General features: G+C 65.9%; 56 protein-coding genes (2 of these 56 cut by a window edge). 19 read left to right on the forward strand and 37 right to left on the reverse strand.

Annotated elements, in window-relative coordinates:
- Positions 1-346, forward strand: partial view of a type IV pilin protein gene (locus IB255_RS30945; protein WP_081515552.1) — the 3' portion only. Its footprint begins 56 nt before the window's first position; only the last 346 of its 402 coding nucleotides appear in the window; its start codon lies beyond the left edge, outside the window; its stop codon occupies positions 344-346.
- A 7-nt stretch (positions 347-353) separates the two neighbouring features.
- Here IB255_RS30945 and IB255_RS17495 read toward each other — a convergent pair whose 3' ends face one another.
- Complete coding sequence (locus tag IB255_RS17495) at positions 354-941, reverse strand: TIGR00730 family Rossman fold protein (RefSeq protein ID WP_081515553.1); 588 nt, start codon at positions 939-941, stop codon at positions 354-356.
- 381 nt (positions 942-1,322) lie between these two features.
- Here IB255_RS17495 and azu point away from each other — a divergent pair, with 381 nt between their 5' ends.
- Both azu and trhA read left to right on the forward strand, forming a co-directional pair.
- The gene (gene azu / locus IB255_RS17500) at positions 1,323-1,769 is read left to right on the forward strand and encodes an azurin (protein WP_081515554.1); all 447 of its coding nucleotides are present in this window, start codon (positions 1,323-1,325) and stop codon (positions 1,767-1,769) included.
- A 113-nt stretch (positions 1,770-1,882) separates the two neighbouring features.
- Positions 1,883-2,509, forward strand: a complete 627-nt coding sequence (gene trhA / locus IB255_RS17505) for a PAQR family membrane homeostasis protein TrhA (protein ID WP_081515555.1) — start codon at positions 1,883-1,885, stop codon at positions 2,507-2,509.
- A gap of 53 nt (positions 2,510-2,562) precedes the next feature.
- On the opposite strand, the gene nadE is transcribed toward trhA, so the two are convergent.
- Genes nadE through IB255_RS17520 form a run of 3 tightly spaced genes read right to left on the reverse strand, consistent with a single transcriptional unit; the run spans position 2,563 to position 5,272 of the window.
- The gene (nadE, locus tag IB255_RS17510) at positions 2,563-3,390 is read right to left on the reverse strand and encodes an ammonia-dependent NAD(+) synthetase (RefSeq protein WP_081515556.1); all 828 of its coding nucleotides are present in this window, start codon (positions 3,388-3,390) and stop codon (positions 2,563-2,565) included.
- Between the two features lie 32 nt (positions 3,391-3,422).
- On the reverse strand, positions 3,423-4,622 hold the full coding sequence (gene pncB / locus IB255_RS17515) for a nicotinate phosphoribosyltransferase (protein ID WP_192210602.1): 1,200 nt from the start codon (positions 4,620-4,622) through the stop codon (positions 3,423-3,425).
- A 2-nt stretch (positions 4,623-4,624) separates the two neighbouring features.
- Complete coding sequence (locus IB255_RS17520) at positions 4,625-5,272, reverse strand: nicotinamidase (RefSeq protein ID WP_151188479.1); 648 nt, start codon at positions 5,270-5,272, stop codon at positions 4,625-4,627.
- A gap of 169 nt (positions 5,273-5,441) precedes the next feature.
- On the opposite strand from IB255_RS17520, the gene IB255_RS17525 reads away from it, so the two are divergent.
- Positions 5,442-6,134, forward strand: a complete 693-nt coding sequence (locus IB255_RS17525; protein WP_081515559.1) for an NrtR DNA-binding winged helix domain-containing protein — start codon at positions 5,442-5,444, stop codon at positions 6,132-6,134.
- Between the two features lie 10 nt (positions 6,135-6,144).
- Here the strand turns inward: IB255_RS17525 and IB255_RS17530 are convergent, their stop codons facing one another.
- Complete coding sequence (locus IB255_RS17530; protein ID WP_081515560.1) at positions 6,145-7,038, reverse strand: LysR family transcriptional regulator; 894 nt, start codon at positions 7,036-7,038, stop codon at positions 6,145-6,147.
- A 120-nt stretch (positions 7,039-7,158) separates the two neighbouring features.
- On the opposite strand from IB255_RS17530, the gene IB255_RS17535 reads away from it, so the two are divergent.
- The 9 genes from IB255_RS17535 (at position 7,159) to IB255_RS17575 (ending at position 18,065) form a co-directional block, all read left to right on the forward strand.
- The gene (locus IB255_RS17535; RefSeq protein WP_081515561.1) at positions 7,159-8,649 is read left to right on the forward strand and encodes an aldehyde dehydrogenase family protein; all 1,491 of its coding nucleotides are present in this window, start codon (positions 7,159-7,161) and stop codon (positions 8,647-8,649) included.
- Between the two features lie 113 nt (positions 8,650-8,762).
- A complete protein-coding gene (locus tag IB255_RS17540) occupies positions 8,763-10,046 on the forward strand; it encodes an NAD(P)/FAD-dependent oxidoreductase (protein WP_081515562.1) in 1,284 nt (427 codons plus the stop codon).
- 419 nt (positions 10,047-10,465) lie between these two features.
- The gene (locus IB255_RS17545) at positions 10,466-11,599 is read left to right on the forward strand and encodes a branched-chain amino acid ABC transporter substrate-binding protein (protein ID WP_081515563.1); all 1,134 of its coding nucleotides are present in this window, start codon (positions 10,466-10,468) and stop codon (positions 11,597-11,599) included.
- Positions 11,600-11,819: 220 nt separating this feature from the next.
- Positions 11,820-12,734 (forward strand): ABC transporter permease subunit, encoded by a 915-nt coding sequence (locus IB255_RS17550; protein WP_081515564.1) that lies wholly within the window; start codon positions 11,820-11,822, stop codon positions 12,732-12,734.
- 2 nt (positions 12,735-12,736) lie between these two features.
- Positions 12,737-14,041, forward strand: coding sequence for a high-affinity branched-chain amino acid ABC transporter permease LivM (gene livM / locus IB255_RS17555; RefSeq protein ID WP_405307243.1), 1,305 nt, complete (start codon positions 12,737-12,739; stop codon positions 14,039-14,041).
- Positions 14,038-14,913 (forward strand): ATP-binding cassette domain-containing protein, encoded by an 876-nt coding sequence (locus IB255_RS17560; RefSeq protein WP_081515565.1) that lies wholly within the window; start codon positions 14,038-14,040, stop codon positions 14,911-14,913. Before livM ends, IB255_RS17560 begins: the two co-directional genes overlap by 4 nt.
- Complete coding sequence (locus IB255_RS17565) at positions 14,910-15,626, forward strand: ABC transporter ATP-binding protein (RefSeq protein ID WP_081515566.1); 717 nt, start codon at positions 14,910-14,912, stop codon at positions 15,624-15,626. Before IB255_RS17560 ends, IB255_RS17565 begins: the two co-directional genes overlap by 4 nt.
- Positions 15,627-15,860: 234 nt before the next feature.
- On the forward strand, positions 15,861-16,790 hold the full coding sequence (locus IB255_RS17570; protein ID WP_081515567.1) for an ornithine cyclodeaminase family protein: 930 nt from the start codon (positions 15,861-15,863) through the stop codon (positions 16,788-16,790).
- A gap of 510 nt (positions 16,791-17,300) precedes the next feature.
- Positions 17,301-18,065 (forward strand): SDR family oxidoreductase, encoded by a 765-nt coding sequence (locus IB255_RS17575; RefSeq protein WP_081515568.1) that lies wholly within the window; start codon positions 17,301-17,303, stop codon positions 18,063-18,065.
- Between the two features lie 264 nt (positions 18,066-18,329).
- On the opposite strand, the gene IB255_RS17580 is transcribed toward IB255_RS17575, so the two are convergent.
- From IB255_RS17580 to IB255_RS17600, 5 genes are all read right to left on the reverse strand, one after another.
- Entirely contained in the window at positions 18,330-18,902 is a 573-nt protein-coding gene (locus IB255_RS17580) for a HupE/UreJ family protein (protein WP_081515569.1), read from the reverse strand.
- Between the two features lie 73 nt (positions 18,903-18,975).
- A complete protein-coding gene (ureG, locus tag IB255_RS17585) occupies positions 18,976-19,590 on the reverse strand; it encodes an urease accessory protein UreG (RefSeq protein WP_081515570.1) in 615 nt (204 codons plus the stop codon).
- Between the two features lie 10 nt (positions 19,591-19,600).
- Positions 19,601-20,269, reverse strand: a complete 669-nt coding sequence (locus IB255_RS17590) for an urease accessory protein UreF (protein ID WP_081515571.1) — start codon at positions 20,267-20,269, stop codon at positions 19,601-19,603.
- A complete protein-coding gene (gene ureE / locus IB255_RS17595; RefSeq protein WP_081515572.1) occupies positions 20,266-20,766 on the reverse strand; it encodes an urease accessory protein UreE in 501 nt (166 codons plus the stop codon). The genes IB255_RS17590 and ureE overlap by 4 nt, the downstream gene beginning before the upstream one ends.
- Positions 20,767-20,965: 199 nt before the next feature.
- Complete coding sequence (locus IB255_RS17600) at positions 20,966-21,601, reverse strand: TetR family transcriptional regulator (protein WP_081515573.1); 636 nt, start codon at positions 21,599-21,601, stop codon at positions 20,966-20,968.
- A gap of 154 nt (positions 21,602-21,755) precedes the next feature.
- Between IB255_RS17600 and IB255_RS17605 the strand changes: the two genes are divergently transcribed.
- Both IB255_RS17605 and IB255_RS17610 read left to right on the forward strand, forming a co-directional pair.
- On the forward strand, positions 21,756-22,856 hold the full coding sequence (locus tag IB255_RS17605; RefSeq protein ID WP_081515574.1) for a flavin reductase family protein: 1,101 nt from the start codon (positions 21,756-21,758) through the stop codon (positions 22,854-22,856).
- 11 nt (positions 22,857-22,867) lie between these two features.
- Positions 22,868-23,950, forward strand: a complete 1,083-nt coding sequence (locus IB255_RS17610; RefSeq protein ID WP_139791450.1) for a fatty acid desaturase family protein — start codon at positions 22,868-22,870, stop codon at positions 23,948-23,950.
- A 6-nt stretch (positions 23,951-23,956) separates the two neighbouring features.
- Here IB255_RS17610 and IB255_RS17615 read toward each other — a convergent pair whose 3' ends face one another.
- Together IB255_RS17615 and IB255_RS17620 are read right to left on the reverse strand one after the other, a co-directional pair.
- Positions 23,957-24,172, reverse strand: coding sequence for a hypothetical protein (locus IB255_RS17615; protein WP_081515576.1), 216 nt, complete (start codon positions 24,170-24,172; stop codon positions 23,957-23,959).
- Positions 24,173-24,284: 112 nt separating this feature from the next.
- Positions 24,285-24,527: a DUF6868 family protein gene (locus IB255_RS17620; protein WP_081515577.1), complete on the reverse strand. Its 243-nt coding sequence runs from the start codon at positions 24,525-24,527 to the stop codon at positions 24,285-24,287.
- 219 nt (positions 24,528-24,746) lie between these two features.
- Between IB255_RS17620 and IB255_RS17625 the strand changes: the two genes are divergently transcribed.
- Complete coding sequence (locus tag IB255_RS17625; RefSeq protein ID WP_081515578.1) at positions 24,747-26,057, forward strand: MFS transporter; 1,311 nt, start codon at positions 24,747-24,749, stop codon at positions 26,055-26,057.
- 81 nt (positions 26,058-26,138) lie between these two features.
- On the opposite strand, the gene IB255_RS17630 is transcribed toward IB255_RS17625, so the two are convergent.
- The 3 genes from IB255_RS17630 to IB255_RS17640 form a co-directional block, all read right to left on the reverse strand.
- Positions 26,139-26,645: a phage infection protein gene (locus tag IB255_RS17630; RefSeq protein WP_081515579.1), complete on the reverse strand. Its 507-nt coding sequence runs from the start codon at positions 26,643-26,645 to the stop codon at positions 26,139-26,141.
- Positions 26,646-26,976: 331 nt separating this feature from the next.
- A complete protein-coding gene (locus IB255_RS31295; protein ID WP_192210603.1) occupies positions 26,977-27,744 on the reverse strand; it encodes a hypothetical protein in 768 nt (255 codons plus the stop codon).
- Between the two features lie 332 nt (positions 27,745-28,076).
- Positions 28,077-28,610 carry a ferritin-like domain-containing protein gene (locus IB255_RS17640; protein WP_045216340.1) on the reverse strand — a complete coding sequence of 178 codons (534 nt, stop codon included), beginning with the start codon at positions 28,608-28,610 and terminating at the stop codon, positions 28,077-28,079.
- 284 nt (positions 28,611-28,894) lie between these two features.
- Between IB255_RS17640 and IB255_RS17645 the strand changes: the two genes are divergently transcribed.
- Positions 28,895-30,979, forward strand: a complete 2,085-nt coding sequence (locus IB255_RS17645) for an AsmA family protein (RefSeq protein ID WP_081515581.1) — start codon at positions 28,895-28,897, stop codon at positions 30,977-30,979.
- A gap of 101 nt (positions 30,980-31,080) precedes the next feature.
- Here IB255_RS17645 and IB255_RS17650 read toward each other — a convergent pair whose 3' ends face one another.
- The 4 genes from IB255_RS17650 to IB255_RS17665 form a co-directional block, all read right to left on the reverse strand.
- Positions 31,081-31,536 carry a GyrI-like domain-containing protein gene (locus IB255_RS17650; protein WP_081515582.1) on the reverse strand — a complete coding sequence of 152 codons (456 nt, stop codon included), beginning with the start codon at positions 31,534-31,536 and terminating at the stop codon, positions 31,081-31,083.
- A 155-nt stretch (positions 31,537-31,691) separates the two neighbouring features.
- Positions 31,692-32,036, reverse strand: a complete 345-nt coding sequence (osmE, locus tag IB255_RS17655; RefSeq protein WP_081515583.1) for an osmotically-inducible lipoprotein OsmE — start codon at positions 32,034-32,036, stop codon at positions 31,692-31,694.
- 87 nt (positions 32,037-32,123) lie between these two features.
- The gene (locus IB255_RS17660; protein ID WP_081515584.1) at positions 32,124-32,342 is read right to left on the reverse strand and encodes a hypothetical protein; all 219 of its coding nucleotides are present in this window, start codon (positions 32,340-32,342) and stop codon (positions 32,124-32,126) included.
- A 72-nt stretch (positions 32,343-32,414) separates the two neighbouring features.
- Positions 32,415-33,680 carry an Hsp70 family protein gene (locus tag IB255_RS17665; protein ID WP_081515585.1) on the reverse strand — a complete coding sequence of 422 codons (1,266 nt, stop codon included), beginning with the start codon at positions 33,678-33,680 and terminating at the stop codon, positions 32,415-32,417.
- A 208-nt stretch (positions 33,681-33,888) separates the two neighbouring features.
- Between IB255_RS17665 and IB255_RS17670 the strand changes: the two genes are divergently transcribed.
- A complete protein-coding gene (locus tag IB255_RS17670; protein WP_017518216.1) occupies positions 33,889-34,752 on the forward strand; it encodes an isocitrate lyase/PEP mutase family protein in 864 nt (287 codons plus the stop codon).
- A gap of 24 nt (positions 34,753-34,776) precedes the next feature.
- On the opposite strand, the gene IB255_RS17675 is transcribed toward IB255_RS17670, so the two are convergent.
- Positions 34,777-35,436 carry a hypothetical protein gene (locus IB255_RS17675; RefSeq protein ID WP_081515586.1) on the reverse strand — a complete coding sequence of 220 codons (660 nt, stop codon included), beginning with the start codon at positions 35,434-35,436 and terminating at the stop codon, positions 34,777-34,779.
- A 184-nt stretch (positions 35,437-35,620) separates the two neighbouring features.
- Between IB255_RS17675 and IB255_RS17680 the strand changes: the two genes are divergently transcribed.
- Positions 35,621-35,887 (forward strand): DksA/TraR family C4-type zinc finger protein, encoded by a 267-nt coding sequence (locus IB255_RS17680; RefSeq protein WP_081515587.1) that lies wholly within the window; start codon positions 35,621-35,623, stop codon positions 35,885-35,887.
- A gap of 72 nt (positions 35,888-35,959) precedes the next feature.
- On the opposite strand, the gene IB255_RS17685 is transcribed toward IB255_RS17680, so the two are convergent.
- The 17 genes from IB255_RS17685 to IB255_RS17765 form a co-directional block, all read right to left on the reverse strand.
- A complete protein-coding gene (locus IB255_RS17685; protein WP_081515588.1) occupies positions 35,960-38,119 on the reverse strand; it encodes a GAF domain-containing protein in 2,160 nt (719 codons plus the stop codon).
- Positions 38,116-38,721: a biliverdin-producing heme oxygenase gene (locus IB255_RS17690; protein WP_081515795.1), complete on the reverse strand. Its 606-nt coding sequence runs from the start codon at positions 38,719-38,721 to the stop codon at positions 38,116-38,118. Before IB255_RS17690 ends, IB255_RS17685 begins: the two co-directional genes overlap by 4 nt.
- Before the next feature lie 685 nt (positions 38,722-39,406).
- Complete coding sequence (locus IB255_RS17695; protein ID WP_081515590.1) at positions 39,407-42,148, reverse strand: autotransporter outer membrane beta-barrel domain-containing protein; 2,742 nt, start codon at positions 42,146-42,148, stop codon at positions 39,407-39,409.
- A gap of 346 nt (positions 42,149-42,494) precedes the next feature.
- On the reverse strand, positions 42,495-42,821 hold the full coding sequence (locus IB255_RS17700; protein WP_081515591.1) for a hypothetical protein: 327 nt from the start codon (positions 42,819-42,821) through the stop codon (positions 42,495-42,497).
- Between the two features lie 113 nt (positions 42,822-42,934).
- Positions 42,935-44,635: an urease subunit alpha gene (gene ureC / locus IB255_RS17705; RefSeq protein WP_081515592.1), complete on the reverse strand. Its 1,701-nt coding sequence runs from the start codon at positions 44,633-44,635 to the stop codon at positions 42,935-42,937.
- Positions 44,636-44,667: 32 nt separating this feature from the next.
- Positions 44,668-44,973: an urease subunit beta gene (locus tag IB255_RS17710; protein WP_081515593.1), complete on the reverse strand. Its 306-nt coding sequence runs from the start codon at positions 44,971-44,973 to the stop codon at positions 44,668-44,670.
- A complete protein-coding gene (locus tag IB255_RS17715; protein WP_081515594.1) occupies positions 44,970-45,476 on the reverse strand; it encodes a GNAT family N-acetyltransferase in 507 nt (168 codons plus the stop codon). The genes IB255_RS17710 and IB255_RS17715 overlap by 4 nt, the downstream gene beginning before the upstream one ends.
- 73 nt (positions 45,477-45,549) lie before the next feature.
- A complete protein-coding gene (locus tag IB255_RS17720; RefSeq protein WP_015479073.1) occupies positions 45,550-45,852 on the reverse strand; it encodes an urease subunit gamma in 303 nt (100 codons plus the stop codon).
- A 1-nt stretch (position 45,853) separates the two neighbouring features.
- Complete coding sequence (locus tag IB255_RS17725; RefSeq protein WP_081515595.1) at positions 45,854-46,687, reverse strand: urease accessory protein UreD; 834 nt, start codon at positions 46,685-46,687, stop codon at positions 45,854-45,856.
- A gap of 234 nt (positions 46,688-46,921) precedes the next feature.
- On the reverse strand, positions 46,922-47,374 hold the full coding sequence (locus tag IB255_RS17730) for a GNAT family N-acetyltransferase (protein WP_081515596.1): 453 nt from the start codon (positions 47,372-47,374) through the stop codon (positions 46,922-46,924).
- Positions 47,375-47,451: 77 nt separating this feature from the next.
- Positions 47,452-48,150 (reverse strand): urea ABC transporter ATP-binding subunit UrtE, encoded by a 699-nt coding sequence (gene urtE / locus IB255_RS17735; RefSeq protein ID WP_081515597.1) that lies wholly within the window; start codon positions 48,148-48,150, stop codon positions 47,452-47,454.
- A 162-nt stretch (positions 48,151-48,312) separates the two neighbouring features.
- On the reverse strand, positions 48,313-49,167 hold the full coding sequence (gene urtD, locus IB255_RS17740) for an urea ABC transporter ATP-binding protein UrtD (RefSeq protein WP_192210604.1): 855 nt from the start codon (positions 49,165-49,167) through the stop codon (positions 48,313-48,315).
- Positions 49,164-50,243 carry an urea ABC transporter permease subunit UrtC gene (urtC, locus tag IB255_RS17745; protein ID WP_081515599.1) on the reverse strand — a complete coding sequence of 360 codons (1,080 nt, stop codon included), beginning with the start codon at positions 50,241-50,243 and terminating at the stop codon, positions 49,164-49,166. The genes urtD and urtC overlap by 4 nt, the downstream gene beginning before the upstream one ends.
- Complete coding sequence (gene urtB, locus IB255_RS17750; protein ID WP_192210605.1) at positions 50,240-51,826, reverse strand: urea ABC transporter permease subunit UrtB; 1,587 nt, start codon at positions 51,824-51,826, stop codon at positions 50,240-50,242. Before urtB ends, urtC begins: the two co-directional genes overlap by 4 nt.
- Positions 51,827-52,068: 242 nt before the next feature.
- Positions 52,069-53,337 carry an urea ABC transporter substrate-binding protein gene (gene urtA, locus IB255_RS17755; RefSeq protein ID WP_081515601.1) on the reverse strand — a complete coding sequence of 423 codons (1,269 nt, stop codon included), beginning with the start codon at positions 53,335-53,337 and terminating at the stop codon, positions 52,069-52,071.
- Between the two features lie 236 nt (positions 53,338-53,573).
- Positions 53,574-54,167 carry a MarC family protein gene (locus IB255_RS17760; RefSeq protein WP_081515602.1) on the reverse strand — a complete coding sequence of 198 codons (594 nt, stop codon included), beginning with the start codon at positions 54,165-54,167 and terminating at the stop codon, positions 53,574-53,576.
- A 204-nt stretch (positions 54,168-54,371) separates the two neighbouring features.
- On the reverse strand, positions 54,372-55,469 hold the 3' portion of the coding sequence (locus IB255_RS17765) for a hybrid sensor histidine kinase/response regulator (RefSeq protein WP_081515603.1). It continues 1,710 nt past the right edge of the window; 1,098 of the gene's 2,808 nt are visible here — the last part of the coding sequence; its start codon lies off the right edge, out of view — the gene reads right to left on this strand; the stop codon is at positions 54,372-54,374.

Raw genomic sequence — 55,469 nt, forward strand, 5'->3', positions numbered from 1 at the left:
CCTGGCCCTGATCGGCATCCTGCTGGGTATCGCCCTGCCGGCGTACCAGGATCATATCCAACGGGTGCGCCGGGTGGACGCGCAGAAGTCGCTGGTGGAGCTGGCGCAGTCGCTGGAGCGCTTCTACACCAGCCGCGGCACCTACGTCGGCGTAACGCTGCCGTTCGACCAGTCGCCACGCGATGCAGGGAAGGCCTTCTACCGCCTGAGTTTCGCCAGTGGTCCGGAGGAGTCGGGTTATGTCCTGCAGGCCGAGCCGCTCGGGGCGATGGCGGGGGATGCCTGCGGAGTGCTGACGCTGGCCAGCAGCGGGCTCCGTGGCGCGGCCACGGAGCGCTGCTGGTAGGCGTACGTCAGGTCGGCGTGCGGTCGACCCACTTGGGCGCGGCCAGGGGCTTCCAGTCGGCCAGGGCGCTGACCAGCTCGGCGGGCGAGGCGGCACGCTGCAGCATGTCGCGGTGCGGCTGGCGCACGAAGCGCTCCTGCACCAGATGGTCGAGGAAGGTCAGCAGCGGGTCGAAGAAGCCGTTCACTTCCAGCAGTCCCAGCGGCTTGGCGTGGTAGCCCAGCTGGCCCCAGGTCCAGACCTCGAACAGCTCTTCCAGGGTACCCAGGCCGCCCGGCAGGGCGATGAAGGCGTCGCTCAGCTCGGCCATGCGGGCCTTGCGCGCGTGCATGCCGTCCACCACTTCCAGGCGGGTCAGGCCGCTGTGGCCGACTTCGGCGTCTTTCAGGCTCTGCGGGATGATGCCGATGACTTCGCCGCCAGCGGCCAGCGCGGCATTGGCGACCAAGCCCATCAGGCCCACGGCGCCGCCGCCATAGACCAGCTGGATACCGTTTTCAGCGAGATGTCGGCCGAGGGCTTCGGCGGCTTCCTGGTAGATCGGGGTGGCGCCGGGGCTGGCGCCGCAGAATACGCAGATGGAACGCAAGGTCATGGAGCTGTCCTCGTTTTGCTGGCCTGGTTTTGCAGGCCGTCAGGTTACCGACTGCGAGGAAAGCGACCAAGCCGAATTCAGTCGTCCAGGCAGCCGCCGGCGGTTGCGCCGAGTGCGTAGCAGGCGAGCAGGTTCTGTAGCAGCGGGCTTTGTAACAGTGCAAGACGGTGCATGGCGCGAACTCCTGTGGGGCCGGGGGATGGCGTCTATGCTAGGCGGGGTGCGCTGATCTGCCTCGTTGATCCTGCTGATCGACCTGATAGACAGTTCCAAGCTTCGCTCGTGGCCGAAGGCCATTGATGCAGATCAGGGGAACCCCGATCGCGTTCGGGCAGTCTTCCCCTTCAGGATTCTCCGCCCAACCTGCCTAGGAGGCATGTCATGTTCCGTAAACTCGCCGCTGTATCCCTGCTTGGCCTGTTCAGTGCCCCGTTGCTGGCCGCCGAATGCTCCGTGGACATCCAGGGCAACGACCAGATGCAGTTCAGCACCAACGCCATCAGCGTCGACAAGAGCTGCAAGACCTTCACCGTGAACCTGTCCCACCCGGGCAGCCTGCCGAAGAACGTGATGGGCCATAACTGGGTCCTGACCACTGCCGCCGACATGCAGGGCGTAGTGACCGACGGCATGGCCGCCGGTCTGGACAAGAACTACGTCAAGGACGGCGACACCCGCGTGATCGCCCACACCAAGATCATCGGCTCCGGCGAGAAGGATTCGGTGACCTTCGACGTCTCCAAGCTGAAGGCTGGCGATGAATACGCCTTCTTCTGCTCCTTCCCGGGCCACTCGGCCATGATGAAGGGCACCCTGGCGGTGAAGTGATCCCGCTTTCGCTCGAAAGCGTGTGATCCGAAAAGCCCGACCCATGGTCGGGCTTTTTATTTCACGCAAGCAGGGTAGGGTGTGGGCGTGGTTGAAATTGCAACGGGGGACTCATGTACCACGGTGAACGCTTCAACGCCTGGACTCACCTGATTGGCGCCGTGCTGGCGCTGGTGGGCGGCATCTGGCTGCTGGTGGCCACCAGCCTGGTGGGCGAGCCGCTGCGCATCGTCAGCGTGGCGGTGTACGGCACGACGCTGACCCTGCTCTACAGCATCTCCACGCTCTACCACAGCGTTCAGGGACGGGCGAAAGTCATTCTGCGCAAGCTCGACCATCTGTCGATCTACCTGCTGATCGCCGGGAGCTACACGCCGTTCTGCCTGGTGACGCTGAAGGGGCCCTGGGGCTGGACGCTGTTCGGCATCGTCTGGTCGATGGCAGTGATCGGCATGCTGCAGGAGATCAAGCCGCGCTCCGAGGCGCGGGTGCTGTCGATCATCATCTACGCAGTGATGGGCTGGATCGTGCTGATTGCGGTGGGCCCGCTGTACCGTGCGCTGGGCGGCGCAGGTTTTGCCTGGCTGGTGGGCGGCGGCGCTTTCTACACCATCGGCATCATCTTCTTCGCCTACGACAGCCGCTTCCGCCACTGGCATGGCATCTGGCACCTGTTCGTGATCGCCGGCAGCCTGCTGCACTTCATCGCCATCTGGCGCTACGTCATTCCCCAGCACTGAATCCCTGAACTCGTTGGCGCGGGACTTCTCCCGCGCCAACGGCTGCCGTTCGCTTACGGCGCGGTGGGCAGTGCGCGCTTGTGACGGGTCTTCTCGAAGGTACGGACGATGATGTCGAAGGCCTCCTGGCCAACGTCCTGGCCGTGCAGGAAGGCATCGATCTCCTTGTAGGTCACGCCGTGGGCGTGCTCGTCCGGCTTGCCGGGAGCGAGGTCTTCGAGGTCGGCGGTCGGCACCTTCTCCACCAGATGCTCCGGCGCGCCGAGGCTGCGGGCGATGCTGCGCACCTGGTTCTTCACCAGGCCGGTGAGCGGGGCGAGGTCGCAGGCGCCGTCGCCGAACTTGGTGAAGAAGCCCATCACCGCCTCGGCGGCGTGGTCGGTGCCGACCACCAGGCCGGCGCGGGCGTTGGCGATGGTGTACTGGGCGACCATGCGGATGCGTGCCTTGGTGTTGCCCAGGGCGAAGTCGCGAGTGGCCGGTGCCAGGCCTTCCAGTGCCTGGGTCTCGGCGGCCAGCGCCTGCACGGACGGGCCGATGTTCACGGTATGGCGCTCGTCGGGGGCGATGACGTCCACCGAATCCTGGGCATCCTGCTCGTCGCCCTGCACGTTGTACGGCAGGCGCACGGCGAGGAAGCGGTAGTCCTGGTTGCCGGTCTCGGCGCGTAGGCCCTCCACGGCGCGCTGGCAGAGCATGCCGGCGGTGAGCGAGTCGACGCCGCCGCTGATGCCCAGCACCAGGGTCTTCATCCCCGAACCCTGCAGGCAGTCCTGGATGAAGCGCACGCGCCGCTGGATCTCGGCCTGCAGCTCGGCGTCGGACTGGAAGGGCGGCTGCACGTTGAGTTCTCTGGCGATGGCGGCCTGTCTGTCTTTCATCTGGAGGGCTCCTGTGGAAAGCGGAAAATGGGTTACACCGGCACCTTGAACACGTGGCGCAGGTAGGCGACGAAGTTCTCGTCGCGGCATTGGGTCTTGCCCGGGGTGTCGGAAATCTTCGCCACGGGGTGGCCATTGCAGGCCGTCATCTTGATCACGATGTTCATCGGTTCCACCCCGGGGATGTCGCAGGTCAGGTTGGTACCGATGCCGAAACTGACGTTGATCTTGCCACGCAATGCGCGGAAGAGCTGCAACGCCTTGGGCATGTCGAGGCCGTCGGAGAACACCAGGGTCTTGCTCAGCGGGTCGATTCCCAGCCAGCGGTAGTGGGCGATGGCCTTCTCGGCCCAGACCAGCGGGTCGCCCGAGTCGTGGCGCAGGCCATCGAAGAGCTTGGCGAAGTACAGGTCGAAGTCGCCCAGGAAAGCGTCCATGGTAATGCAGTCGGTCAGCGCGATGCCCAGCTGGCCGCGGTATTCACGCACCCAGCAGTCCAGCGCGGCGATCTGGCTGTCGATCAGCCGCGGACCGAGCTGCTGGTGCGCCATCAGCCATTCGTGGGCCATGGTGCCGATCGGCTTGACGTCGAATTCGCGGGCCAGGTGCACGTTGCTGGTACCGACGAAGCGGCCGGGGAAGTCGCGCTTGAGGATGTGCACGACTTCTTCCTGGGTGCGGTAGGAGAAGCGCCGGCGGGTACCGAAGTCGGCCACCTGGAATTCCTTCAGCTCCTCCGCGCTGGCGTTGCCGGCGAGCCAGTCGAGCTTGCGATAGAGCTGCTCACCGACCTGCTCCAGCACCACCTCGCGGTAGCGATAGCGGTTGCGCACTTCGCTGACGATGGCCAGCAGCGGCACCTCGAAGAGGATTACGTGCAGCCACGGCCCGCGCAGGCGGATGGCCAGTTGGCCGTCCTCGATGCTGGTGTGCACATAGCGCAGGTTGAAGCGGAACAGGCTGAGGAAGCGGATGAAGTCCGGCTTGATGAACGGGATGCGTTCGAGGAAGGCCAACTGGTCCGGCGTGGCTTCCACTTCGGCCAGGCGCTCGATCTGGTAGCGGATTTCCGCGAGGTATGGGCGCAGGTCCTCGGCGTTGCGGCAGCGGAACTCCCACTCCACCTCGGCGTTGGGGTAGTTGTGCAGCACCGCCTGCATCATCGTCAGCTTGTAGAAGTCGGTGTCCAGCAGGTTCTGCACGATGCTGTCGGCAAACACGCTCTCGGCCATGATCAATTCTCCCTGATGCCCCAGAGGGCCTCGTCCAGTTCGTTCTCGTTGGCGCAGAGGATGACCCCGGCGCTGCGCATTTCATTGCAGGCGGCCTTCGCGGTGTCCTCCGCGATGGCGCGGCAGGCCGGCAGGTACAGCAGCACCTGGAAGCCGGCGCGGCGCAGTTGCAGTGCGGTGGTCTTCACGCAGTAGTCCAGCGCCAGGCCGCCCACCAGTACATGGCTGACCGCGTTCTGCCGCAGGTATTCGATCACCCCGGTGCTGCGTCGCTCCGCCAGGTCGTGGTAGCACGCACCGTAGGGGTGCAGGTCCGGCTCCACGCCCTTCCAGATGAAGAAGTCGTAGTCCATCGGCCTGGGCAATTCGTCCAGCAGCTCGAAGCCCGGCGTGCCCGGCACGCAGTGGCTGACCCAGGTGAGGTCGGCGTTGGGCAGGGCGAGCGGTTGCAGCATCTGTGCCGGCTCGCTCACTACCCAGGGCGCTTGCGGGCTGTGGGCGTCCTTGCTGCCCAGGCGCAGGCTGGCGCGTTCGGCCATCAGGTTGAGGGCGCCGCCGATGGCGTCACCGCCGGGCACTGGCAGTTCATTAGGGCAGAGCGGGGTGAAGCTCTTCTGGGCGTCTACGTCGAAGCTGGCGATCAGGTTCATGGAAGCCTCCGCTTGACCGTTGGTGGTCTGTCGTGGCTACATAATTCACGACGTGAAATAAGTCGTCAAGCAGAAAGATGAAAAATGCCCAGAGGTGGAAGATGCTTTCTGTACATGGTGAAATAAGTCGCAAGGCTTCTTCCGGTGAGGAAGCATGGGAGGAGCATCGATGAGTACCGCTGAAGTGCTGGCCACCGTGGATATCGTGGCGTTGCGCCTGAACGCCGAGCGTGGGCTGGAGCTGCTGCTGATCCGTCGCGCCAAGGCGCCGTTCGAGGGGCAGTGGGCGCTGCCCGGCGTGCTGATCAATGGCCGCTGCGCCGACCATGGTCTGGATGATGCCGCCTTGCGCGCACTGCGTGAAAAGGCGCGGGTGAAGCCGGCGTACATGGAGCAGGTGGCGACCGTGGGCAATGCGGTGCGTGACCCGCGCGGCTGGTCCCTGAGCGTGTTCTACCTCGTGCTGGTGGCGCCAGACATCGAGCTGGCCGCCGACGACCTGGACTTCGTGCCGCTGGAGTCCGTACGCAGCGAGCGTTTCGCCTTGCCCTTCGACCACACCCAGCTCGTGCAGCAGGCCTGCGAGCGGCTGGCGGGCAAGTCGGTGTACAGCGCGCTGCCGCTGCACCTGCTGCCGGAGCGCTTCACCGTGGCCGAGGCGCTGAAGGCCTTCGAGTGGTCCATCGGCGAGGAAATCCAGCATTCCAGCCTGCGCGGCCGACTGGAGCGGATGAAGGCGGCGGGCTGGGTGGAAGACACCGGCGAACGCCACCAGCCGCCGATGGGACGGCCACAACATGTGCTGCGTTTTACGCCGCAGGGGGATGGGGCGTTTGTGTTTGATCGGAGTCTACTGGTCTGAACGCCCGGCGCTAGCCCTCCATCCGCTCCCCGATCCACTCGACGAACGCCCTGACCTTGGGCACCGCCGCCGCATGCTCGGGGTACGCCAGGTAATAGCCGCTGCGGCTCTGCAGGCCGTGCTGCCAGGCGATCACCAGCTTGCCTTCGCTCAGCTCCTCTTCCACCAGGAACCGCGGCAGCAGCGCCACGCCGCAGCCGGCTTGAGCTGCGCGGATGCACATGTAGAAGGTGTCGAAACGCGGCCCGTGGTAGCTGTGCTCGCTGTGCTGGCCGAGGCTGAGGAACCACTCGTGCCAGGCTTCCTGGCGCGTGGCGTTCTGCAGCAGGACCAGGTCCGCCAGCTGGGTCGGGTCGCTCAGCGGCTGCGCCGGCAGGATCGCCGGTGAGCACACCGGCACCATCTCCTCGCCGAACAGCGCCACGCACTCCGCGCCGGGCAGGGTGGCGGCGCCGAAGAAGAACGCGATATCGCAGCGCGATTGCAGCAGGTCGCCGGGCTCCAGTTCCTGGCGCAGGTCCAGGTGGATGTTCGGGTGGCGATGGCGCCAGCCGTTCAGCCGCGGGATCAGCCAGCGCGCGCCGAAGGTCGGCGGCGTCGCCACGCGCAGCACCTCGGTTTCGCCGCCGTAGGACAGCAGGTAGTGGGTGGACATCTCCACCTGCGTGAGGATCTTGCGCACCTCTACCAGGTACAGGTCGCCCGCCGGGGTCAGTTGCAGGCGGCGGCGCACACGGCGGAACAGCAGGTGCTGGAGCATTTCCTCCAGTTGCGCGACCTGCTTGCTGACCGCGCTCTGGGTCAGGTTCAGCTCTTCGGAGGCACGGGTGAAACTCAGGTGCCGCGCCACCGCTTCGAAGCATTGCAGGGCGGTCATGGACGGCAGGTGGCGTTTGCTCAGCATGGCGGGCAGTTCATGAATTTACGGAATGATGTGCATAGGAAACGTCGTTTGTTGTGCCTCGGCAAGCCGTTTATTACTGCTGGCATTCCGTCAGGTCATCTGAAACGAACTGGAGTCCGCATGATTTCCGCATTGCTCGAATCCCTCGGCGTCGATGCCCGCCTGGTCACCGGTGGCGATCAGGTCATCCACTCTCCCATCGACGGCAGCCGCCTGGGCGCGGTGCGCCTGGAAAGCGCCGCCGAGGTGGAGCAGAAGATCGGCCGCGCCGCCCATGCCTTTGACGCCTGGCGCAAGGTGCCGGCGCCGCGCCGTGGCGAACTGGTGCGACTGTTCGGCGAGGAGCTTCGTGCGAGCAAGGCGGCTCTCGGCGAGCTGGTGTCCTGGGAGGCCGGCAAGATCACCCAGGAAGGCCTGGGCGAAGTGCAGGAGATGATCGACATCTGCGACTTCGCCGTCGGCCTGTCGCGCCAGCTCTACGGCCTGACCATCGCCTCCGAGCGCCCCGGCCACCACATGCGCGAGACCTGGCACCCGCTGGGCGTGGTTGGGGTGATCAGCGCCTTCAACTTCCCGGTCGCCGTGTGGTCGTGGAACACCGCGCTGGCGCTGGTCTGCGGTAACTCGGTGGTGTGGAAGCCATCGGAGAAGACCCCGCTCACCGCGCTGGCCTGCCAGGCGCTGTTCGAGCGCGCACTGAGCAAGTTCGGTGACGCCCCGGCGCACCTGAGTCAGGTGGTGATCGGTGATCGCAGCGCCGGCGAAGCGCTGGTGGACGACGTGCGCGTCGCCCTGGTCAGCGCCACCGGCAGCACCCGCATGGGTCGCGAAGTCGGCCCGCGCGTGGCGGCCCGTTTCGGCCGCAGCATCCTCGAACTGGGTGGCAACAACGCGATGGTCCTGGCGCCCAGCGCCGACCTCGACATGGCCGTGCGCGCCGTGCTGTTCAGCGCCGTCGGCACCGCCGGGCAGCGCTGCACCACCCTGCGCCGGTTGATTGCACACGAGTCGGTGAAGGACGAGTTCGTCAGCCGCCTGAAGACCGCCTACGCCAAGGTGCGCATCGGCCATCCGCTGGAAGGCAACCTGGTCGGCCCGCTGATCGACGAGCGCAGTTTCCTCGCCATGCAGGGCGCGCTGGAGCAGGCGCGTGGTGAGGGCGGCGTGGTGTTCGGCGGCGAGCGCCAGCTGGCCGAGAAATTCCCCGAGGCCTACTACGTGTCGCCGGCCATCGTCGAGATGCCCGAGCAGAGCGATGTGGTGCGCAGCGAGACTTTCGCGCCGATCCTCTACGTGGTGCCCTACCAGGACTTCAACGATGCGGTGGCGCTGAACAACGGCGTGCCCCAGGGCCTGTCGTCTTGCATCTTCACCACGGACCTGCGCGAGGCGGAAGCCTTCATCTCGGCGGTGGGCAGCGACTGCGGCATCGCCAACGTCAACATCGGCCCCAGCGGCGCGGAGATCGGCGGCGCCTTCGGTGGCGAGAAGGAAACCGGCGGCGGCCGCGAGTCCGGCTCCGACGCCTGGAAGGGCTACATGCGCCGGCAGACCAACACCGTGAACTACTCGCGGGAACTGCCGCTGGCCCAGGGCATAGTCTTCGACTGAGGCCGAGTTTCCGCGCGCTCAACGTAGGGCGAATAACCGCTTGCGGTTATCCGCCCTACGAGAAACACGCAGTACAGAGTCATTCACAAAGGTTCGCGTAGAAGGATCGCTGGATGTCGCTTCGCCAAGAGTGTCTGTGGGAACACCTGACTCCCGACCGCCCGGAAGCCCCGGAGCTGCGCGGGGATCGCAGGGTCGACGTGTGTGTCATCGGCGCGGGCTTCACCGGCCTGTCCGCCGCGCTGCATCTGCTGGAGCGCGGCCAGAAGGTCTGCGTGCTGGAAGCCCACACCACCGGGCATGGTGGCTCGGGGCGCAACGTCGGGCTGGTCAACGCCGGCCTGTGGATTCCCCCGGACGAGATCGAAGCCGGCATGGGCGCGGAGATCGGGCAGCGGGTCAACCGCATGCTCGGCAACGCGCCCTCGCTGGTGTTCTCGCTGATCGACAAGTACGCCATCGATTGCCAGGCGCGCCGCGAAGGCACGCTGCACATGGCGCACAACGCCCGTGGCCTGGCGGATCTGCGCAGCCGCTGCGAACAATGGGGCCGCCGCGGGGCGCCGGTGGAACTGCTCACCGGTGCCGACTGCGAACAGGCTTGCGGCACCGACAAGATTGCTGGCGCACTGCTGGACCGCCGCGCCGGCACGCTCAATCCCATGGGCTACGTCAGCGGCCTGGCCCGAGCGGTGGTCGGCCTGGGCGGCGAGTTGTACCACCATTCCCTGGTGGTTGGCCTGGTGCGCGTGGGCAGCGCGTGGAACGTGATCACTGCCGGCGGCGTGGTCACCGCCGACAAGGTGGTGATCGCCTCCAGCGCCTACACCGAAGGCGAGTGGACGCAGCTGCGCCGCACCTTCTTCCCTGGTTACTACTACCAGGTTGCCTCGCGCCCGCTGGAGGGCGCGGAAGCCGCGCGCATCCTGCCGGGCGGGCAGGGCTCCTGGGATACCCGCCAGGTGCTCAGCAGCATCCGCCGTGACGCCGACGGCCGCCTGCTGCTCGGCAGCCTCGGCAAGGGTACCGGCAAGCCGGCATGGTTCCTGAAAAGCTGGGCCGACCGCATCCAGCAGCACTACTTTCCCAGGCTGGGCAAGGTGGACTGGGAGTTCACCTGGACCGGCTGCATCGACTTCACCCCCGATCACCTCATGCGCCTGTTCGAGCCGGCGCCGGGGCTGGTCGCCATGAGCGGCTACAACGGCCGTGGCGTCACCACCGGCACGGTGGTAGGCAAGGCCTTCGCCGACTTCCTGCTGGACGGTGACGCCAGCGCCTTGCCGATGCCGCTCAGGCCCATGGAGGAAATCTCCGCGGTGGGCCTGCGCAGCTGTCTGTACGAAGCCGGCTTCTCCCTCTACCACGCCGGGCAATGCCTGCGGGTGGTGATCTGACGCTGCTCAAGGCGGGGCGAGGGCCGCCCCGGTTTGACCCGCCAACGCTCGCTGCACTTTGGTCTAGCCTCTTATGGTGCGTTACCCCGACGGGTCTGCACCGCGGATGTGCAGTTCGGTGACAGCGATGGTTACGGTTGGGGTTGCGCCTGTGGTGGCTGGAAAAAGCCAGCCCACGAGAAGTCGGGTTGCACCCTTTTGCCTGCCGGGTTGCACCTTATGCTTTCAATGGGTTGCACGTGTCTAGCACTTGATGTCTGCCAGCTCGGGCTGTTTTTGCTGTAGGACTTGGTTAATAACAAAAACGAATGGCACGCCGCTTGCTGTTGATTGATCGCTAAGTCGCTGAATCGCTACACGAGAAATCGCCAACAAGAAATACAACGCGCCATTACAAAAACCCTCAGGAGCAAAACTCCATGTCGCAGAAGATTTTCAGAAAAGGCTTTCTGGCTCTGGCGGTAACCACCGCACTGGGCGTGTCTTCCGTAGTACAGGCCGATGTCGTTATCGGGGTCGCGGGTCCGCATACCGGGGCGAACGCCTCGTTCGGTGAACAGTACTGGCGCGGCGCCAATATGGCCGCCGACGCAATCAACGCCGCCGGTGGCGTCAACGGGGAAAAGATCAAGCTGGTGAAGGCCGACGACGCCTGTGAGCCGAAGCAGGCCGTGGCCGTTGCCAACCGTCTGGTTGACCAGGACAAGGCCGTGGGTGTCGTCGGCCACTTCTGTTCCTCCAACACCATTCCCGCCTCCGAGGTCTATGACGAGGCCGGCCTCATCACCATCACCCCCGGCTCGACCAACCCGAAAGTCACCGAGCGTGGCCTTGCCGGCATGTTCCGCATGTGCGGCCGCGACGACCAGCAGGGCGTGGTCGCCGGCAACTACATCGTTAACGTGCTGAAGGCCAAGAAGGTCGCGGTTATCCACGACAAGGACACCTACGGCCAGGGCCTGGCGGACGCGACCAAGGCGCAACTGAACAAGCTGGGCGTCACCGAAGTGCTCTACGAGGGTCTGACCCGCGGTGAGAAGGACTTCAATGCCCTGGTCACCAAGATCCGTTCCTCGGGCGCGGAAGTGGTGTTCTTCGGCGGCCTGCACCCCGAGGCCGGTCCGCTGGTCCGGCAGATGCGCGAGCAGGGCCTGACCACCGTGTTCTTCTCCGACGACGGCATCGTCACCGACGAACTGGTCACCACCGCCGGCGGCCCGCAGTACACCAAGGGTGTGCTGATGACCTTCGGCGCCGACCCGCGCCTGATTCCCGAAGGCAAGGCCGTGGTGGACAAGTTCCGCGCCAGCGGCTTCGAGCCCGAAGGCTACACCCTGTACGCCTACGCCTCGGTTCAGGCACTGGCCGCCGCCTTCAACGGCGCTGGCAAGAACGATCCCCAGGCGGCCAGCAAGTGGCTGCACACCCACCCGGTCGACACCGTCATGGGCAAGAAGGAGTGGGATGAGAAGGGCGACCTGAAGGTCTCCGACTATGTCGTCTACCAGTGGGACGACAAGGGCAAGTACCACCAGTTGGAGAAACAGAAGTAAGGGGCCGGCTCCTGTCGAGGCTCCCGAGCTTCACCGGCCAGGCCCGCCAGGCCGGTGAAGCGGTGCCCCGCGCAGCGATTGCGCACCCCGTGCGATCTGCCGGCGCCGCCACGAGCGGTGCCGGTATCCCCGCAGGTCGGCGCTTGCCCGGCGACGGTCACGAGCCGTTCAGCCCGCTTGCCGCCAGCCTTCCCTGCCCTGTCTGTGTGAGTACCCAATCGTGGACGGTATTTTCCTCCAGCAAATGATCAACGGGCTGACCCTGGGGTCGGTCTACGGCCTGATCGCCATCGGCTACACGATGGTCTACGGCATCATCGGCATGATCAACTTCGCCCATGGCGAGGTGTACATGATCTCCGCCTACCTCTCCGCCGTCGGCCTGGCACTGCTGGCCTTCTTCGGCTTGCAGTCCTTCCCGCTGCTGATCCTCGGCACGCTGGTCTTCACCATCTTCGTCACCGGCGTCTATGGCTGGGTGATCGAGCGCATCGCCTACAAGCCGCTGCGCAACTCCACGCGCCTGGCCCCGCTGATCTCCGCCATCGGCATGTCGCTGATCCTGCAGAACTACGTGCAACTGGCCCAGGGCCCGCGCCAGCAAGGCGTGCCGACCCTGCTCGACGGCGCCTTCAAGTTCCACATCGGCGAAGGCTTCGTGCAACTGACCTACACCAAGGTGTTCATCCTCATCGCCGCCTTCGTCGGCATGGCGGTGCTGACCTACGTGATCCAGTACACCAAGCTCGGGCGCATGTGCCGCGCCACCCAGCAGGACCGCAAGATGGCCTCGATCCTGGGGATCAACACCGACCGGGTGATCTCCTACGTGTTCATCATCGGTGCCGCCATGGCCGCGCTGGCCGGCGTGCTGATCACCATGAACTACGGCACCTTCGACTTCTACGCGGGCTTCATCATCGGCATCAAGGCGTTCACCGCCGCCGTGCTCGGCGGCATCGGCTCGCTGCCCGGTGCGATGCTCGGCGGGCTGATCCTGGGCGTGGCCGAGGCGCAGTTCTCGGGCATGGTGAATACCGACTTCAAGGACGTGTTCGCCTTCGGCCTGCTGGTGACCATCCTGATCTTCCGGCCGCAAGGGCTCCTGGGTCGTCCCCAGGTGTCGAAGGTGTAAGCATGATGTCCGCCTCCCAGACTTCAGCCGCGCCCAAGACTGCGCGCATCGATATCAAGAAGAGCCTGGTCGACACCGTGCTCGCCGGTCTCATTGCCCTGATCGTCTTCGGCCCCATCGTCGGCATCGTGCTCGACGGCTACAGCTTCAAGCTCGAACCGGTGCGCCTCGCCTGGATGATCGGCGCGGTGATGCTCGGCCGCCTGCTGCTCAGCCTGTACCTGCAGACCCCGGCCGGCAGCCGCATCATGGACCGCTTCGAAAGCTCCGACTCGGGCATCAGCGTCCTGCCGCCGGGCTACAAGACGCGCCTGCGCTGGATAGTCCCGCTGGTGATCCTCGCCGCGGTGATCTTCCCGTTCTTCGCCAGCAAGTACCTGCTCACCGTGATCATCCTCGGGCTGATCTATGTGCTGCTGGGCCTGGGCCTGAACATCGTGGTCGGCCTCGCCGGCCTGCTCGACCTCGGCTACGTGGCCTTCTACGCCATCGGCGCCTACGGCCTCGCGCTGGGTTACCAGTACCTGGGCCTGGGCTTCTGGACGGTGCTGCCGCTGGCGGCCATCGTCGCCGCGCTGGCGGGGGCGCTGCTGGGCTTCCCGGTGTTGCGGATGCACGGTGACTACCTGGCCATCGTGACCCTGGGCTTCGGCGAGATCATCCGCCTGATCCTCAACAACTGGCTGTCCTTCACCGGCGGCCCGAACGGCATGCCGGTGCCGTCGCCGACCTTCTTCGGCCTCGAATTCGGTCGCCGGGCGAAGGAGGGCGGCACGCCGATCCACGAGTTCCTCGGCATCGATTACAACCAGAACTTCAAGTTCCTGTTCATCTACGTGGTGCTCTTCCTGGTGGTGCTGCTGGTGCTCTACATCAAGCACCGGCTGACCCGCATGCCGGTCGGCCGCGCCTGGGAAGCGCTGCGCGAGGACGAGATCGCCTGCCGCGCCATGGGCCTGAACCACGTGCTGGTGAAGCTCTCGGCGTTCATGCTCGGCGCCTCTACCGCAGGCCTGGCCGGGGTGTTCTTCGCCAGCTACCAGGGCTTCGTCAACCCGTCGTCGTTCACCTTCTTCGAGTCCGCGCTGATCCTCGCCATCGTGGTGCTGGGCGGCATGGGCTCGACGGTGGGCGTGGTGATCGCCGCCTTCGTCCTCACCGTGGCGCCGGAACTGCTGCGCAGCTTCGCCGACTACCGCGTGCTGCTGTTCGGCATCCTCATGGTGCTGATGATGATCTGGCGCCCGCGCGGGCTGATCCGCATCAGCCGCTCGGGCTTCGCCGTCCGCAAGGGGGTGGCGCCATGAGCGGTGACAAGATCCTCAGCGTCGAGCACCTGATGATGCACTTCGGCGGCATCAAGGCGCTCAACGACGTCAACCTCGACGTGGAGCGCGGCTCCATCAGCGCGCTGATCGGCCCCAACGGCGCCGGCAAGACCACGGTGTTCAACTGCCTCACCGGCTTCTACAAGGCTACCGGCGGCAACATCCTGCTCAACACCCAGGGCGGCACCACCGACGTCATCAAGGTGCTCGGCCAGCCGTTCCAGGGCGGCGATTTCGTCAACCCGGCGCAGTTCGGCAACCGCCTGTACTACAAGATGTTCGGCGGCACCCACCTGGTGAACCGCGCAGGGCTGGCGCGCACCTTCCAGAACATCCGGCTGTTCCGCGAGATGTCGGTGGTGGAGAACCTGCTGGTGGCCCAGCACATGTTCGTCAACCGCAACCTCATCGCCGGCGTGCTCAACACCCCCGGCTACCGCCGCGCGGAAAGCGAGGCGCTGGACCACGCCTTTTACTGGCTGGAAGTGGTGGACCTGGTGGACTGCGCCAACCGCCTGGCCGGCGAGATGTCCTACGGGCAGCAGCGCCGCCTGGAGATCGCCCGCGCCATGTGCACCCGGCCCGAGCTGATCTGCCTCGACGAACCCGCCGCCGGCCTGAACCCGGCCGAAACCCAGGCGCTGGCGCGCATCGTGCGCTACCTGCGCGACCACCACGGCATCACCGTGCTGCTGATCGAACACGACATGGGCATGGTGATGAACATCTCCGACCACATCATCGTGCTCGACCACGGCGTGGTCATTGCCCGTGGCGCGCCGGACGAGATCCGCCACAACGAGAAAGTGATCGCCGCCTATCTCGGCGCAGACGAAGAGGAGCTGGCATGACGGCGCCGATGTTGGAATTCCTTGAGGTCGATGTGTTCTACGGGCCGATCCAGGCGCTGAAGAAAGTCTCGCTGACCGTCAACGAAGGGGAAACCGTGGCGCTGATCGGCGCCAACGGCGCGGGCAAGTCGACGCTGCTGATGTCGATCTTCGGCCAGCCGCGCGCAGCCGGTGGCGCGATCCTCTACAAGGGCCAGGACATCCGCCACAAGTCGGCGCACTACGTGGCCTCCAACGGCATCGCGCAGTCGCCGGAGGGGCGCCGGGTGTTCCCCGACATGACGGTGGAGGAGAACCTGCTGATGGGCACCATTCCCGTCGGCATGGACCACGCCCAGGAGGACATGCAGCGCATGTTCGACCTCTTCCCGCGCCTGAAGGAGCGGCGCAACCAGCGCGCCATGACCATGTCCGGCGGCGAGCAGCAGATGCTCGCCATCGCCCGCGCGCTGATGAGCCGGCCCAAGCTGCTGCTGCTCGACGAACCCTCGCTGGGCCTCGCACCCATCGTGGTCAAGCAGATATTCCAGACCCTGCGCGAGCTGGCCAAGAGCGGGATGACGCTGTTCCTTGTGGAGCAGAACGCCAACCACGCACTGAAGCTGTCCGACCGTGGCTACGTGATGGTCAACGGCGAGATTCGCCTGAGCGGCACCGGCGCCGAGCTGCTGGGCAACCAGGAGGTTCGCAACGCGTATCTGGGCGGGCACTGACGCGCCACCTTTCGTAGCTGTCTTTCTATGGAGGGTCGGTGCGGCCTCCTGCCCTCACCCCAACCCTGGCTGCGCGCCCCGCTCCGGAGGGAGAGGGGGCAGATCGTGCCGGCTGACTCCGTGGTTTCATCCTGCTCCGAACGGTCCCCTCTCCCGCTTGCGGGAGAGGGTTAGGGTGAGGGGCTCTTGATCTTCGGAGCGGACTACCCACCGTTTTCTCCAAGAGGGGTTTCCATGCAAGACCTCCGCTTTCTCACCAACGCCGACGTCGCCGAGCGCCTGAGTTATCCCCAGCTGATCGAAGCCCTGCGCATCGGCCTCGCCGGACCCTGCGAAGCCCCGGTTCGCGGCTGCCATGAATTGCCCGGCAATGCCTCGCTGCTGACCATGCCGGTGTGGCAGCCGGGGCAGGACATCGGCGTGAAGCTGGTCACCGTCTTCCCCGGCAACGGAGCGAAGAACCTGCCAGCCGTGGCCGCGCTGTTCTGCCTGTTCGACGGCGAGACGGGGCGCCCGCTGGCGATGCTCGAGGCCTCGGAAATGACCGCCCGGCGCACTGCCTGCACCTCCGCGCTGGCCGCCGATTACCTGGTGCGCCGCGATGCCCGCCGGCTGCTGGTGGTCGGCAGCGGCACCCTGGCGCCGCACATGGTCCGCGCCCACTGTTCGGTACGCGAATACGAGGACGTCGCCGTCTGGGGCCGACACGAAGACAAGGTCCATGCGCTGGTGAAGCAGCTGCAGGACGAAGGCTATCCCGCTCATGCCTGCATCGATCTGCGCGGCGGCGTGGCGGCGGCGGACTGCATCAGCTGTGTCACCACCTCGCGCGAACCCATCGTCCATGGCGCCTGGCTGCGCTCGGGCTGCCACCTCGACCTGGTCGGCGCCTTTCTGCCGTCCATGCGCGAGACCGACAGCGAAGCCGTGCGCCGCGCGCGCATTGTGGTCGATACCCGCGAAGGTGCGCTGGAAGAGGCGGGCGACCTGCTGATCCCGGTAAGCGAAGGCGTGATCGACGAGAGTGCTATCCACTGCCAGTTGGCCGACCTCCTGAGCGGTCGCGGCGCACGCAAGGACGACAGCGAGATCACCCTGTTCAAGTCCGTGGGTTATGCACTGGAAGACCTGATCGCCGCGCGCCTGCTGCTTGCCGTGAATTAATCCAGAAAATCTGTGGGCCGGCCTGTGGATAACGTCTGGGAGAACCTCGCCAGGCCCCATGGCAGCAGGTGCCGCCCGAGGCGGTCGATTTCTGCTCGATCATCCCGCAACCCCTGTATGGATGGACAGGTACGGCTTCGCGGAAAAGTTCCGCGCCTCCGATAGTTGTCCCCGTCAGCCGTTGAAAGACCTGTGGATAACCTTGGGAAGAACCTCTCCAGCGCAGCGACGGCGGGGCGTGCGGCGGGGCGCTCGAAAATCGTCCAGGGGGAAATCGGCATTCCGCTTGCCCACAGAATCCGTGGAGCAGCCTGTGGAAAAGGTGGGCGCAACTCGCGGCAGGCCCGTGGCCATGGGGCTTTCAGGCGGCTGTTCGGGTTTTATCCAGCGCGGCTGTAACGCAACGCGGCGGGTTCGGGCTGTTATGCTCGGCCGACCGACAAGAACGCGCACCGTACGATTCCCCGGCATGCATCGGCGACGGCAGTGCCCAGCAAGAGGATATCTGTGATGACTACTCCCACTCTGTTCATTACCGGCGCCACTTCCGGCTTCGGCGAAGCCTGCGCGCGGCGTTTCGCCCGTGACGGGTGGTCGCTGGTGATCACCGGCCGTCGCGAGGAGCGCCTGAATGCGCTGGCCCAGGAGCTTTCCGCCGAGACCGAGGTACTGCCGCTGGTGCTCGACGTGCGCGACCGCGCGGCGATGACCGCTGCGGTGGACAGCCTGCCGGAGAAGTTCGCCAAGCTGCGTGGCCTGATCAACAACGCCGGCCTCGCCCTGGGTACCGACCCTGCGCAGAACTGCGAGCTGGATGACTGGGACACCATGGTGGACACCAACATCAAGGGCCTGATGTACGCCACCCGCCTGCTGCTGCCGCGCCTGATCGCCCATGGCCCGGGCGCGAGCATCCTCAACCTGGGTTCGGTGGCCGGCCACTGGCCCTATCCGGGCGGTCACGTGTATGGCGCGACCAAGGCCTTCGTCGAGCAGTTCTCGCTGAACCTGCGTTGCGACCTGCAGGGCACCGGCGTGCGCGTCACCAACCTCGAGCCGGGCATGTGCGAGAGCGAATTCTCCCTGGTGCGCTTCGGCGGTGACCAGGCGAAGTACGACAAGACCTACGCGGGCGCCGAGCCGATCCAGTCCGCGGACATTGCCGAGACCATCCACTGGATCATGAACCAGCCGCCGCACATCAACATCAACACCCTGGAAATCATGCCGGTGAGCCAGGCGTGGGCAGGGTTTGCGGTGCATCGCAAGGGGTGATGTGCGGTCGGCTAACCGTCGTACTCCGGGGTGTCCGTGCCGGGACTTCTCCCTCACCCCAGCCCTCTCCCAGAGGGAGAGGGGGCCGTCCGAGCCGGCTGACATCGAGGCTTCATCCTGCACCAAACTGCCTTCTCTCCCTCTGGGAGAGGAGCCGTCCGTACCGGCTGACGCCGAGGCTTCAACTCGCGCCGAACGATCCCCTCTCCCGCTTGCGGGAGAGGGTTAGGGTGAGGGGCTGTTGATCTTGTAGAAACGAGCAGGTCAGCCCGCGAGCAGCCAGGCACCGGCACCCGCCGAAGCCAGCCCGGCGAAACGCACCAGCGGTGCAGCCGCCTGCGGCAGCAGGCGAACGATCCCGTAACCCGCCGTATGCAGCGCCGCAGTCGCGCCGACGAAGCCGGCGGCATACAGCCACGGGCTGCTCAGCTCCGGCAGTTCCAGCCCGTGGGCCACGCCGTGGGCGAGGGCGAACAGTGCAGTCGCGCCCATCGCCAGGAACAGCGGCGGACGCACCGCCAGTGCAACGCACAGGCCCAGCGCCAGCACGGAAGCGGCGATGCCGGTCTCCATGAACGGCATCTCCAGCCCCTCGAAGCCCAGCAGCCCGCCGATCAGCATGGTCACGACGAAGGTGCACGGCAGCGCCAGCCGCGCCGCGCCTTTCTGCTGCGCGGCCCAGAGCCCGACGGCAAACATTGCCAGCAGGTGGTCGAGGCCGGTGAGGGGATGGGCGATGCCGGCGATCAGGCCGTGGTCGCCGTGGCCCGGGTGGGCGAAGGCCACGGCCGGAGTGAGGAACAGCGCCAGGCTGTAGAGGGCTTTGCGCAGCTGCATGGAAAACTCCCTGGTTCTTGTGATGGAGCGTCTGGTCATGGAACGGCCGGCATCCGCGGCCGCGAAGAAGGCATCAGGCTGCGCTCAGCAGGCCCTGGCGCTCGATGAAGGTGATGATCTCGGCCAGGCCCTGGCCGGTTTTCTGGTTGCTGAAGACGAAGGGCTTGTCGCCGCGCATGCGCGAGGCGTCCTGGTCCATCACTTCCAGCGAGGCGCCTACCAGCGGGGCGAGGTCGATCTTGTTGATCACCAGCAGGTCGGACTTGCAGATGCCCGGCCCGCCCTTGCGCGGGATCTTGTCGCCGGCGGACACGTCGATCACGTAGAGGGTCAGGTCCGACAGCTCGGGGCTGAAGGTGGCCGAGAGGTTGTCGCCGCCGGACTCCACCAGGATCAGGTCGAGGCCGGGGAAGCGGCGGTTGAGCTGGTCCACGGCTTCGAGGTTGATCGAGGCGTCCTCGCGGATCGCCGTGTGCGGGCAGCCGCCGGTTTCCACGCCGATGATCCGCTCCGGCTCCAGTGCTTCGTTGCGCACCAGGAACTGCGCGTCCTCCTGGGTGTAGATGTCGTTGGTGACCACGGCGATGTTGTAGCGCTGGCGCAGGGCGCGGCACAGCGCCAGGGTCAGGGCGGTCTTGCCGGAGCCCACCGGGCCGCCGATGCCGACGCGAAGAGGTTGAAAGTTCATGGCAGTTCTCCTAGGAGCGGAACAGACGGCTGTATTGGGTTTCGTGGGTCATGCAGGCCAGCGCGAGCCCGAAAGGCGCGCCGCCGTGGGGATCGTTTTCCAGCGCGGCCCGGCAGGCGGCGTCGAGGTCGGGGAGCAGTTGCGAGGTGAGCTTCTGCGCAGCCATCTGGCCCAGCGGCAGGGTCTTCATCAGCACCGCCAGCTGGTTCTCCAGCCAGCTCCACAGCCAGGCGCCGAGTGCCTGCTCCGGGGAGAGCCCCCAGGCGCGGGCGGCCAGGGCCCAGGCGGCGGCGAAGGAGGGCTCGCCTTGCACTGCAAGCCACTGGCGGGCGGGCTCGTCCAGCTCGGGCAGGGCTTCGAGCAACTGGCCGAGGGAGAAGCCCATCTGCCGGTTCTCCAGGCCCAGCTCACGGGTTTCGCGGCTGGCACGATGACGCTCGGCGGCGTCGCGCAGGGCGTCCCAGTCAGCGTCTTGCGCGGCACGCAGCAGCTCGGCCAGCAGCGGGCCTTCGAAGCGCGCGAGGTTCAGGTGCAACTGGTCGGCGAGCCAGGTACGGGCACCGTCGGCATCCCTCACCTGGCCCTGGTCGATGGCGCTTTCCAGGCCCTGGGAATAGCTGTAGCCGCCGATGGGCAACTGTGGACTGGCCAGGCGCAACAGCGACCAGATGGCGCTCACCGCCGCACTCCGAACTGGTGCAGCTTCGGTGCGTAGTTGAATTCCTCCTCACCGTGGTGCGAGTGGTGATGGCCGCCGCCGTAGGCGCCGTGTTCGGGCTGGAAGGGCGCGTCGATGGTTTCCACCGTGGCGCCGAGTTGGTCGAGCATGGCCTTGAGCACGTAGTCGTCGAGCAGGCGCAGCCAGCCATCGCCGACCTGCAGGGCAACGTGGCGATTGCCCAGGTGATAGGCCGCGCGGTTCAGCTCACGGGCGTTGGCGCAGGTGACGTGGAGGAGTTTTTCCGGCGCCGCGCAGACGCGCACCACGCGGCCATCGTTGGCCAACAGGCACTCGCCATCGGTCAGCGGCGACTGGCCGCGCTCGAGGAACAGGCCGACGTCTTCACCGGTGCTGGTGAAGCAGCGCAGGCGACTCTTGCTGCGCGCCTCGTAATTCAGGCGAAGCTCGGCGTCCCAGTGTTCGCGGGGTTCGATTCGTTGGTGGATGACCAGCATGGCAGTGTCCGGCAGTAGCAATGGCGGTGCTACAGCAAGGGGCTTGCCAGTGCGGGCGCGCGTCAGTTCTGGCGCGGGCTGCAGCCCTTGTCCGAGTGGTCAGCAATGGTGCGTGCGCGCAAGGATGGTGCGCACGAAAACGGTGCGCACCAAGGCGGGGCAGTAGTGCTTTTCGTAGGAGCGAGCGCGCGTGGGTTCGTCAGGGCCGCGAGCCGATCCCGGTCCAGTGCTTGGCGCCGATCATGATGAAGCGCAGCTGCTGGGTGATCTTCGCCTGGGGCGAGAGGTGCGTCGGCAGGCTGTCGGCCGGTGGGTCGATCAGCTCGGGCAGGGTGGCGAACACCGTCTTCACCACGAGGTCGGCGATCACGTCGATGTCCTGGGTGGTGAGGTGCGGCAGCTTGTTGAGCAGTGCAAGGTCGGCGGCGAGGTCGTCGGTGATGCGCTGGCGCAGGGCGCCCACGGCCTGACGAATCGGGTGCGAGCCGCCGTACTGCTCGCGGGCGAGGAAGAGGAACTGGGTGCGGTTGGCGGTGACGGCGTCGAGGAAGATGCGCACCGAGGCCTCGATCACGCCGCCCAGCTCGAATTCGTTGCGACGCACCACGCGCAAGGTCTCGCGGAAGGTCTCGTCGACATCGGCGACCAGGGCGAGGCCGAGCTGGTCCATGTCGGTGAAGTGCCGGTAGAAGCCCGCCGGCACGATGCCCGCCGTCTTCGCCACTTCCCGCAGGCTCAGGCTGCCGAAGCCGCGGCCGCTGTCCATCAGGCCGCGCGCGGCATCCATCAGGGCCAGGCGGGTCTGTTGTTTCTGTTCGGCGCGGGGAGTGGCCATACGGCAGTGCTATCCAGGGCAAAGGCGCAGGCACTCTAGCAAATGCCGGTCGGCGCGGGGGAAGTTCCTGTGGAAAATAGTGAACGAGTGTTGACTGAAATCTCCTGCTCGTGAGATTTTAAGTGAACACATGTTTACTGTTCGGTGTTCGCCCATGTCCCTGCTTCCCTTTGCCGGCCTGCGTTTCCTCTCGCCGCTGTTGTCGCCGCTGCGCGCCCTGGTGCGCGGCCAGTGGCTGCGCGAGTCGGATGTCGATGCCGCGTTGCGCGCCTGCAACCGTGGCTGGTCGCTGCGCCGGGTGTTCGCGCGGGTCGAGGCGCGGCAGTGGGTGGCGGACGACATGCTCGAACTGCGCCTGCGCCCCAATGCGCACTGGCGTGGCGCGCGGCCCGGCCAGCACCTGCAGTTGTTCGTCGAGCGCGACGGTGTGCGCCACAGCCGCAGCTACAGCCTGACCCGCGTCGCCGAGGACGGCTGCCTGGAGTTCGCCGTGAAGCTGCAGCCGGGCGGGCGCATATCCACCTTCCTGCTGCAGCAATTGTGCGTCGGTGAAGTGCTGGAGCTGGGCCTGCCGGACGGCGACCTGAGCTGGCCGACCGACGACCAGGGCGTGCTGCTGCTGGCCGCGGGCAGTGGCCTGACACCCTTGCTCGGCCTGCTGCGCGAGGCGCTGGCGCGCGGCTACGGCGGCCCGGTAACGCTGCTGCATTACGTTCGTCAGCGCGGTCAGAAGGCCTTCGTCGATGGGCTTCAGGCGCTGGCGCGGCAGTACCCGAATCTCGAACTGCGCTGGGCGTTGAGCGGCGATGCCGCGCGGGAAGGCGAGTTGTCCGGACGCTTCCAGCGCGATCATGTGGCCGACCTGGATGGCCGCCACGTGCTGGCCTGCGGCCCTGGCGGCTTCGTCGAAACGGTACGCCAGGCGCTGGGCGCGAGCAGCCGCAGCCTGCAGGTGGAAAGCTTCAGCCCGCCGGCCTGGGACGGGCAAGAGCCGGCAAAGGCCGTGAGTCTGAGCTTCGCCCGCAGCGCGTTGCAGGTGGCTGGCGATAGCCGCCGCAGCCTGTTGGAGCAGGCCGAATCCCACGGCCTGCGCCCGGTGCACGGCTGCCGCCAGGGCGTCTGCACCAGTTGCACCTGCACGCTGGTCAGCGGCTGCGTGCGCGACTTGCGCAGCGGCGAGCTGTTCAGCGAACCGGGCCAGCCCATCCGTATCTGCGTCAGCGCGCCCCAGGGCGACCTGACCGTCGATCTCTGATCTTCAGGAGAATGTCCATGCGCGAAGATCGCGACCTCAGCGCCGCCGAACTGGCGGCCTTCGGTGACGAGCTGGACGCCCTGCGCCAGCGCACCCTGCATGACCTGGGCGAAAAAGACGCCCGCTACATCCGTCGCATCCGCGCGGCGGTGCGCTTCTGCTGCTGGAGCGGCCGTGTGCTGCTGATGGTCGGCTGGTTCCCGCCGACCTGGCTGCTGGGCACCTTCCTGCTCGGGCTGGGCAAGATCCTGGAGAACATGGAGCTGGGCCATAACGTCATGCATGGCCAGTACGACTGGATGAACGATCCGGAATTCTCCGGGCGCAACTATGAGTGGGACATCGTCGGCCCCGCGGACTTCTGGCGGCACACGCACAACCATGTGCATCACACCTACACCAACGTGCTGGGCATGGACGACGATGTGGGCTACGGCGTGGTGCGGCTGTTCCCCGAGCAGAGGTGGAAGCCGTTCTACCGCTGGCAGCCGCTCTGGGTGACGCTGCAGGCGCTGCTGTTCCAGTACGCCGTGGCGGTGCAGCATCTGCGCCTGGACAAGTACGTGAAGGGGCGGATGAGCAAGGAAGAGTTGCGCCCGCTGCTGCGCCAGTTCAACGCCAAGGTCGGGCGCCAGTGGGTGAAGGACTACCTGGTGTTCCCGCTGCTCGGCCTGTTCACCGGCGCCTTCGGCGCGGTGCTGCTGGGCAACGTCATCGCCAATCTGATGCGCAACCTGTGGACCTTCACCGTGATCTTCTGCGGCCACTTCACCGAGAAGGCGGCGGTATTCCCGCCCGAGGTGGTGCAGGGGGAGACGCGTGGCCACTGGTACCTGCGCCAGCTGCGCGGGTCGAGCAACCTGGAAGGCGGCCCGCTGTTCCATATCCTCACCGGCAACCTCAGCCACCAGATCGAGCACCACCTCTATCCGGACCTGCCGGCGCGCCGCTATGCGCAGCTGTCGAAGGAGGTGCAGGCGATTGCCGCGCGCTACGGCCAGACCTACAACAGCGGCCGCCTGTCGGCGCAGTTCGCCACAGTGCTCAAGCGCATCTGGATCCATCGCCGACCGACACAGCCGGCGATCGCCTGAGGCAGATCAGGCGCGGCGGGTCAGCGGCGAGGCGATGTCCTCACGCAGGGCGCGCAGGTCGGCGGCGTCCTGGTTGAGGTGGTGGATGGACTTGAGCAGCTTCTGTCGGAGCAGGTCATCCTGGACCTGTTCGAGCGCCCGCATGACTTCCAGGGCCGTGGCCTCGTTGTTGGCGGCGACGGCGTCGAGAGTCTTTCGCAGGCTGCGGGTTGCGTGGTGCACGGTGGTGATCTCCTGAAAACTGCGTGCACCCTACGACCTGAGTATTTCCAATAAATTTCAACAAGTTGCTTTCCGATCGGCGGTCATGATGTCGCATCGGTGGCAGATCGATTCAGGAAAGCATGCACAGCGCCAGCAGTGGCACCAGGTTGAGCAGCAGGACGCCGATCTTGTAGACGGCCATGCCGCCGTAATGAATCGCGTCGAACTGCTCGACTGGCAGGGTGAACCAGCGCGAATGCAGGCGGTAGACGAAGTCGTGGGCGAGGGTGAAGGCGGCGAACCAGACCAGCAGGATGACGTAGTTGATCAGGGTGCAGTAGAGCAGGAAGGGTTTCAGGTCCAGGAGCGGCATGAGGATTCTCCGGCCACATACTGCATTGGAGTAGCCGCCGGGCGCAGGGTTTCACCGGTTTGCCGGCGGGCGCGCGTCCGATAGCCGGCGCACTGGCCGCCGGCCATAATGCGCACCTGCTGCAAACCATGTGATCTTTGCCGCATGACCGCTGTCCGATGTGCGGACGGCTAACCTTGCCCTGACACCCACCTTCCTCATTTTCCTGCCGGACTTGCCATGTTCAGCCCGCTCGTCACGTTTCCCGCGCTCTACACCGCCACGCTGTTGATGCTCGCCGGCTCCGGCCTGTTCACCACCTACATGGGCCTGCGCCTGACCCAGGAAGGCGTCAGCGACCTCTGGGTCGGCGGTCTGATGGCGGCGTACTACTTCGGCCTGGTCTGTGGTGGCAAGTTCGGCCACAAGCTGATCGCCGGCTTCGGCCACATCCGCTCCTACGTCGCCTGCGCCGGCATGGCCACGGTGATCGTGCTGATCCACGCGCTGGTTTCGCAGCTGGAGGTGTGGATCGTCCTGCGCTTCGTGATGGGCGCGGTCATGATGAACCAGTACATGGTGATCGAGAGCTGGCTCAACGAGCAGGCCGAAGGGCACCAGCGCGGCAAGGTGTTCGCCGGCTACATGGTGGCGGTGGACGCCGGCCTGGTCGTTGGCCAGGGCTTGCTGGCGCTTAGCCCGGCGCTGGATTACAAGCCGCTGCTGCTGGTCGCCATGTGCTTCTCGTCGTGCCTGATCCCGCTGGCGCTGACCCGTCGCGTCCACCCGGCCAAGCTGGTGGCGGCGCCGCTGGAGATCGGCTTCTTCTGGAAGCGCGTGCCGCAATCGCTGGGCACCATCTTCGTCGCCGGCCTGATGGTCGGCGCGTTCTACGGCCTGGCGCCGGTGTATGCGGCGCGCAACGGCCTGGACACCGCGCAGTCGAGCTTCTTCGTCGGCATGTGCATCGTCGCCGGCTTCTGCGCGCAGTGGCCGCTGGGCTGGTTGTCGGACCGGGTCAACCGCAGCTGGCTGATCCGCGCCAACGCCTTGCTGCTGTGCCTGGCCGCAGTGCCGATGTGGGGGCTGATCGAACTGCCCTATACGCTGCTGCTGGCGAACGGATTCGTCACCGGCATGCTGCTGTTCACCCTCTATCCACTGGCGGTGGCGCTGGGCAATGACCACGTCGAGCAATCGCGCCGGGTGGCGCTGTCGGCCATGCTGCTGACGACCTACGGCGTCGGCGCCTGCATCGGCCCGCTGTTCGCCGGCGCGATGATGCGTCACTTCGGGCCGGGCATGTTCTACATGCTGGTCTCGGCCTATGCGCTGATCCTGATCTTCTGGGTGCAGCCCAAGCGCGTCACCGGTGTGCACCGCGTCGACGAGGCGCCGCTGCACCACGTGGCCATGCCCGACACCGTCAGCCCGATGGCCGCCGCGCTGGACCCGCGTGTCGAGGAAGTGCCGGAGGAACTGGTGGTGGAAGCGCCGGCGAGCATTGGTCGCTCCGATGGCGAGCCGGATGCTGGCGAGACGAAGCTCTGATCGAATTGCGCTAACGCAGAAATGAGAAAGCCCGGCAGATGCCGGGCTTTTCTTTCGCCTGTCAGGCGTATTTCGTCTGGATCAGGAAACACGCTTGAGGTGGGCATCGAACACGGTGTCACCACCGGACTCGGCGACCATGTTGCTGTGCAGCTTGTCGATGGTGTGCTCGGAGCCGTTCTCGGCTACGCGGACGTCATCCATCTGCTTGTGCAGGCGGTCGATGGTGCGCTCGGAACCGTTGTCGGCAACGCGGGCGTCGTCCATTTGCTTGTGCAGGCGGTCGATGGTGCGCTCGGAGCCGTTGTCGGCAACGCGGGCATCGTCCATCTGCTTGTGCAGGCGATCGATGGTGCGCTCGGAGCCATTGTCGGCAACGCGGGCGTCGTCCATCTGCTTGTGCAGGCGGTCGATGGTGCGGTCGGAGCCGTTTTCGGCGACACGGGCTTCAGCGCTCTTCTGCTGCAGCTGGTGTTCGTGTTGCGGAAGGGAGCGCGGGCCGTTGTTGAGGATGGCCGGGGCGGCGAAGACGGCGCTGGCGGACATCAGGGAAGTGAGTGCAAGGCTGAGGGCGATCTGGCGTTTCATGTTGTGTGGCTCCGAAAGGGGGGCGGTTTGTTTTGGCTACGGGGTTATTTTCCCTTCGGATAAATCGATTTAAAAACGATGCCGGGTAATACAGAGCATCAGCGATGTCGATTATTTAGCCGGCTAATTTCTACTATCGCCGTTAATGATGTAACGACGAAAACCGCTCTAGGGCGGTGTTTTCAGGTGCGTTTCAGGAGGTTTCAGGCAAGGCGCCGTTACAAATCACGGCTGGCCTGTTATCGATGGCGGGGTTTCGTGAACTTCGAGCGATAAGAAAGCCCGGCGGGGCCGGGCTTTTCTCTCACCTTGCGGTGTACTGCCTTGGGCGTCAGGCCTTCAGGTGGGCATCGAAGACGGTATCGCCACCGGACTCGGCGACCATGTTGCTGTGCAGTTGGTCGACGGTGTGCTCGGAACCGTTTTCGGCAACGCTCATCTCGCTGTGCAGGCGGTCGATGGTTTTGCTCGAACCGTTTTCAGCCACGCCCAGTTGCTTGTGCAGGCGGTCGACGGTCTGGCTGGAGCCATTCTCGGCGACGTTCATGGCCTGGTGCAGGCGGTCAACCGACTGGCTCGAACCGTTTTCGGCAACACTCATTTCGCTGTGCAGACGGTCGATGGTTTTGCTCGAACCGTTTTCAGCCACGCCCAGTTGCTTGTGCAGGCGGTCGACGGTCTGGCTGGAGCCATTCTCGGCGACGTTCATGGCCTGGTGCAGGCGGTCAACCGACTTGCTCGAACCGTTTTCGGCAACGCTCATTTCGCTGTGCAGACGGTCGATGGTTTTGCTCGAACCGTTTTCAGCCACGCCCAGTTGCTTGTGCAGGCGGTCGACGGTCTGGCTGGAGCCGTTCTCGGCCACGTTCATTTTCTGGATCAGGCGATCAACCGACTGGCTGGAGCCGTTTTCGGCGATACGGGCCTTGGCCGCGTCCAGTTGTTTCTGCTGCTGACCCAGGCTGCGTTCGGCGCCTTCCTGAACCAGGATCTGGGTCTGGCTGGCGTTGATGACAGGGGATTCCTGCTGGGAGCCGGCGAAAGCGGCATTGGCAGCAAGTACGGAGAGGGCAAAGCCAAGTACGAGGGTGCGTTTCATGATGCGGCTCCAGAAAGAGTGGGGAGTTCGTTGGACACGGACTCAGTATCTGTTCTGGATTATCGATTGGAAAACGATGCCGAAAGATAGTCGCTATCGATGTCGATGATTGTTGAATAGTATCTTTAAAATCAGATACTTGGTTGTGAAAATTGACTTCTATCAACGCCTTTGATGGGCGATATCGGCGTGATTGGTAGTATCTGATTGTTCGATGTATTTGTGGGGAAGGTCTGGCTCAACGGCTCTGGGATGCGGGTCTTCGCCGAATGGCAGGGCGCGCAAGCACGAAGCCCGGCCGGAGTCGGGCATCGATGCGGGCGATGGCGGGGTTACTTCAGGTCCTGGAGCAGGTCGGCCATGTCGTCGGCGTGCTCTTCCTCCTGGGCGAGGATCTCCTCGAACAGGCGGCGCGTGGTCGGGTCGTCGTCGCCCAGGTAGACGACGATTTCGCGGTAGCTGTCGATGGCGATGCGTTCGGCGACCAGGTTCTCGGTGATCATCTCGCGCAGGTTGGCGCCGGCCACGTATTCGGCGTGGGAGCGCTCGGTCAGCCCGTGGGGATTGAAGTCCGGCTCGCCGCCCAGCTGCATGATGCGCTCGGCCAGCAGGTCGGCGTGCTGCAGTTCCTGGGTGGCGTGCTCGAGGAATTCGGCGGCGGCCACGCTGGCCTTCAGTCCGGTGGCCATGAAGTAGTGGCGCTTGTAGCGCAGGTAACAGACCAGTTCGGTGGCCAGCGACTCATTGAGCAGACGCAGCACGGTCTTGCGGTCGGCATGGTAGCCCTCGGTCACTGCGCCGTCCTCGATGTTCTGGCGCGCCCTCTGGCGCAGGGTCTGGACGTCGGTCAGTTGTGCCTGGTTCATCAGGTATCTCCTTAACGGCGGGCCGGCGCTGCGGTGGCGCGCGGCTTGGTTCGGGTCTCAAGGGTGTGAGTCGCGGGCCGCCTTGAAAGTTTGGTTTTTTTGCCCGGCAGCGCCGTCGCGCACAATTGCCGCGCAGATTGCGGGAGCCATCACCTCGCTATGCTGGTCCAAGACGACAGGCCAAGGGAGAATGCCGGCCCGGCATGCTCAGGCGGCCGATGATGACCGGCAGCGACGTGGGGACGTCGCTGCTTCCACCGACGCGGCAAGCAGGGAGTTCAGGTATGACGCGCGGGAAACGAATCTGCCTCTGGAGCTTCACGGGTTTCATCGCGGTAATCGCCGCGCTGGTGGTGTTCATCGCCACCTTCGACTGGAACCGGGTGAAGCCGACCATCAACGAGAAGGTCTCGGCCGAGCTGGGCCGCCCCTTCGCCATCAATGGCGACCTGCAGGTGTTCTGGCGCACCGAGCCGGACGAAGGCGGCTGGCGCGCCTATGTGCCGTGGCCGCATTTCAGCGCCGCGGACATCACCCTGGGCAACCCCGACTGGGCGGCCGGCAAGACGCGTTCGACGAACTTTGCCAGCCTGGAGAAGGTGGAGTTCCGCCTCGCCCCGCTGCCGCTGCTGTGGCAGACCGTGAACATCCCGCAGATCGTCCTCACCCGCCCCAGCGCCGATCTGCTGCGGCTCGCGGATGGGCGGGCGACCTGGACCTTCGAGCTGCCGAAGAAGGAAGAAGACCCCAACGCCCCGCCCGAGCAGTCTTCGTGGAAGCTGGATATCGGCGAGATCGGCTTCGACAAGGGCAGTGTCACCCTCGATGACCAGCGCCTGAAGACTCGCCTGGAACTGCTGGTGGACCCGCTCGGCAAGCCGGTGCCGTTCGGCGAACTGGCGGGCAAGGCGCTGGCCGGCGGCGACAAGGCCGAAACCCAGGACTACGTGTTCGGCTGGAAGCTCAAGGGCCAGTACAAGGGGCTGCCGCTCAACGGCTCGGGCAAGGTCGGCGGCATGCTCGCCCTGCAGGATGCCGCCAAGCCTTTCCCGGTGCAGGCCGACGTCTCCGCCGGCAGCACCCGCGCGAGCATCGTCGGCACGCTGGTCGACCCGCTGAACCTCGGCGCGCTGGACCTGCGCCTGAGGCTGGCTGGCACCAGCATGGCCAACCTCTTTCCACTCACCGGCGTGACCCTGCCCGATACGCCGGCCTACGAGACCGACGGCCGCCTGAAAGCCGAGCTGCACGATTCGGCCGGCGCGCAGTTCCACTACGAGAACTTCAACGGCAAGGTCGGCGACAGCGATCTGCATGGCGACCTGGTGTTCGTCAATCGCCAGCCGCGGCCCAAGCTTTCCGGCAAGCTGCGCTCGGACCAGTTGCGCATGGCCGACCTAGGTCCGCTGATCGGCGCCGACTCCAACAAGGAGAAGCAGGCGCGCGGCCAGAGCACCCGCCAGCCGGCGGACAAGGTGCTGCCGGTGGAAGAGTTCCGCACCGACCGCTGGCGCGCCATGGACGCCGACGTGGAGTTCACCGGCAAGCGCATCGTGCACAGCGACAAGCTGCCGATCAGCGATCTCTACACCCACCTGGTGCTCAACGATGGCCTGCTGACCCTGGAGCCGCTGCGCTTCGGCGTGGCCGGCGGCACGCTGGACTCGCACATCCGCCTGGACGGCGGCAAGACGCCGTTGCAGAGCAAGGTCCAACTGCAGGCGCGCAGCTTCAAGCTCAAGGAGCTGTTCCCCAGCTTTGCGCCGATGCAGTCGAGCTTCGGCGAGCTGAATGGCGACGCGGCCATCAGCGGCACCGGCAATTCGGTGGCAACCATCCTCGCCGGCGCCAACGGCGAGATGAAGCTGCTGATCAACGACGGGCGCATCAGCCGCAGCCTGATGGAGATCGCCGGGCTCAACGTGGGCAACTACGTGGTGAACAAGCTGTTCGGCGATGACGAAGTGAAGATCAACTGCGCCGCTGCCGACGTGGGCATCACCCATGGCCTGGCCAAGCCGCGGGTGTTCGCCTTCGACACCGAGAACGCGATCATCACGGTGGACGGCACGGCCAACTTCGCCACTGAGCAGCTGGACCTGGACATCACTCCGCAGAGCAAGGGCGTGCGCATCTTCTCTCTGCGCTCGCCGCTCTATGTGCAGGGCACCTTCAAGAACCCGAAGGCGGGTGTGCATGTCCTGCCGCTGGCTGCGCGCGGTGCGGGGATGGTAGCCCTGGGTGTGGCAGTCGCCCCGGCGGCAGCGCTGCTGGCACTTGTCGCCCCGAGCAAGCAGGACGACAACCAGTGCACCGCGTTGCTGGAACAGATGAAGCAGCCGGCGAAAGCGCCCACGAAGGGCAAATGAGCTCCTGCCGGTGACGCCAGTGCGTAGGGCGCATAACTCGGTACGGGTTATCCGCCATTCAGGCGGATAACGCCTTAGGCGTTATGCGCCCTACCGGCGGATCAGTAGATCGGGACGTACAGATCGGTTTCCGACGCCGGGTCCTGCGGGCCGAGGAAGCGTTCGGTGTAGCGCTCCAGGTCCACGCCTTTCTTCGGCTCCAGCCCGTGGCGGGCCAGCAGGCTGGAATAGATGGCCTGGAAGCTGTCGGCGATGGCGCTGACCGGGCCGATGTGGGTGAACACCGCGTACTTCTGCGCGGGCACCGCGAAGCTGATCATGCCCTCGGGCACGGCCGCGCCGGCATCCACCGGCAGGCCGGCGATGTAGTGGAACTCACCGCCCGGCAGTTGAGTGCAGACGCCATAGGCCGTCTTGTCCGCCGCGCTGGCCGTGACCTCCTGCTCGCGTGGCAGGAAGCGTTGCCACAGCTGGCCGATGCTGTCGCCCGGCGCACTGCCGCGGTAGTCCATGCCCACCACGTCGAAGGCGGGCAGTTCGATGATGCGGTATTTCATGGGCGGCTCCTGAGATGGCTGCGGGGATGATAGACCGTCGTCAATGCCCGCAGGGAACAACCCCGCGCGCCTGCGACGCGTTGCCCGATGAAGGTGCCAGACGAAAAAGCCCCCGCCAGCGGGCGAGGGCATTTTCTTCACCGCTCAGGCCTTGGTTACGGCTGGTAATCACGCTCGTGGCGGTCCAGCTCGGAACAGGTCATGAACCCCGACCCGTCCACCCGGCCACTGCCGTCGAAGCTCACGTAGAAGGGCTGTTGCTGCCCGTTCTTGCTGAGGATGTAGCTGTTGCAGCTGCCCGGCTTCATCAGGCGCTTCTGGGTCGCCGACGGGGTGCCGCCGATCTTCAGGACTTCTTCCTGGCTCATCCCCTTCTCGACATTGCGCACCAGCGGCTCGTCGCGGTAGGTGATGTAGTTGACCGGGTTCTGCACCTTGGTGGAGGCGCAGCCCGCCACCGAGGCCAGTACCAACAGCGCCAGCAGTGATCGCTTGTACATGGTGTTCTCCTTGGTTGAGCAACTCACTCGCTCAACTTGGAGCCTAGGTCATGATCCGGCGTTCAAGAAATCTGTGGGACGCAGGCCTCACTGGGCTTCTTTCAGGGCATCGTCCAGGCGTTGCTGGTTCTGCACGTTGGCCGCATCGATCTGCTGCTTGAGTTGCTGCATCTGCTGCTGGGCCTGTTGCGCCTGCTGGGCCTGCAGGTTGGCAGTGGTGGCCGCCGTGGCGGCAGTCTCGCCCAGGCCGCAGGCGGAGAGCGCGGCAGCCAGGAGCAGCAGGAGGGTCAGTTGGAGGGGGCGCATGGCGGACTCCGGGCGCGAAGGGTATTACCGCCACACTAGCGCATGGCGGCACTCGCGTCAGTGAGCGGCTGCTCAGCCGTAGCGCTTCATCGCTTCGATGGCCAGGCCGTTGCCGATCCCGCTAAAACGGTCGCCGTCGACGTGGCGGGCATTGGGCAGCATCGCCGCCACGCTCTGGCGCAGGGCCGGCACGCCGGAGGAGCCGCCGGTGAAGAACACGGTGTCGACTCGTGCCGGGTCCACGTCGGCGCAGTTGAGCAGTTCGCTGATGCTGCCACGCACGCGCTCCAGCAGCGGGCCGATGGCGCCTTCGAACAGCTCGCGGCTCAGTTCCGCGACCAGCCCGGCTTCGATGCGGGCGAGGTCAATGTCGCGGCGCTCGGTGTCGGACAGCTCGATCTTGCTGGCTTCCACCTGCATCGCCAGCCAGTGGCCGGCGCGCTGCTCGATGAGCTTGAACAGGCGGTCGATGCCGGTGGCGTCGACGATGTCGTAGCGCATGTTCTGCAGCGCCAGCTGGGACTTCTGCGCGTACACCGCGTTGATGGTGTGCCAGGTGGCGAGGTTGAGGTGGTAGCTGGTCGGCATGAAGGCGTCGCTCTTCATCTTGCTGCCGTAGCCGAACAGCGGCATCACACCCTGGATGCTCAGCTGCTTGTCGAAGTCGGTACCGCCGATGTGCACGCCGCCGGTGGCGAGGATATCGCCCTGGCGGTCGGCCACTTCGCGGCGTTCCGGCGACAGGCGCACCAGCGAGAAGTCGGAGGTACCGCCGCCGATGTCGACGATCAGCACCAGCTCTTCACGCTCGATGCTGCGCTCATAGTCGAAGGCCGCGGCCAGCGGTTCGTACTGGAAGGACACGTCCTTGAAGCCGAGTTTCTGCGCAACGGCGACCAGGGTGTCCTGGGCTTCCTGGTCGGCCTTGGGGTCATCGTCGACGAAGAACACCGGGCGGCCCAGCACCACGGAATCGAACTCGCGCCCGGCAACCGCTTCGGCGCGCTTCTTCAGCTCGCCGATGAACAGCCCCAGCAGGTCCTTGAACGGCATGGCGCTGCCCAGCACGGTGGTCTCGCTTTTCAGCAGCGAGGAGCCCAGCAGGCTTTTCAGCGAGCGCATCAGGCGGCCTTCGTAGCCTTCCAGGTATTCGTGCAGGGCTAGGCGGCCGTACACCGGGCGGCGTTCCTCGACGTTGAAGAAGATCACCGAGGGCAGGGTGATCTTGTCGTCTTCCAGGGCGATCAGCGGTTCGCTGTCCGGACGCCACCAGCCGACGGTGGAGTTGGAGGTACCGAAGTCGATGCCCAGGGCGCGGGCCGCAGTGGTCGGGAACATGGTGCAGGATGTCCGGAGAAAAAACGGCCGCGCAGTGTACGCGAGCGCTGTAGGAAAATCAGGGTATCCGTCGGGAAGCGATGGTGGCAAACAGGGCTTGGGGAGTAGCTTGTAGTTTTGCTACATTGTGTTCCTGTAGTTTTCCTACAAGAGTTTTCCACTATCTGATTTCCGTTCTCCCACCCCGTACAAGCAGTTGGATCCCACCATGCACAGAGCCTCCTTCCACGAATTGCGCAAGGATTTCCGCGCCTTACTGAATTCTTCAGCCTGCTATCACACCGCTTCGGTGTTCGACCCCATGTCCGCGCGCATCGCCGGTGACCTGGGTTTCGAAGTAGGCATCCTGGGCGGTTCTGTAGCTTCACTACAAGTTTTGGCGGCGCCTGATTTTGCACTGATCACCCTGAGCGAATTCACCGAGCAGGCCACCCGCATCGGTCGTGTCGCCCGCCTGCCGGTGATCGCCGACGCCGACCACGGCTACGGCAACGCGCTGAACACCATGCGTACTATCGTCGAGCTGGAACGCGCCGGTGTGGCTGCGCTGACCATCGAGGACACCCTGCTGCCCGCGCAGTTCGGCCGCAAGTCCACCGACCTGATCCCGGTCGAGGAAGGCGTCGGCAAGATCCGCGCGGCACTGGAAGCGCGCATCGACTCGGAAATGGCGATCATCGCCCGCACCAACGCCGAGGTGCTGGAAGTGGACGACGTGATCCGCCGCACCCTGGCCTACCAGGCCGCTGGTGCCGACGGCATCTGCATGGTCGGCATCCGCGACTTCGACCACCTGGAAGCCATCTCCCGCCACCTGTCCGTGCCGCTGATGCTGGTGTCCTATGGCAACCCGGAGCTGCGCGACGACGCCCGCCTGGCCGAGCTGGGCGTGCGCATCGTGGTCGATGGCCACGCCGCCTACTTCGCCGCGATCAAGGCCACCTACGACTGCCTGCGCGAGCAGCGTGGCGTGCATGCCTCCGACCTGACCGCTTCGGAGCTGGCGAAGAAGTACACGCTGCCCGAGGAGTACCAGATCTGGGCACGCGAATACATGGAAGTGAAAGAGTAAGACATCCCTGCCTACCCCGGAGCATCAGCTCTGCGGTGCGTGGGTGGTGAGGTACTCGATCTGCGCGTTGAACGGGTAGAGCAGCGTGCCGCCGGCCGCCTGGCTCTTGCGCAGGTACGCCCAGTGCGCCAGCAGACGATTGCGCTCCGGGGTGTCCGGCAACGCCTCGAGGTGTGATTGCAGGCTCGTGCGCAGAGCCTCGATGCGCTGGCTGTCCGTCGCGGACGGTTCGCCCAGCAGCTTGCGATTGGCTCCCCGGGCTTCCAGCAGCGCCAGTTCGCGCAGTTCACCGATCATCGAGGGAGCACTGTCCGAGCTGCTGGCCAGGAAGCTGTCGAAGAGTTCGGCGACCTCCCGGGTCTGCTGCAGCGCCTGCTGCAGGTTGATGCCCTTCCTGCTGTAGGCCTCGCGCACCTTCAGCAAGGTCTGTTGATGCAGCTGCCAGATGTCCTTCAGCGCCTTGGCTTGCTTCTGCCCTTCGAGCTGGCTTTCGAACACCGCGCCCAGACTGTCCAGCCGGACCAGAAAGCGATCATCACCGGTAGCGGTGTAGAGCAGCAGGTAGCGCTCGATGTCCTGCAGCAACGGATCGGTCCGCCGGGCGCTCGCTTGGGCGGTCAGCGCGGTGCAGGACAGCGCACCGGACAGCAGCAGGCCGGCGAGCAGGACGGGAATGGAGCGCATGACGGGTTCCTTCGATGGCAATGGAAAGGTCGCCATTCTCAGTTTCACGGTCCGTCTTGCCTGTAAGGTGAATCTGATACTGCTGACGTAAAGCGCCGCTTTTGCTCCAGGGCGACCGCCCCTTGCAATTGCTCCGGACACCCTTCATATCTGTACAGATACTGATCAATTGACGGAGGTCGCCATGGCCAGTGGCTGGGCAAACGACGGAGCGGTTCAGGAGCAGATCGACAGCACCATCGAGGACGCCATTGCGCGGGCACGCAACCAGATGCCCAAGGGCGAGAGCCTGACCCATTGCGAAGAGTGCGACGCGCCAATCCCCGAGGCGCGACGCAAGGCCATCCCCGGCGTGCGCCTGTGCGTGAACTGCCAGGCCGAGCACGACAAGGAGCAGGCGGCCTACGCCGGCTACAACCGCCGCGGCAGCAAGGACAGCCAGTTGCGCTGAGTGGCTGTCGCACGACATGAAAACGGCGCCCATGGGGCGCCGTTTTTCGTGGGCAATTATCGGCGCCAGGGGTCAGGGCTTAAGCGGCACCAGCACGCTGAAGGTGATGATGCCGTCGGCCTGCTCGACTTCGATGCGGCCGCCGTGGGCGCTGACGATGGCCTGCGAGATGTACAGCCCGATGCCCAGCCCGCTCTTGTTGCGGCCATGACCGCCGGCGTCCTGCTTGAACGGCTCGAAGAGGTTGGCGAGGCGCGCCTCATCCAGCGCTTCGGCTTCGTTGAGGATGCTCAGCCGCGCCAGCTCGCCCTGGCGGCGCAGTTCCACCAGCACCGGGCGGCCGGGGCGACCATGGTGACGGGCATTGCTCAGCAGGTTGGCGATCACCTGCAGGTAGCGGTCCGGGTCGACTTGCGCCTGCACGCCCTCCTCGATGGCGGTCTCGATGGACAGGCCCGGATAGGCCACGTCGGTTTCCTGGACGATATCGCGCACCAGCCGCGAGAGGTCGGCGGCCACCGGCTTAACGGTCATTCCCGCGCCGCTCTGCAGCCGGCTCATTTCGAGGATCTGGCTGATCAGGCGTTCCATGCGGCTGCTGGAGTAGGTGATGTGCTGGCGCAGCTCGGCGTTGCGCACGTCGCTGGAGGAAAGCATGGCCGCCGCCATGGAGATCGACTGCAACGGGTTGCGCAGGTCGTGGCCGAGCACGGCGATCAGGCGCTGGCGCATGCGGTCGATCTCGCCGGCGCGGTTCAGGCACAGCTCCACCAGTTCGGTGCGCAGCTTCTCGGCGATGGAGAGGTCGATGCCGGTCCAGGGCATGGAGCGCCCGCGCACGACTTCTTCCCAGGCTTCAAACGAGCCACGCGGTGTCAGGCGCGCGCCGGAGGGGCCGGTCTTGATGATCTTCTCCGGCTTGCCGCCCCAGCGAATGCGGTGCACCTGCTCCAGGCGCAGCCAGACGATCCAGCCCGACTCCTGGCGATGGAAACGGATCGCCATGACGCCGCAGTAGCGCGGGTCGTGCGGGCCATCGGGCAGTTCCAGGCGCTGGTCGCTGTGGAACAGGTCCAGCTCCTCGTCCTGCTGCAGCTGGGCGACCATGGCCACCGCCAGGTCGTCGAAGTCACCGCCGATGCTGCTGGCGCGCCCGCCGAGCATCACCACCGCGCCGTCGCACGGCAGCAGGTCGGCGATGCTGGCGCCGGGGCGTGACAGCGCGCTGAGCAGGTCGTCGGAGTCGCGGGTGCGGCGCAGCAGCGCCTGCTGGCGCTCGGAGGCCTGGCGCAGGAGTTCGCTGACGCGGCTCTGCTCCAGGCGTTCGACCATGGCGCTGCACACCTGGGAAAACACCTGGAACGACATGCGGATCGGGTAGGGCACCACCTTCGGGCTCATATGGTGGCAGGAGAACAGCCCCCACAGGCGCCCGCCGACCACGATGGAAATGCTCATCGACGCGCGCACGCCCATGTTGGCGAGGTACTCGCAATGGATCGGCGAGACGCTGCGCAGGGTGCTGAAACTCAGGTCGAACGGCTTGCCGCTGCCCGGGTTCAGCGTGGGGCGCACGGCGACCGGCTGGTAGGCCGCGTCGCCGATCAGCCGCACCGGGTTCTGCAGGTACAGGCGCCGCGCCTGGGCGGGAATGTCCGAGGCCGGGTAGCGCTGGCCGAGGTAGCTTTCCAGGTCCTCGCGGCGGGATTCGGCGACCACCTCGCCGGAGTCGTCCTCGTTGAAGCGATAGGCCATGACGCGGTCGTAGCCGGTCATCCGCCGCACTTCCTCGGTGACGCTGACCAGCAGGCTCTCGACGTCGTTGCGCAACTGCAGCTGGCTGACCAGGCGCTGGGCGTTGAGGGCGAAGGTGGTGAAGGACGCGGTCCCGGCAGCGCGCCTCTCGAATTCCAGGTAGCGCACGTCGTCATGGCTGTGGCCGATCACGTCGAAGAAGCGCCGGTTGATCCGCGCTTCCACGCTGTTGACCCAGGGGCCTGCTTCATTGAGCCCTTCAGCGAGCATCGCCAGCACGCCGGGGCCGACGTCCGCCTCGGCCAGTGGCTCGCCCAGCGTCGGGGCGATGCCCAGCAGGGTGCCGAGGTTGTCGCTGAAGCCGAGCACGCGGCCCTGTTCGTCGAGGGCGATCAGCGCGCCGTGGGGCTGGATCGCGCCCGGCACATGGATGGGTTCGTCCTCGCAGTTGGCGAGGGTGACCGTCTGCTCGCTCATGCCGGGACCGCCCGGTTCGGGGCGACGTCCAGCACCCAGTCGCGGAACGAAGTGAAGGCGCACACGGCGGCAGCCTGGGCGCGGGAGATGTCCTCGGCAGTGGTGACATGCTCGGCCAGCAGGCGCTGGAAAGCGCTCCAGCGTTCGCCGGTGTGTTCGCCGTAGCCCTGCAGCCAGCGCAGCGGCAGCGGTTCGAACGAGGCCTTGAGGCGCTTGTAGAGCACCCTTCCGCCCAGGGTCGCGCCCTCGGCGACGTAGGCGATGCCGAAGGCTTCGGCGAGGTTGATCGCGACCGGGGCGGCGGGACAGTCGGGCAGGTCGGCGGTGGCCTGCGAGCCGGCCTGCAGATCGGCTTCCAGCCATTGGCTCTTGCCGCGTCGCAGCCGTGCATCTTCTGCGTCGGGCCAGAGCGGCCAGAGGGCTTGCTCCAGCGGGCGCATCCAGCCCAGCACGCGGGCAGCGTGGTCGAGGTAGTCGGCCTGGGTCAGTGCGGCAGTGAGCGGGGAGCGACTGTCGAGGTCGGCATGCAGCTCATGGGTAGCGGCGCGCAAAGCGGCCAGCGCAGGCGAGATGCCCGGGCGTTCGTTCGGTTGCGAAGTCATCGCCGTCATCGCGGGTCCACCTTTTTCTTCGAGCTGCAGAGCATAGCAGTTCGGGTTGTACGACCGGGGCGATAGGGGAAAAGTTGATCGAAATGTCAGGGTTTTCGAGGGGCGCAGAAGTCTCCCTGCAGGAGCGGGCCATGCCCGCGATCCGCCGGCCGGGCCGGCGTTCTCTTTCTCCCTGATGTTGCAGGTCCGCTGCATTGGCTTGGTTATTTTTGCGCCGCATTGGAGTGCGCGGATGTGTTGGGTTTCGCCCCCTCGGGCGAGTCACTTCTTCCAAACGCCGAAGAAGTAACCAAGAAGGCTTGCCCCGGACATCCGGTTTTTCGCTTGAGGCGAAAAATTCCCTCGTCGAACTGAAGTTTCAGGGGCACGCTGCGAAGGGCCATCCCTGGCCCATCGCAGCTCTCGCGACATCCATGTCGCTCAACCCCTGAAACTCCAATTCAACGAGGCCTCCTGAACGGGGCATTCGGCGCGTGCGGATGTTTCCCTGGAAGCCTCATCAAAGCCAAAGCCAAAGCCAAAGCCAAAGCCAAAGCCAAAGCCAAAGCCAAAGCCAGAGTCGGAGCAGTGCCTGTAGGAGCGAGCTTGCTCGCGAACCGCCCAACACTGATGTCGCATTGTCGTCCGCAGAAAAAGGCCGCCGCAGTTGCCTGCGGCGGCCCGGTTCACGGCGGGGTCAGAAGTTGACCTTCAGACCCAGCGTCACCGCCTGGTCGCGGTAGCCGTTGTCGCCGAACTGCTTGCCCACTTCACCCCAGACGTTGACCCGGCTGTTCACCTTGCTGGTGGCGCCGAGCTTGACTTCGAAGATGTCGCTGGCGCCGTCCATTTCGAACTTCGTGCTGCCCATCTTCGCGCCGAAGTCGTCGGTGTTGTGGATCCAGTTGGTTTCCACGTAGGGCTCCACGCCGTAGGTGTTGGCGAAGCCGCCTTGCTGGTTGCTGCGCACGGCGGCGCGGGCACCCAGGCGGGTCATGATGTTGCCGTCGCCCTGGCCGGTGACCTTGGTGCCATTGGCCTCGCGGTGGGTGTCGGCCTTCACGCCCATGTAGACGATCTGCGCCTGCGGCTGGACGTAGTAGCTGGCGCTTTCGGTCTTCGCCACCGTGAAGGTCTTGCCGGCCTCGAGGGAGGCGGTGATGCCCTTGGCGTCGTATTTCTCCTTGGCCAGTTGCTCGCCGCGCACTTCAGCATCGAAGTCATTCCACAGGACCCAGCTGTCGACGTAGGCGCCGTTCTCGTCGTCCTTGTTCTCGTACCAGGTGCCATAGACGCCGAGGCTGTAGCCGTCGATCTCGCCGCGCGAGCGGTAGCCGGTAATGCGCGATCTGGTCGTGGAGTTGCCGTTGGCGTAGCCGGCCATCACGCCGACGACCCAGTCGCCGTTGTCGGTCTGCTTGCGGTACAGGTCGCTGCCCAGTTGCAGCACGTAGCGGTTGGACTCGGTCTTCAGCTGCCCGGTGCTGTCTTCCCAGCGGCTGGAGCCGTCGACGTTGCGCATCCAGAGCATCGAGGTGACCTGCTTGCCGGTGTCCGGATCGACGTAGGTCAGGTTGCCGGTGCGGTCGTGCAGGCGGTGCAGGAACATCGTGTTGGCTGCCGCGAGGTTGGCGGTGTAGCTGCCGCCTTCGGGCTGGCGCACGCGGTCCTTGTCGCTGGGTGCGGGTTGCTCCGGCACCGGGTCGGTCGGGCCCGGATCGACGGGGCCTGGCTCTTCGGGGCCGGGATCGACAGGACCGGGATCTTCCGGACCCGGGTCAACGGGACCCGGCTCTTCGGGGCCGGGATCGACGGGGCCCGGATCTTCAGGACCGGGATCGACAGGATCGGGATCTTCCGGCTCCGGATCGGGCCCAGGGCCGGGGCCCGGATCGATCGGGTCCGGATCTTCCGGTTCGGTCGGCTTGTAGGAGGTCAGGTACCAGTCGCTGTCCGCGCCGGTGGAGCCGACGAAGCTGCCGCCACGGCGGAGCATGTACTCGTAGCCGCCCTCGGTTACCCGGCTGGAGGTGAACTCGCCGGCGGAGGTGCCGCCGACGGTGATCATCTGGATGCCCTCCAGGGTCTGCGCGCCGGGGCCGCCGGTGTTGTTGACTGTCACCAGCGTCTCGCCCGAGGTGCTGCCGGTGACGGCCAGCTTGTCGGTCTCGGAGCTGTCGTCGCCCAGGTAGGTGTTCATCACCAGGTGGCCGCCGCCGGTGAAGTCGCCATCCACCGTCAGGGTCTTGTAGGCGTACTCGCCGTGCTCGTCGTGGCGGTCGTAGATCAGCTGTGCGCCGTCGGTCAGCGAGAGGTTGGTGAGGTTGGAGTTGCCGGTCATGAACCACTGGCTGGCGGCTCCGTTCATGGCGAGGTCGATCACCCCGTCGGTGGCGGTGCTGGTGGTGCCGTTGAGGTAGGAGCCGGCGGCCATCTTCAGATCGAGCCTGCCCTGGTTCTCGGCATAGAGCGCGACGCCCTTGCGGTTGGCGAGGTCGTCTGCGGCGCTGCTGTCGAGCACGTAGATCGCGGCGTTCTCCGAGACGATGCTGGAGTCTGCGCCATTGGCGGCCATGGCGCGGTTGCCGTCGGTGACGGTGACCTGGGTGTCGCCGTACAGATGCACCTTGCCGCCACGCATGCCGTTGAAGTCCTCAAGGGTCTGCACGTAGATGCCGTAGGCATTGGCCTTCCCGGTGGTGATGGCGGTGCTGCCCAGGTGGATCTCGCCGCCGCGGTTGGCGAATACCGCGTGAGCACTGGAGCCCGAGGTGCTGATGGTGCTGCCATCGTCGATGCGCACTTCGGCATCGCCCTTGTAGAGCAGTGCTTCGCTGTCACGGTTGCCGGCATAGACCGCATAGCCGTTGCCGTCACTGCCATTGCTGCCGCTGCCGCTGGTGCTGATCACCGCGCCCTTGCCCAGGAGAATGCGGTTGGTGCCGCCATTCTTCGAGGTATTGGCCCGCACGCCCATGCCGGACGTGGTGATACTGGCATTGTCGCCGATGGTGACCGTGGAATTGATCGCGTTTTCGGTGACGTTGATGCCATCGGCCGATGAGCCCTTGGTGATGATGGTCAGCTTGTCGATGGAGATGTTGTTGGTGCCGATATTGGCCTGGATGGCATCGGCCTTGTAGCCGCTGAGCAGGCCCGAGACGGAGCCGGTCAGGATTGTCGCTTCCTTGATGGTGTATTGGCCGTTGTTGCCATAGATGCCGAAGCCGCCCATGGGAGCCATGCCGCCACGGGTGTTGCCGGTGTCGATGTGAACATTTTCCACGCCAGCGGGAAGGCCCCACCACACGGTTTCGTCACAGGTGTAGGTCTTGCCGTCGCCGCTGGTACTGCAGGTGGCGCTGGCCATGCCGGCCTGCCCCGCCAGGGCGATGGCCAACGCGATGTGCGAGGCCAGTAGGGTCTTGGTAAAGCGCATTGCAAACCTCCTTGCACCACTCGCCGTGGGGCGATGCGGGGCGGGTTTCCAGCGCCTGTGTGAGCCTGTCCTGGCGGGAGATCGGAGGGTTCCGGATCGGGGTCCTGCTTTCGCTGGAAGTTGCTTTGGGGAGGCGCGGTCGCGAGTGTTTGCGCCACGCCAGACCCGCGGCCGGTAAGGGCTCTGGCGGATCAGTGGGCACATTGTTCAGCGCGCGTTCAGGTTGCCGAATAAGACGAATCTCAATCGGCGGGCAGCGGGGCGGGGGATGGGAAAAAGCTTGATTTATGGCAAGGGTGGAAGCCGGACCGGGCATTGCGCACCAGTCCGGAAAAGCGCGGGGCGCTTACTTGTTCAGCTTGACCACGTCACCGGATACGGTGGTGGTGTAGCCGCTCAGGACCCAGGCCCAGAACCAGTTTTCCTGGACCTGGGTGTTGATCAGCGCGTCGCCGCCCTTGGCTTTGACGGCGGCATCCTGGGCGCGCACGAAGCGGTTGTTCTGCTGGATCGGAATGACGCCGAACAGCATGATCCCGGTGGCCTTGCCTTCACCGTGACCGATCACGGTGTACTGCTCGGGGCTGTAGTTCTGGGTCTTCATCGGGGTGCCGGTGCAGCCGGCGATGGCGGCGGTGGCCAGCAGGGTGGCGGCGATACGGGAAAACTTCACATGACTCTCCTGAGATACAACCCCCGGGACTCTTTCCCAGGGGGAGCGCAGGGTAGCCATCATTGCGCTGTGGCGGAAGCAGGCGATGTGTCGCGTCTCACGGGGGGCGCTCTTCAGAAGAGGAAGTACCGCTGCGCCATCGGTAGCACCTCCGCCGGTTCGCACCACAGCAACTGACCGTCCGCGCGTACCTGGTAGTTCTGCGCATCGACCTCGATGTGCGGCAGGTAGGCGTTGTGGATCAGGTCGGTCTTCTGCACGCTGCGGCAGCCCTTCACCACGCCGATGGCCTTGCGCAGGCCCAGTTCGTGGTGCACGCCGAGGTCGAACGCGGCCTGGCTGAGGAAGGTCAGGCAGGTGGCGTGGCGGCTGCCGCCGAAGCTGGCGAACATGGGCCGGTAGTGCACCGGCTGCGGCGTCGGAATCGACGCGTTGGCGTCGCCCATCAGGCTCGCGGCGATGGCGCCGCCCTTGAGAATCAGGCTCGGCTTCACGCCGAAGAAGGCCGGGCGCCAGAGCACCAGGTCGGCCAGCTTGCCCACTTCGATGCTGCCCACTTCATGGGCGACGCCGTGGGTGATCGCCGGGTTGATGGTGTACTTGGCGATGTAGCGCTTGGCGCGGAAGTTGTCGTTGCGCGCGCCGTCGCCGTCCAGTGCGCCGCGCTGTTTTTTCATCTTGTCGGCGGTCTGCCAGGTGCGCGTGATCACTTCGCCGACGCGGCCCATGGCCTGGCTGTCGGAGCTGATCATGCTGAAGGCGCCAAGGTCGTGGAGGATGTCCTCGGCAGCGATGGTCTCGCGGCGGATGCGCGATTCGGCGAAGGCCACGTCCTCGGCGATGCTCGGGTCCAGGTGATGGCAGACCATGAGCATGTCCAGGTGTTCGTCGATGGTGTTGCGGGTGAAGGGCCGGGTCGGGTTGGTCGAACTGGGCAGCACGTTGGCGAAGCCGCAGGCCTTGATGATGTCCGGCGCGTGGCCGCCGCCGGCGCCCTCGGTGTGGTAGGTGTGGATGGTGCGGCCCTTGAACGCGGCGAGGGTGGTTTCGACGAAGCCGGATTCGTTGAGGGTGTCGGTATGGATCGCCACCTGCACGTCGAGGCGATCGGCCACGGTCAGGCAGTTGTCGATGGCCGCCGGGGTGGTGCCCCAGTCCTCGTGCAGCTTCAGGCCGATGGCGCCGGCGCGTACCTGTTCCTCCAGCGGCAGCGGCAGGCTGGCGTTGCCCTTGCCGGTAAAGCCGATGTTCATGGGGAAGGCGTCAGCGGCCTGGAGCATGCGCGCCATGTGCCACGGGCCGGAGGTGCAGGTAGTGGCGTTGGTGCCGGTGGCCGGGCCGGTGCCGCCACCGATCATGGTGGTGACTCCGCTCATCAGCGCCTCTTCGATCTGCTGCGGGCAGATGAAGTGGATGTGTGTGTCGATGCCGCCGGCGGTCAGGATCATGCCTTCGCCGGCGATCACTTCGGTGCTGGCGCCCAGGGCGATGGTCACGCCGGGCTGGATGTCCGGGTTGCCGGCCTTGCCGATGGCGGCGATGCGCCCGTGCTTGAGGCCTACGTCGGCCTTGACGATGCCCCAGTGGTCGAGGATCAGCGCGTTGGTGATCACCGTGTCGACGACCTGCGCGGCGCACAGCTGGCTCTGGCCCATGCCGTCGCGGATGACCTTGCCGCCGCCGAACTTCACTTCCTCGCCGTAGACGGTGAAGTCCTGCTCCACCTCGATCCACAGGCGGGTATCGGCCAGGCGCACGCGGTCGCCGACGGTGGGGCCGAACATGTCGGCGTAGGCTTGTCTGCTGATCTTCATCCAGCGCTCCTTGGCTGTTGTCCTGCGGGCGCTCAGAGGCTGCCCATCACCCGTCCCGCAAATCCATAAACCTTGCGCTCGCCGGCCAGTTCGACCAGCTCCACTTCGCGGCTCTGCCCCGGCTCGAAGCGCACGGCCGTTCCGGCGGGAATATTCAGGCGCATGCCGCGCGCCGCGTCACGGTCGAACAGCAGTGCGTCGTTGGTTTCGAAGAAGTGGTAGTGCGAGCCGACCTGGATCGGCCGGTCGCCGCTGTTGGCCACCGTCAGGGCGTGGGTGCGGCGGCCGGCGTTGAGTTCGATCTCGCCGGGCTGGATGTCGTATTCGCCAGGGATCATGGGGAGCTCCGTGGGTCGAGGATCAGTTGCATGAAGGTCAGGTCGAGCCAGCGGCCGAACTTCTGGCCCACCTGCGGCATCTGCCCGCTGGTGATGAAGCCCAGGCGTTCGTGCAGACGGATCGATGCGATGTTGCCGCTCTCGATGGCCGCGACCATCACGTGCAGGCCCTGGGCGCGGGCGCGCTCGATCAGCGCCTGCATCAGCAGCGGGCCGAGGCCCTTGCCGCGCTGGTCGGCACGCACGTAGACCGAGTGTTCGACCGTCTCGCGGAAGCCGTCGAAGGCGCGCCACGGGCCGTAGCTGGCGTAGCCCACCACTTCGCCGCCGTCTTCGGCCACCAGTACCGGGAAGCCTTGCTGCGCGCGCATTTCCAGCCAGGCACGGCGATTCTCCAGGTCGATGGCGACCTCGTTCCAGATGGCGGTGGTGTTGAGCACGGCGTCGTTGTAGATGTCGCGCAGACTGCCGAGGTCGGCTTGGCTGGCGTCGCGGATGAGCATGTCGGTTCCTCAGGTTCGTCGGGCAAATGAATCGGTACGCTGCATTTGCCATTGTCTTTGCACCGCTGTGCGATCAGGCGATGGGCTGGTGCACGGTGACCAGCTTGGTGCCGTCCGGGAAGGTGGCTTCCACCTGGATCTCCGGGATCATTTCCGGCACGCCTTCCATCACCTGTTCACGGCTCAGCAGCGTGGTGCCGTAGTGCATCAGGTCGGCGACCGTCTGGCCATCCCGCGCGCCTTCGAGCAGCGCGGCGGAGATCAGCGCCACGGCCTCCGGGTAGTTGAGTCTTACACCGCGGGCGAGGCGGCGCTCGGCGACCAGGCCGGCGGTGAAGATCAGCAGCTTGTCCTTCTCGCGGGGAGTCAGGTCCATGTCAGGTGCTCCAGATTCGGGGAGGAACGGCCTCGCGGCCGAGCAGCGCCGGCCGCAGCCGGCGCCAGAGTTCGATGAGCCAGGCGCGGGCGTGCAGCGCCTCGTGGGCGAGGCAGCGGGCGACCACCAGGCCGGGCAGTTGGGTGAGGTTGCCGCGCCCTTGGCAGGGGATGGCGCGACAGGCTTCGATCAGCGCCGCGTCGATCTGCCCGCTGGCGATCAGCGTGGCCATCACCGGGTGGCCGGCCAGGCCGATGGGCGAGTCGAGCAGGCGGTCGTTGCCGGTCACGCGCTGGCGTTCGTGCCACAGGCGCTGGCCGTCGCGGCGGATGTCCAGGGCGGCGGCGAAGTGGCCATCTTCGAAGCGCTCGCCGCTGGCCGGGCGGCCGAGGGCGACGATGTCCCAGTAGAACAGCCGGGCATCCGCTTCGAGGTCGATACGAGTCGTCAGCTCGGCCTGCGCGCCGGAGTAGACGATGGTTTCCTGCGGCAGCCATTCCAGCGTGGCGCCGGGGTCGACGCGCACGTTCAGCTGCTGCTTCGCCGGGCAGCCGGCGCGGTACCACTTGGCCGCGCCGGGACTGGTGAGCTGCGCCCAGCTGTCCTGGCCGGCGTGGATATCGAGGTTCAGCGTATCGCCGCCGGCGATGCCGCCGGGCGGGTGCACGACGATGTGCTGGCAGACCTGCGGCCCTTCCGCGTACAGGTGCTTCTGCACCCGCAACGGCCCGAGGTGACGCCGGGTGACCGGCCGTGTGCCGTCGCCGATGCGGGCGTAGGCCAGCTCAAGCTCGGCATGCCAGGCGGGGTGGAAGAGGGTGGCCGGTGCGTTCATGGGCAGCTGCGAAACCAGGGATGCTCAGGACAGAGCAATCAGCGTGCCGGGATGCGCCAGGATAGTGCGTGGTGCTCTTCAGACGTGCGACAAGACAGCGTCGGCGCGGGTTCGACGAAGGTCGAGACGATTGTCCGATCGGTCAGATATGGGCGCGGTTGCGGTGCATTGAGGGGTTCGGCGCACCGCATTGGTGCGGAGTTTTCCTGTAGGACCGCCAGGCCGTGGAATCGCTCAGCCCAGCTGCTTGCGCATGTACACGCGGCGGAAGCCGTTCTCCAGCCGGCGCGCGTATTCCTGGTAGCCGTTCTTCGCGTACAGCTCGATGTTCTCCACCATGCGCTCGTTGGTGTAGAGGTACAGCGACTGGTAGCCCAATTGCACGGCGGCCTCTTCTGCATGCACCAGCAGCACGCGGCCGACACCTTGGCCAGCGCACTCGGGCAGCACGGCGATGTTATCGAGCAGGAAGCCCTCGTCGGTCTCGCGCATCACCAGCAGGCCGACCGGTGCGCCGTCCTGTTCGGCGATCAGCACGCGGTCCTCGGCGATCACCGCGTGGTAGTCGTCGAGCATCGGCCCAGGCTTGCGACCCAGCTTGGGAATCCACTGGGCGTAGGCCGCCGCCACGCAGACCGCGGCGAATCCGGCGTCGTCGTTGACGGCGGGGCGCAGGGTGATCGGCATGGCAGGCTCCAGGAAAAACGAATACGGGGCCTGGCAGCTTGCCACCCGCCGCCGTCATCCGCCAGTGACAGGTCGTCTCAGATGGTCACCAACCCGCGCACGCCGTCGCTTTCCATGTCTGCGCCACGGCCCTGCTGGACGATCTCGCCACGGGACATCACCAGGTACTGGTCGGCCAGTTCGGCGGCGAAATCGTAGAACTGCTCCACCAGCAGGATGGCCATGTCGCCCCGTTCGGCGAGCTTGCGGATCACCGCGCCGATCTCCTTGATCACCGAGGGCTGGATGCCTTCGGTGGGCTCGTCGAGGATCAGCAGGCGCGGCCGGCTGGCCAGCGCGCGGCCGATGGCGAGCTGTTGCTGCTGGCCGCCGGAAAGATCGCCGCCGCGACGCTGCTTCATCTCCCGCAGCACCGGGAACAACTCGTAGATGAACGCCGGCACGGCCTTGGCTTCGCCGGCGCTGAAGCGCGACAGGCCCATCAGCAGGTTTTCCTCCACCGTCAGGCGCGGAAAGATTTCCCGCCCCTGTGGCACGTAGGCGATACCGGCATGCACGCGCTGGTGCGGCTTGAAACCGGTGATCGGCTTGCCCTCCCAGCTGACCTTGCCGTCCTTGGCCGGCACCAGGCCCATCAGGCAGCGCAGCAGGGTGGTCTTGCCCACGCCGTTGCGCCCGAGCAGGCAGGTGACCTCGCCGATCTTCGCGTCGAACGACAGGCCACGCAGGATGTGGCTGCCGCCGTAGTACTGGTGCAGTTTGTCGACTTGCAGCATGGGAGTTGCCCCTGTGGAGAGTCTTGATATGCCTTTACGGCTGCCGTGCCTCGAGCGCTGTTGGGTATCGCTTCGCTCCACGCCAACCTACGCCGTGCCTCCCGGCGAAATGCGTGCGTAGGATGGGTGGAGCGCAGCGATACCCATGCTGTGGAGTGAACGTCAGCGGCCGAGATAGACCTCTATGACCTGCTCGTTCGCCTGCACTTCCTCCAGCGAACCCTCGGCCAGCACGTGCCCCTGGTGCAGCACGCTGACGTGGTCGGCGATGCTGCCGACGAAGCCCATGTCGTGCTCCACCACCATCAGCGAGTGCTGGCCGGCGAGGGACTTGAACAGCTCAGCGGTGAACTCGGTCTCGGCGTCGGTCATGCCTGCCACCGGCTCGTCCAGCAACAGCAGTTGCGGCTCCTGCACCAGCAGCATGCCGATCTCCAGGAACTGCTTCTGCCCGTGGGAGAGCAGCCCGGCGGGGCGGTTACGCGACTCGCGCAGGCGGATGGTGGTGAGCACTTGCTCGATGCGGTCCTTCTGCTCGCCGGAGAGCTTCGCCCGCAGGCTGGCCCACACCGACTTGTCGGTCTTCTGCGCGAGCTCCAGGTTCTCGAACACCGAGAGCGCCTCGAACACCGTGGGCTTCTGGAACTTGCGGCCGATGCCGGCCTGGGCGATCTCCACCTCATTCATGCGGGTGAGGTCGAGGGTTTCGCCGAAGTAGGCCTTGCCGTTGTCCGGACGGGTCTTGCCGGTGATCACGTCCATCAGCGTGGTCTTGCCCGCGCCGTTGGGGCCGATGATGCAGCGCAGCTCGCCGACGCCGATGTACAGCGTGAGGTCGCGCAGGGCGCGGAAGCCGTCGAAGCTGACGTTGATGTCTTCCAGGGTGAGGATGGTGCCGTGGCGCACGTCCAGCTGGCCGCTGGCGCTCGAGCCGATGCCGATGGCATCGCGGCTGGCGCCCGGGTCGCGGTTGGGATCGTAGGCCGGTTCCAGCATCAGGTGGGGGACCGCTCTCATTGCTCTTTCTCCCGCTTGATCAGGCCGAGGATGCCGCGCGGCAGGTACAGGGTGACGATGATGAACAGCGCGCCGAGGAAGAACAGCCAGTACTCGGGGAAGGCCACCGTGAACCAGCTCTTCGCGCCGTTCACCACGCCTGCGCCGAGCAGCGGGCCGATCAGCGTGCCGCGCCCGCCGAGGGCGACCCAGACGGCGGCCTCGATGGAGTTGGTCGGCGACATTTCGCTGGGGTTGATGATCCCCACCAGCGGCACGAACAACGCGCCGGCGAGACCGCAGAGCACGGCGCTCAGGGTCCAGACGAAGAGCTTGTAGCCGCGCGGGTCATACCCGCAGAACATCAGGCGGTTCTCGGCGTCGCGCAGGGCGGTGAGCACCCGGCCGAACTTGCTGCGCGCCAGGGCGAAGCCGATGGCCAGGCTCGCCGCCAGCAGCAGGACGATGGCGATGAACAGCGCCGCGCGGGTGCCCGGCGCGGTGATCGGAAAGCCGAGGATGCTGCGGAAGTTGGTGAAGCCGTTGTTGCCGCCGAAGCCCGTCTCGTTGCGGAAGAACAGCAGCATGCCGGCGAAGGTCAGCGCCTGGGTCATGATCGAGAAGTACACGCCCTTGATCCGCGAGCGGAAGGCGAAGAAGCCGAACACCAGCGCCAGCAGGCCCGGCGCCAGCACCACCAGGCACAGCGCCCAGAGGAAGTGCTGGGTGCCGGCCCAGTACCAGGGCAGCTCCGTCCAGGAGAGGAAGGTCATGAACGCCGGCAACTGGTCGCCGGCCGCCTCGCGCATCAGGTACATGCCCATGGCGTAGCCGCCGAGGGCGAAGAACAGCCCGTGGCCCAGCGACAGCAGGCCGGCGTAGCCCCAGACCAGGTCCAGCGCCAGCGCGACTATGGCGTAGCAGAGGATCTTGCCGGTGAGCGTCAGCCCGTAGGCGGAGAGGTGAAGCGCGTGGTTCTCCGGCAGCAGGTGCAGCAGCGGCAGGATCAGCAGCGCGACGAGCGCGGCGCCGACGAGCCCGGCGGTGAGTTTCGGGCCGGCCTTCTGCGCGGCCGTCACGGTAAGTGGCTGGTTCAATCGATGACCCTCCCTTTCAGAGCGAAGAGCCCCTGCGGACGTTTCTGGATGAACAGGATGATCAGCGCGAGGATCAGGATCTTGCCCAGCACCGCGCCGATCTGCGGTTCGAGGATCTTGTTCGCCACGCCCAGGCCGAAGGCGGCGAACACGCTGCCGGCGAGCTGGCCGACACCGCCGAGCACCACCACCAGGAAGGAGTCGATGATGTAGCTCTGGCCCAGGTCCGGGCCGACGTTGCCAACCTGCGACAGCGCCACGCCACCGAGGCCGGCGATGCCCGAGCCGAGGCCGAAGGCGAGCATGTCCACGCGGCCGGTGGGCACGCCGCAGCAGGCGGCCATGTTGCGGTTCTGGGTGACGGCGCGGACGTTCAGGCCCAGCCGTGTACGGTTGAGCAGCAGCCAGGTGAGTGCCAGCACGAACAGTGCGAAGCCGATGATGACGATACGGTTCCACGGCAGCACGAGGTTGGGCAGCACCTGGATGCCGCCGGACAGCCACGCCGGGTTGGCCACCTCGACGTTCTGCGCGCCGAACAGCACGCGCACCAATTGGATCAGCACCAGGCTGATGCCCCAGGTGGCGAGCAGGGTTTCCAGTGGGCGCCCATAGAGATGGCGGATCACCGTGCGCTCCAGCGCCATGCCGATGCACGCGGTGACCAGGAAGGCCACCGGCAGGGCGAGCAGCGGGTACAGCTCCAGCGCGCCGGGCGCGTAGCGCTGGCAGAGCACCTGCACCACGTAGGTGGAGTAGGCGCCGAGCATCAGCATCTCGCCGTGCGCCATGTTTATCACCCCGAGCAGGCCGTAGGTGATCGCCAGGCCGAGGGCGGCGAGCAGCAGGATCGAGCCCAGCGACAGGCCGCTGAAGGCCTGGCCGAACAGGTCGCCCATCAGCAGCCGGCGCTTGACCTGGCCGAGGCTGGTGGCGGCGGCGGTGCGCACCGAGTCGTCGGGTTCGACGGCGGGATCGAGGAGGTTTTCCAGGCGGGTGCGTGCCTGCGGGTCGCCGGACTCGCCCAGCAGGCGCACGGCGGAGAGGCGCACCGCCGGAGCCGGGTCGGCCAGCTGCAGGTTGGCCAGGGCCAGTTGCAGGGCGGCTTTTACGCCGTCGTCGGATTCTTCGTTGAGGCGATATTCGAGCAGCGTGCGTTGTGCCGGGCGGGCGCTCTTCTGCAGCTGGCGGGCGGCCTCAAGACGCACTTCGACGCTGTCGGCGACCAGCTGGTGGCTGGCCATGGCGGTGTTCACCAGGCCGCGCAGGCGGTTGTTCAGGCGCAGCTTGTCAGGCTCGCCGACCGGCGCGGCGCCGCCATCCGCGGGCTGGTATTGCCCTGCGTCACCGAGGAGGAAGGCACGGCCCTGCGCATCGACGGCGAGACGGCCGGACTGGATAGCTTCCAGCAACGGCAGGCGATCGGCATCAGGCGCGGCGGCCCATTGTTCGAGCAGTCTGGCGCGGGCGTCGTTGTCGGCGCTGGCAAAATCCTGCGCGGGGCCGCCGAAGGCGAGCTGCGGCAGCAGCGCGACTAGCGTCATGGCGCAGAGGCGGAGCAGGTGGAGCAAGGCAGTGGGCATGGATGTTTTCCCTGAGAGGCGGGTGTGGGCTAATGTCCCCTCTCCCCAGCCCTCTCCCTGAAGGGAGAGGGAGCTGTCCGTGCCGCCAGATACTTCTGGCCTCATCCTGCGTCTGACTGCTTTTCTCCCATCAGGGAGATAACTGTCCGAGCCGGCTGACGCCTGGGCTTGATCTTGCGCCATACGGTCCCCTCTCCCTTAAGGGAGAGGGTTAGGGAGAGGGGCTCTGGGCCCGCTCCGGATCAGTTACTGCGCACCGCGTAATCCGGCTTCTTGTCGTTGCCCGGAATGAACGGGCTCCACGGCTGGGCGCGGATCGGCTCGGGGGTCTTCCAGACCACGTTGAACTGACCGTTGTCCTCGATCTCGCCGATCATCACCGGCTTGTGCAGGTGGTGGTTGGTCTTGTCCATGGTCAGGGTGAAGCCCGACGGCGCCTTGAAGGTCTGCCCGCCCATGGCCTCGCGGACCTTGTCGACGTCGGTGCTGCCGGCTTTCTGCACGGCCTGCGCCCACATGTGGATGCCGACGTAGGTGGCCTCCATCGGGTCGTTGGTCACCGCAGTGCTGTAGTTGGGCAGGTTCTTGGCCTTGGCGTAGGCCTTCCAGTCAGCGACGAACTTGCTGTTCTCCGGATTCTTCACCGATTCGAAGTAGTTCCACGCGGCAAGGTTGCCCACTAGCGGCTTGGTATCGATGCCGCGCAGTTCTTCCTCACCCACGGAGAAGGCCACCACCGGCACTTCGGTGGCTTCCAGGCCCTGGTTGGCCAGCTCCTTGTAGAACGGCACGTTGGAGTCGCCGTTGACGGTGGAGATCACCGCGGTCTTGCCGCCGGCGGAGAACTTCTTGATGTCGGCGACGATGGTTTGATAGTCGCTGTGGCCGAACGGCGTGTAGACCTCCTGGATGTCCTTGTCGGCCACGCCCTTGCTGTGCAGGAAGGCGCGCAGGATCTTGTTGGTGGTGCGCGGGTAGACGTAGTCGGTGCCCAGCAGGAAGAAGCGCTTGGCGGCGCCGCCGTCCTCGCTCATCAGGTATTCCACCGCCGGGATGGCCTGCTGGTTCGGCGCAGCACCGGTGTAGAAGACGTTGGGCGACATTTCCTCACCCTCGTACTGCACCGGGTAGAACAGCAGGCCGTTGAGCTCCTCGAACACCGGCAGCACGGATTTGCGCGACACACTGGTCCAGCAGCCGAAGACTACCGCGACCTTGTCCTGGGTCAGCAGCTGGCGCGCCTTCTCGGCGAACAGCGGCCAGTTCGAGGCCGGGTCGACCACCACTGCTTCGAGCTTCTTGCCGTTCACCCCGCCCTTGGCGTTGATCTCGTCGATGGTCATCAGCGCCATGTCCTTGAGCGAGGTCTCGGAGATCGCCATGGTGCCGGACAGCGAGTGCAGGATGCCGACCTTGATGGTCTCGGCGGCCTGGGAGCTGAACGGGAACAGACCGGTGAGCAGCAGGGCGCTCATGGCCAGCGTACTTTTCAACAGCGGACGACGTTTCATCGCGGCAGCCTCCTTGGCTATCCAGGGGCGGGGAGTTGCCGGTGCGGCAGCTTCCCCGGAAATGGGGCGATCCCGCGCGGGATCGAAGCTGCCATCGCAGCATCCGTGCCAAACAGGCAAAAGCCTTGGCGCAGATGGGCTGCACGCGATTTTCTGTCGTAATGGTGAGGTTTTTCAGTGCGCAGCTTTGGTGCGCCGAACGCCCTTTGGTGCGCGGCGCTCCCCAAAGGAGCGCGTCATTGCGGGAGGAAGTAGCCGCGCACGCCGGTCATGATGATCTGCGCGGCGAGGGCGCAGACGAACAGCCCCATCAGGCGACTGACGATCATCAGGCCCTGTTCGCCGAGGACCTTCTCGATCTTGTCCGAGAGGTAGAGCGTGACGCCGACGGTCAGGCAGGCGAGGAAGATTGCCGCCAGGGCCGACAGCTTGTGCTCCCAGTCCTGGTTCACGCCCATCACCAGCAGCGCACCGATGGTGCCGGGGCCGACGGTGATGGGGATGGTCAGCGGGACGATGGTGACGTCCTGCTGCACGTTGTCCGCCTGCACAGCCGAGCGCCCCTGGGCCATGCCCAGCGCAGAGATGAACAGCACGCTGCCCGCACCGATGCGGAAGGCGTCGGCGGTGATGCCGAACAGGGTGAAGATGTAGCGCCCGAACAGGTACAGCAGCACGCTGGCGATCAGCGCCGCCAGGGCCACGCGCCAGGCCATGCGCTTGCGGTCGCGCGGGGCGAAGCCGCGGTTGAGGCTGATGAAGCAGGACAGGACGAAGAAGGGGCTATAGAGCACCAGCATCTTCAGGTACACGCTGAACATCACTTGCATGGGAACGACTCGTCCGGATTGAGAGGGCGCGGCAGGGCAAAGCATAGCGGCTGGGGCGGCGGGTGGCATTGCGGCGGGGCAGTCGCGCGTTGGTTCTTGCTCGCTGATCGCACTGGTTGGTGCCGACGCTCCCTGTAGGAGCGCCCCATGGGCGCGATCGCGGGCTTGGCCCGCTCCTACAGGGAGAGCAGGTGCTGGGAAAAATCAGGAAGGCAGCGCGTCGCTCTGCTGGCGCAGGCGGCGCTCGCGTTCGCCGACCCAGTAGGCCACCAGTTCGCGCAGTTGCGACAACTCCACCGGCTTGGCCATGTGGCCGTCCATGCCGACCAGTCGCGCACGTTCCTTGTGTTCGCTGAGGATGTGCGCGGTGAGCGCCACCACCGGGGTGTGCGGTCGGTGTTCGCTGGCCTCCCAGGCGCGCAGGCGCTCGGTGGCGGAGAAGCCGTCGAGCACCGGCATTTCGCAGTCCATCAGCACCAGGTCGTACTGGGTGGACTTCATCGCGGCGAGGGCTTCCTCGCCGTTGCTGGCGGTATCGGGCTGCAGGTTGAGCTTGCTCAGCATGCCGCGGATGACCTTGGTGGAGATGCTGTTGTCCTCGGCGACGAGGATGCGGAAGTCGCTGGGCGGCACGTTTGAAGCCGGCTCGCTGGCTGGCGAAAGGTAGTTGCTCACGCCGCTCGGGCCACGGCGGGAGAGTTCCTCGGCGAGGGTCGCCTTGAGCGTGTAGCCGGCCACCGGCTTGGCGAGGATGCGCTTGATCCCGGCGTTGCGCGCGATGATCTTGCTCGGCGCGTTGCTGATGCCGGTGAGCATGATCAGCAGGATGTCGTGGTTGAGGTTCGGGTCTTCCTGGATCTTGGTCGCCAGCTGCATGCCGGTCATGCCGGGCATGTCCTGGTCCAGCAGGACCACGTCGAAGTATTCGCGCAGGTGCGCCTTGGTGCGCAGCTGGGCCAGCGCTTCCTTGCCCGAAGACACCGCGCTGACGTTCATGCCCCAGGCGCTGCATTGCTGCACCACCACCTTGCGGCAGGTCTGGTTGTCGTCCACCACCAGCAGGCGCGCGCCCTGCAGCGGGCTGTCGAGGTCGGCGCCGGCCTGGTCGATCTGCTGCGGGTCCAGCGGCAGGCTGAGCCACAGCAGGTTGCCCGCGCCTTCGGCGCTGTGGCCACTCTCGATGCCGCTCTCTATTCCAAACTCCCCCGACATCAGGCGGATCAGCTGGCGCGCAATGATCAGGCCGAGGCGGCTGCTGATGCGGGTGGCGGAGAGGAAGTCGCGGCTGTGCAGTTCGGCGGT

It is taken from the genome of Pseudomonas sp. PDM22, assembly GCF_014851965.1.
Lineage (GTDB): Bacteria > Pseudomonadota > Gammaproteobacteria > Pseudomonadales > Pseudomonadaceae > Pseudomonas.

Bases quoted from the DNA above. Each gene is read 5' to 3' on its own strand.
- IB255_RS17725 (WP_081515595.1), bottom strand. From the start codon at position 46,687: ATGAACGCACCGGCCACCCTCTTCCACCCCGCCTGGCATGCCGAGCTT.
- urtE (WP_081515597.1), bottom strand. From the start codon at position 48,150: ATGCTGCAAGTCGACAAACTGCACCAGTACTACGGCGGCAGCCACATC.
- azu (WP_081515554.1), top strand. From the start codon at position 1,323: ATGTTCCGTAAACTCGCCGCTGTATCCCTGCTTGGCCTGTTCAGTGCC.
- IB255_RS17685 (WP_081515588.1), bottom strand. From the start codon at position 38,119: ATGAGCGAGCAGACGGTCACCCTCGCCAACTGCGAGGACGAACCCATC.
- IB255_RS31295 (WP_192210603.1), bottom strand. From the start codon at position 27,744: ATGAAACGCACCCTCGTACTTGGCTTTGCCCTCTCCGTACTTGCTGCC.
- trhA (WP_081515555.1), top strand. From the start codon at position 1,883: ATGTACCACGGTGAACGCTTCAACGCCTGGACTCACCTGATTGGCGCC.
- IB255_RS17720 (WP_015479073.1), bottom strand. From the start codon at position 45,852: ATGGACCTGACTCCCCGCGAGAAGGACAAGCTGCTGATCTTCACCGCC.
- ureG (WP_081515570.1), bottom strand. From the start codon at position 19,590: ATGAACTTTCAACCTCTTCGCGTCGGCATCGGCGGCCCGGTGGGCTCC.
- IB255_RS17530 (WP_081515560.1), bottom strand. From the start codon at position 7,038: ATGCTGAGCAAACGCCACCTGCCGTCCATGACCGCCCTGCAATGCTTC.
- IB255_RS17625 (WP_081515578.1), top strand. From the start codon at position 24,747: ATGTTCAGCCCGCTCGTCACGTTTCCCGCGCTCTACACCGCCACGCTG.
- IB255_RS17535 (WP_081515561.1), top strand. From the start codon at position 7,159: ATGATTTCCGCATTGCTCGAATCCCTCGGCGTCGATGCCCGCCTGGTC.
- IB255_RS17580 (WP_081515569.1), bottom strand. From the start codon at position 18,902: ATGCAGCTGCGCAAAGCCCTCTACAGCCTGGCGCTGTTCCTCACTCCG.
- IB255_RS17560 (WP_081515565.1), top strand. From the start codon at position 14,038: ATGAGCGGTGACAAGATCCTCAGCGTCGAGCACCTGATGATGCACTTC.
- IB255_RS17695 (WP_081515590.1), bottom strand. From the start codon at position 42,148: ATGCGCTTTACCAAGACCCTACTGGCCTCGCACATCGCGTTGGCCATC.
- IB255_RS17640 (WP_045216340.1), bottom strand. From the start codon at position 28,610: ATGAACCAGGCACAACTGACCGACGTCCAGACCCTGCGCCAGAGGGCG.
- IB255_RS17660 (WP_081515584.1), bottom strand. From the start codon at position 32,342: ATGCGCCCCCTCCAACTGACCCTCCTGCTGCTCCTGGCTGCCGCGCTC.
- IB255_RS17620 (WP_081515577.1), bottom strand. From the start codon at position 24,527: ATGCCGCTCCTGGACCTGAAACCCTTCCTGCTCTACTGCACCCTGATC.
- IB255_RS17575 (WP_081515568.1), top strand. From the start codon at position 17,301: ATGACTACTCCCACTCTGTTCATTACCGGCGCCACTTCCGGCTTCGGC.
- IB255_RS17730 (WP_081515596.1), bottom strand. From the start codon at position 47,374: ATGCCGATCACCCTGCGCCCCGCCGTCAACGACGACGCCGGATTCGCC.
- IB255_RS17650 (WP_081515582.1), bottom strand. From the start codon at position 31,536: ATGAAATACCGCATCATCGAACTGCCCGCCTTCGACGTGGTGGGCATG.
- IB255_RS17570 (WP_081515567.1), top strand. From the start codon at position 15,861: ATGCAAGACCTCCGCTTTCTCACCAACGCCGACGTCGCCGAGCGCCTG.
- IB255_RS17545 (WP_081515563.1), top strand. From the start codon at position 10,466: ATGTCGCAGAAGATTTTCAGAAAAGGCTTTCTGGCTCTGGCGGTAACC.
- IB255_RS17540 (WP_081515562.1), top strand. From the start codon at position 8,763: ATGTCGCTTCGCCAAGAGTGTCTGTGGGAACACCTGACTCCCGACCGC.
- urtD (WP_192210604.1), bottom strand. From the start codon at position 49,167: ATGAGAGCGGTCCCCCACCTGATGCTGGAACCGGCCTACGATCCCAAC.
- IB255_RS17675 (WP_081515586.1), bottom strand. From the start codon at position 35,436: ATGCGCTCCATTCCCGTCCTGCTCGCCGGCCTGCTGCTGTCCGGTGCG.
- IB255_RS17610 (WP_139791450.1), top strand. From the start codon at position 22,868: ATGTCCATGCGCGAAGATCGCGACCTCAGCGCCGCCGAACTGGCGGCC.
- urtB (WP_192210605.1), bottom strand. From the start codon at position 51,826: ATGCCCACTGCCTTGCTCCACCTGCTCCGCCTCTGCGCCATGACGCTA.
- IB255_RS17645 (WP_081515581.1), top strand. From the start codon at position 28,895: ATGACGCGCGGGAAACGAATCTGCCTCTGGAGCTTCACGGGTTTCATC.
- IB255_RS17760 (WP_081515602.1), bottom strand. From the start codon at position 54,167: ATGCAAGTGATGTTCAGCGTGTACCTGAAGATGCTGGTGCTCTATAGC.
- IB255_RS17670 (WP_017518216.1), top strand. From the start codon at position 33,889: ATGCACAGAGCCTCCTTCCACGAATTGCGCAAGGATTTCCGCGCCTTA.
- IB255_RS17630 (WP_081515579.1), bottom strand. From the start codon at position 26,645: ATGAAACGCCAGATCGCCCTCAGCCTTGCACTCACTTCCCTGATGTCC.
- pncB (WP_192210602.1), bottom strand. From the start codon at position 4,622: ATGGCCGAGAGCGTGTTTGCCGACAGCATCGTGCAGAACCTGCTGGAC.
- urtA (WP_081515601.1), bottom strand. From the start codon at position 53,337: ATGAAACGTCGTCCGCTGTTGAAAAGTACGCTGGCCATGAGCGCCCTG.
- IB255_RS17600 (WP_081515573.1), bottom strand. From the start codon at position 21,601: ATGGCCACTCCCCGCGCCGAACAGAAACAACAGACCCGCCTGGCCCTG.
- osmE (WP_081515583.1), bottom strand. From the start codon at position 32,036: ATGTACAAGCGATCACTGCTGGCGCTGTTGGTACTGGCCTCGGTGGCG.
- IB255_RS17690 (WP_081515795.1), bottom strand. From the start codon at position 38,721: ATGACTTCGCAACCGAACGAACGCCCGGGCATCTCGCCTGCGCTGGCC.
- ureE (WP_081515572.1), bottom strand. From the start codon at position 20,766: ATGCTGGTCATCCACCAACGAATCGAACCCCGCGAACACTGGGACGCC.
- IB255_RS17565 (WP_081515566.1), top strand. From the start codon at position 14,910: ATGACGGCGCCGATGTTGGAATTCCTTGAGGTCGATGTGTTCTACGGG.
- IB255_RS17665 (WP_081515585.1), bottom strand. From the start codon at position 33,680: ATGTTCCCGACCACTGCGGCCCGCGCCCTGGGCATCGACTTCGGTACC.
- livM (WP_405307243.1), top strand. From the start codon at position 12,737: ATGATGTCCGCCTCCCAGACTTCAGCCGCGCCCAAGACTGCGCGCATC.
- IB255_RS17680 (WP_081515587.1), top strand. From the start codon at position 35,621: ATGGCCAGTGGCTGGGCAAACGACGGAGCGGTTCAGGAGCAGATCGAC.
- IB255_RS17605 (WP_081515574.1), top strand. From the start codon at position 21,756: ATGTCCCTGCTTCCCTTTGCCGGCCTGCGTTTCCTCTCGCCGCTGTTG.
- IB255_RS17715 (WP_081515594.1), bottom strand. From the start codon at position 45,476: ATGCTCATCCGCGACGCCAGCCAAGCCGACCTCGGCAGTCTGCGCGAC.
- IB255_RS17495 (WP_081515553.1), bottom strand. From the start codon at position 941: ATGACCTTGCGTTCCATCTGCGTATTCTGCGGCGCCAGCCCCGGCGCC.
- ureC (WP_081515592.1), bottom strand. From the start codon at position 44,635: ATGAAGATCAGCAGACAAGCCTACGCCGACATGTTCGGCCCCACCGTC.
- nadE (WP_081515556.1), bottom strand. From the start codon at position 3,390: ATGAAAGACAGACAGGCCGCCATCGCCAGAGAACTCAACGTGCAGCCG.
- IB255_RS17525 (WP_081515559.1), top strand. From the start codon at position 5,442: ATGAGTACCGCTGAAGTGCTGGCCACCGTGGATATCGTGGCGTTGCGC.
- IB255_RS17710 (WP_081515593.1), bottom strand. From the start codon at position 44,973: ATGATCCCTGGCGAATACGACATCCAGCCCGGCGAGATCGAACTCAAC.
- IB255_RS17520 (WP_151188479.1), bottom strand. From the start codon at position 5,272: ATGAACCTGATCGCCAGCTTCGACGTAGACGCCCAGAAGAGCTTCACC.